General features: G+C 67.7%; 55 protein-coding genes, 1 tRNA gene and 2 pseudogenes (2 of these 58 running past the window's edge). 13 read left to right on the plus strand and 45 right to left on the minus strand.

The features are described 5' to 3' along the window. A protein-coding gene (locus AC3ENX_RS09555) for an AMP-dependent synthetase/ligase (protein WP_434811653.1) crosses the window boundary here: on the plus strand, positions 1–123 show its final stretch. Its footprint begins 1713 nt before the window's first position; only the last 123 of its 1836 coding nucleotides appear in the window; its start codon lies beyond the left edge, outside the window; the stop codon is at positions 121–123. Positions 124–240: 117 nt separating this feature from the next. Here the strand turns inward: AC3ENX_RS09555 and def are convergent, their stop codons facing one another. The 3 genes from def to AC3ENX_RS09570 all read right to left on the minus strand — a co-directional run bounded on the left by def (position 241) and on the right by AC3ENX_RS09570 (position 5597). Further along, entirely contained in the window at positions 241–732 is a 492-nt protein-coding gene (gene def / locus AC3ENX_RS09560; protein ID WP_434811654.1) for a peptide deformylase, read from the minus strand. Further along, a complete protein-coding gene (locus AC3ENX_RS09565) occupies positions 732–2093 on the minus strand; it encodes a MinD/ParA family ATP-binding protein (RefSeq protein ID WP_434811655.1) in 1362 nt (453 codons plus the stop codon). The genes def and AC3ENX_RS09565 overlap by 1 nt, the downstream gene beginning before the upstream one ends. Positions 2094–2189: 96 nt before the next feature. Continuing rightward, entirely contained in the window at positions 2190–5597 is a 3408-nt protein-coding gene (locus tag AC3ENX_RS09570; RefSeq protein WP_434811656.1) for a pyruvate carboxylase, read from the minus strand. A gap of 107 nt (positions 5598–5704) precedes the next feature. On the opposite strand from AC3ENX_RS09570, the gene AC3ENX_RS09575 reads away from it, so the two are divergent. Next, entirely contained in the window at positions 5705–6514 is an 810-nt protein-coding gene (locus AC3ENX_RS09575) for a ParA family protein (RefSeq protein ID WP_434811657.1), read from the plus strand. A 51-nt stretch (positions 6515–6565) separates the two neighbouring features. Here AC3ENX_RS09575 and AC3ENX_RS09580 read toward each other — a convergent pair whose 3' ends face one another. The 3 genes from AC3ENX_RS09580 to AC3ENX_RS09590 all read right to left on the minus strand — a co-directional run bounded on the left by AC3ENX_RS09580 (position 6566) and on the right by AC3ENX_RS09590 (position 8378). Beyond that, positions 6566–7111 (minus strand): MerR family transcriptional regulator, encoded by a 546-nt coding sequence (locus tag AC3ENX_RS09580; protein ID WP_434811658.1) that lies wholly within the window; start codon positions 7109–7111, stop codon positions 6566–6568. Between the two features lie 122 nt (positions 7112–7233). Continuing rightward, positions 7234–7920: a transcriptional regulator FtsR gene (gene ftsR, locus AC3ENX_RS09585; protein ID WP_434811659.1), complete on the minus strand. Its 687-nt coding sequence runs from the start codon at positions 7918–7920 to the stop codon at positions 7234–7236. Next, entirely contained in the window at positions 7917–8378 is a 462-nt protein-coding gene (locus AC3ENX_RS09590; protein WP_434811660.1) for an FHA domain-containing protein, read from the minus strand. Before AC3ENX_RS09590 ends, ftsR begins: the two co-directional genes overlap by 4 nt. Positions 8379–8544: 166 nt before the next feature. Between AC3ENX_RS09590 and AC3ENX_RS09595 the strand changes: the two genes are divergently transcribed. Next, a complete protein-coding gene (locus AC3ENX_RS09595; RefSeq protein WP_434811661.1) occupies positions 8545–8886 on the plus strand; it encodes a hypothetical protein in 342 nt (113 codons plus the stop codon). 19 nt (positions 8887–8905) lie between these two features. Here AC3ENX_RS09595 and AC3ENX_RS09600 read toward each other — a convergent pair whose 3' ends face one another. Beyond that, complete coding sequence (locus tag AC3ENX_RS09600; RefSeq protein ID WP_434811662.1) at positions 8906–9328, minus strand: four-helix bundle copper-binding protein; 423 nt, start codon at positions 9326–9328, stop codon at positions 8906–8908. A gap of 104 nt (positions 9329–9432) precedes the next feature. Between AC3ENX_RS09600 and AC3ENX_RS09605 the strand changes: the two genes are divergently transcribed. After that, positions 9433–9990: a copper resistance CopC family protein gene (locus AC3ENX_RS09605; RefSeq protein WP_434811663.1), complete on the plus strand. Its 558-nt coding sequence runs from the start codon at positions 9433–9435 to the stop codon at positions 9988–9990. A 9-nt stretch (positions 9991–9999) separates the two neighbouring features. Then, on the plus strand, positions 10000–11400 hold the full coding sequence (lpdA, locus tag AC3ENX_RS09610; protein WP_434811664.1) for a dihydrolipoyl dehydrogenase: 1401 nt from the start codon (positions 10000–10002) through the stop codon (positions 11398–11400). Between the two features lie 149 nt (positions 11401–11549). Here the strand turns inward: lpdA and AC3ENX_RS09615 are convergent, their stop codons facing one another. Genes AC3ENX_RS09615 through AC3ENX_RS09630 form a run of 4 tightly spaced genes read right to left on the minus strand, consistent with a single transcriptional unit; the run spans position 11550 to position 14923 of the window. After that, entirely contained in the window at positions 11550–12182 is a 633-nt protein-coding gene (locus AC3ENX_RS09615) for a CYTH domain-containing protein (RefSeq protein ID WP_434811665.1), read from the minus strand. Beyond that, positions 12179–12406, minus strand: coding sequence for a response regulator (locus AC3ENX_RS09620; protein WP_434811666.1), 228 nt, complete (start codon positions 12404–12406; stop codon positions 12179–12181). The genes AC3ENX_RS09615 and AC3ENX_RS09620 overlap by 4 nt, the downstream gene beginning before the upstream one ends. Before the next feature lie 53 nt (positions 12407–12459). After that, positions 12460–13977 (minus strand): CoA-acylating methylmalonate-semialdehyde dehydrogenase, encoded by a 1518-nt coding sequence (locus AC3ENX_RS09625; RefSeq protein WP_434811667.1) that lies wholly within the window; start codon positions 13975–13977, stop codon positions 12460–12462. A 25-nt stretch (positions 13978–14002) separates the two neighbouring features. Beyond that, positions 14003–14923, minus strand: a complete 921-nt coding sequence (locus AC3ENX_RS09630) for an NAD(P)-dependent oxidoreductase (RefSeq protein ID WP_434811668.1) — start codon at positions 14921–14923, stop codon at positions 14003–14005. Positions 14924–15055: 132 nt separating this feature from the next. Here AC3ENX_RS09630 and AC3ENX_RS09635 point away from each other — a divergent pair, with 132 nt between their 5' ends. Continuing rightward, a complete protein-coding gene (locus AC3ENX_RS09635) occupies positions 15056–15787 on the plus strand; it encodes a glutamine amidotransferase (RefSeq protein WP_434811669.1) in 732 nt (243 codons plus the stop codon). A 20-nt stretch (positions 15788–15807) separates the two neighbouring features. Here AC3ENX_RS09635 and AC3ENX_RS09640 read toward each other — a convergent pair whose 3' ends face one another. The 3 genes from AC3ENX_RS09640 to AC3ENX_RS09650 form a co-directional block, all read right to left on the minus strand. Next, complete coding sequence (locus AC3ENX_RS09640; RefSeq protein ID WP_434811670.1) at positions 15808–16716, minus strand: sulfotransferase; 909 nt, start codon at positions 16714–16716, stop codon at positions 15808–15810. A 75-nt stretch (positions 16717–16791) separates the two neighbouring features. After that, entirely contained in the window at positions 16792–19233 is a 2442-nt protein-coding gene (locus AC3ENX_RS09645) for a glycogen/starch/alpha-glucan phosphorylase (RefSeq protein WP_434811709.1), read from the minus strand. A 179-nt stretch (positions 19234–19412) separates the two neighbouring features. Further along, positions 19413–20393 (minus strand): YihY/virulence factor BrkB family protein, encoded by a 981-nt coding sequence (locus AC3ENX_RS09650; protein WP_434811671.1) that lies wholly within the window; start codon positions 20391–20393, stop codon positions 19413–19415. 104 nt (positions 20394–20497) lie between these two features. Here AC3ENX_RS09650 and AC3ENX_RS09655 point away from each other — a divergent pair, with 104 nt between their 5' ends. Beyond that, positions 20498–22168, plus strand: coding sequence for a GspE/PulE family protein (locus AC3ENX_RS09655; protein ID WP_434811672.1), 1671 nt, complete (start codon positions 20498–20500; stop codon positions 22166–22168). 43 nt (positions 22169–22211) lie between these two features. Here the strand turns inward: AC3ENX_RS09655 and AC3ENX_RS09660 are convergent, their stop codons facing one another. From AC3ENX_RS09660 to AC3ENX_RS09710, 11 genes are all read right to left on the minus strand, one after another. Next, positions 22212–23618, minus strand: coding sequence for an HNH endonuclease (locus AC3ENX_RS09660; protein WP_434811673.1), 1407 nt, complete (start codon positions 23616–23618; stop codon positions 22212–22214). A gap of 428 nt (positions 23619–24046) precedes the next feature. After that, positions 24047–25282, minus strand: a complete 1236-nt coding sequence (locus AC3ENX_RS09665) for a type II secretion system F family protein (protein ID WP_434811674.1) — start codon at positions 25280–25282, stop codon at positions 24047–24049. Further along, positions 25282–26427, minus strand: coding sequence for a type IV pilus twitching motility protein PilT (locus tag AC3ENX_RS09670; RefSeq protein WP_434811675.1), 1146 nt, complete (start codon positions 26425–26427; stop codon positions 25282–25284). The genes AC3ENX_RS09665 and AC3ENX_RS09670 overlap by 1 nt, the downstream gene beginning before the upstream one ends. A 1-nt stretch (position 26428) precedes the next feature. After that, positions 26429–27076, minus strand: a complete 648-nt coding sequence (locus tag AC3ENX_RS09675; RefSeq protein WP_434811676.1) for a hypothetical protein — start codon at positions 27074–27076, stop codon at positions 26429–26431. Then, complete coding sequence (locus AC3ENX_RS09680; RefSeq protein ID WP_434811677.1) at positions 27073–27711, minus strand: hypothetical protein; 639 nt, start codon at positions 27709–27711, stop codon at positions 27073–27075. The genes AC3ENX_RS09675 and AC3ENX_RS09680 overlap by 4 nt, the downstream gene beginning before the upstream one ends. Then, on the minus strand, positions 27711–28781 hold the full coding sequence (gene pilM, locus AC3ENX_RS09685) for a type IV pilus biogenesis protein PilM (RefSeq protein WP_434811678.1): 1071 nt from the start codon (positions 28779–28781) through the stop codon (positions 27711–27713). The genes AC3ENX_RS09680 and pilM overlap by 1 nt, the downstream gene beginning before the upstream one ends. Before the next feature lie 33 nt (positions 28782–28814). Continuing rightward, entirely contained in the window at positions 28815–29648 is an 834-nt protein-coding gene (locus AC3ENX_RS09690) for a prepilin peptidase (protein WP_434811679.1), read from the minus strand. Next, the gene (locus tag AC3ENX_RS09695; protein ID WP_434811680.1) at positions 29645–31222 is read right to left on the minus strand and encodes a type IV pilus modification PilV family protein; all 1578 of its coding nucleotides are present in this window, start codon (positions 31220–31222) and stop codon (positions 29645–29647) included. The genes AC3ENX_RS09690 and AC3ENX_RS09695 overlap by 4 nt, the downstream gene beginning before the upstream one ends. Next, positions 31213–31743, minus strand: coding sequence for a prepilin-type N-terminal cleavage/methylation domain-containing protein (locus AC3ENX_RS09700; protein ID WP_434811681.1), 531 nt, complete (start codon positions 31741–31743; stop codon positions 31213–31215). Before AC3ENX_RS09700 ends, AC3ENX_RS09695 begins: the two co-directional genes overlap by 10 nt. Beyond that, complete coding sequence (locus AC3ENX_RS09705; RefSeq protein WP_434811682.1) at positions 31740–32168, minus strand: type IV pilus modification PilV family protein; 429 nt, start codon at positions 32166–32168, stop codon at positions 31740–31742. Before AC3ENX_RS09705 ends, AC3ENX_RS09700 begins: the two co-directional genes overlap by 4 nt. A 92-nt stretch (positions 32169–32260) precedes the next feature. After that, positions 32261–32647 (minus strand): prepilin-type N-terminal cleavage/methylation domain-containing protein, encoded by a 387-nt coding sequence (locus AC3ENX_RS09710; protein ID WP_434811683.1) that lies wholly within the window; start codon positions 32645–32647, stop codon positions 32261–32263. Positions 32648–32930: 283 nt separating this feature from the next. On the opposite strand from AC3ENX_RS09710, the pseudogene AC3ENX_RS09715 reads away from it, so the two are divergent. Together AC3ENX_RS09715 and AC3ENX_RS09720 are read left to right on the plus strand one after the other, a co-directional pair. Then, positions 32931–33302, plus strand: a pseudogene (locus AC3ENX_RS09715) (serine hydrolase); the annotation flags it as partial. 113 nt (positions 33303–33415) lie between these two features. Beyond that, positions 33416–33859: a hypothetical protein gene (locus AC3ENX_RS09720; protein ID WP_434811684.1), complete on the plus strand. Its 444-nt coding sequence runs from the start codon at positions 33416–33418 to the stop codon at positions 33857–33859. A 12-nt stretch (positions 33860–33871) separates the two neighbouring features. Here AC3ENX_RS09720 and AC3ENX_RS09725 read toward each other — a convergent pair whose 3' ends face one another. The 3 genes from AC3ENX_RS09725 to AC3ENX_RS09735 form a co-directional block, all read right to left on the minus strand. Then, positions 33872–34144 carry a DUF7218 family protein gene (locus tag AC3ENX_RS09725; protein ID WP_434811685.1) on the minus strand — a complete coding sequence of 91 codons (273 nt, stop codon included), beginning with the start codon at positions 34142–34144 and terminating at the stop codon, positions 33872–33874. 82 nt (positions 34145–34226) lie between these two features. Further along, on the minus strand, positions 34227–35111 hold the full coding sequence (locus tag AC3ENX_RS09730; protein WP_434811686.1) for an SDR family oxidoreductase: 885 nt from the start codon (positions 35109–35111) through the stop codon (positions 34227–34229). A 148-nt stretch (positions 35112–35259) separates the two neighbouring features. Beyond that, the gene (locus AC3ENX_RS09735; RefSeq protein WP_434811687.1) at positions 35260–35745 is read right to left on the minus strand and encodes an ASCH domain-containing protein; all 486 of its coding nucleotides are present in this window, start codon (positions 35743–35745) and stop codon (positions 35260–35262) included. A gap of 167 nt (positions 35746–35912) precedes the next feature. Here AC3ENX_RS09735 and AC3ENX_RS09740 point away from each other — a divergent pair, with 167 nt between their 5' ends. After that, positions 35913–36113 (plus strand): hypothetical protein, encoded by a 201-nt coding sequence (locus tag AC3ENX_RS09740; RefSeq protein ID WP_434811688.1) that lies wholly within the window; start codon positions 35913–35915, stop codon positions 36111–36113. Between the two features lie 552 nt (positions 36114–36665). Here AC3ENX_RS09740 and AC3ENX_RS09745 read toward each other — a convergent pair. Continuing rightward, the gene (locus AC3ENX_RS09745) at positions 36666–37607 is read right to left on the minus strand and encodes a GlxA family transcriptional regulator (protein WP_434811689.1); all 942 of its coding nucleotides are present in this window, start codon (positions 37605–37607) and stop codon (positions 36666–36668) included. 108 nt (positions 37608–37715) lie between these two features. Between AC3ENX_RS09745 and AC3ENX_RS09750 the strand changes: the two genes are divergently transcribed. Continuing rightward, a complete protein-coding gene (locus AC3ENX_RS09750; protein ID WP_200116581.1) occupies positions 37716–38027 on the plus strand; it encodes a putative quinol monooxygenase in 312 nt (103 codons plus the stop codon). A 214-nt stretch (positions 38028–38241) separates the two neighbouring features. Here AC3ENX_RS09750 and AC3ENX_RS09755 read toward each other — a convergent pair. Further along, positions 38242–38326 (minus strand) — tRNA-OTHER (locus AC3ENX_RS09755). A gap of 6 nt (positions 38327–38332) precedes the next feature. Between AC3ENX_RS09755 and AC3ENX_RS09760 the strand changes: the two are divergent. After that, positions 38333–38508, plus strand: a pseudogene (locus AC3ENX_RS09760) (transposase); the annotation flags it as partial. A gap of 70 nt (positions 38509–38578) precedes the next feature. On the opposite strand, the gene AC3ENX_RS09765 reads toward AC3ENX_RS09760, so the two are convergent. From AC3ENX_RS09765 to AC3ENX_RS09805, 9 genes are all read right to left on the minus strand, one after another. Beyond that, on the minus strand, positions 38579–39592 hold the full coding sequence (locus tag AC3ENX_RS09765) for a sugar phosphate isomerase/epimerase family protein (RefSeq protein ID WP_434811690.1): 1014 nt from the start codon (positions 39590–39592) through the stop codon (positions 38579–38581). Then, the gene (locus tag AC3ENX_RS09770) at positions 39589–40701 is read right to left on the minus strand and encodes a Gfo/Idh/MocA family protein (RefSeq protein ID WP_434811691.1); all 1113 of its coding nucleotides are present in this window, start codon (positions 40699–40701) and stop codon (positions 39589–39591) included. The genes AC3ENX_RS09765 and AC3ENX_RS09770 overlap by 4 nt, the downstream gene beginning before the upstream one ends. Next, complete coding sequence (locus AC3ENX_RS09775; protein ID WP_434811692.1) at positions 40701–41672, minus strand: ABC transporter permease; 972 nt, start codon at positions 41670–41672, stop codon at positions 40701–40703. Before AC3ENX_RS09775 ends, AC3ENX_RS09770 begins: the two co-directional genes overlap by 1 nt. Continuing rightward, on the minus strand, positions 41669–43264 hold the full coding sequence (locus AC3ENX_RS09780) for a sugar ABC transporter ATP-binding protein (RefSeq protein ID WP_488184910.1): 1596 nt from the start codon (positions 43262–43264) through the stop codon (positions 41669–41671). The genes AC3ENX_RS09775 and AC3ENX_RS09780 overlap by 4 nt, the downstream gene beginning before the upstream one ends. Then, on the minus strand, positions 43200–44372 hold the full coding sequence (locus AC3ENX_RS09785; protein ID WP_434811694.1) for a levoglucosan dehydrogenase: 1173 nt from the start codon (positions 44370–44372) through the stop codon (positions 43200–43202). Before AC3ENX_RS09785 ends, AC3ENX_RS09780 begins: the two co-directional genes overlap by 65 nt. Before the next feature lie 89 nt (positions 44373–44461). After that, positions 44462–45619 (minus strand): substrate-binding domain-containing protein, encoded by a 1158-nt coding sequence (locus AC3ENX_RS09790; protein WP_434811695.1) that lies wholly within the window; start codon positions 45617–45619, stop codon positions 44462–44464. Between the two features lie 33 nt (positions 45620–45652). Then, positions 45653–46477, minus strand: coding sequence for a sugar phosphate isomerase/epimerase family protein (locus AC3ENX_RS09795; RefSeq protein WP_434811696.1), 825 nt, complete (start codon positions 46475–46477; stop codon positions 45653–45655). A gap of 366 nt (positions 46478–46843) precedes the next feature. Beyond that, positions 46844–47875 (minus strand): LacI family DNA-binding transcriptional regulator, encoded by a 1032-nt coding sequence (locus tag AC3ENX_RS09800; RefSeq protein ID WP_434811710.1) that lies wholly within the window; start codon positions 47873–47875, stop codon positions 46844–46846. 261 nt (positions 47876–48136) lie between these two features. Further along, the gene (locus AC3ENX_RS09805) at positions 48137–48481 is read right to left on the minus strand and encodes a DUF1304 domain-containing protein (RefSeq protein ID WP_434811697.1); all 345 of its coding nucleotides are present in this window, start codon (positions 48479–48481) and stop codon (positions 48137–48139) included. Between the two features lie 140 nt (positions 48482–48621). Here AC3ENX_RS09805 and AC3ENX_RS09810 point away from each other — a divergent pair, with 140 nt between their 5' ends. Then, positions 48622–48873, plus strand: a complete 252-nt coding sequence (locus AC3ENX_RS09810) for a hypothetical protein (RefSeq protein WP_434811698.1) — start codon at positions 48622–48624, stop codon at positions 48871–48873. Between the two features lie 23 nt (positions 48874–48896). Here the strand turns inward: AC3ENX_RS09810 and AC3ENX_RS09815 are convergent, their stop codons facing one another. The 6 genes from AC3ENX_RS09815 to AC3ENX_RS09840 form a co-directional block, all read right to left on the minus strand. After that, a complete protein-coding gene (locus AC3ENX_RS09815; RefSeq protein ID WP_434811699.1) occupies positions 48897–50021 on the minus strand; it encodes an ROK family protein in 1125 nt (374 codons plus the stop codon). A 233-nt stretch (positions 50022–50254) separates the two neighbouring features. Next, complete coding sequence (locus AC3ENX_RS09820) at positions 50255–51247, minus strand: Gfo/Idh/MocA family protein (protein WP_434811700.1); 993 nt, start codon at positions 51245–51247, stop codon at positions 50255–50257. Between the two features lie 46 nt (positions 51248–51293). Further along, positions 51294–52163, minus strand: coding sequence for a carbohydrate ABC transporter permease (locus AC3ENX_RS09825; protein WP_434811701.1), 870 nt, complete (start codon positions 52161–52163; stop codon positions 51294–51296). Then, positions 52156–53046 (minus strand): carbohydrate ABC transporter permease, encoded by an 891-nt coding sequence (locus tag AC3ENX_RS09830; protein WP_434811702.1) that lies wholly within the window; start codon positions 53044–53046, stop codon positions 52156–52158. The genes AC3ENX_RS09825 and AC3ENX_RS09830 overlap by 8 nt, the downstream gene beginning before the upstream one ends. Before the next feature lie 152 nt (positions 53047–53198). After that, complete coding sequence (locus AC3ENX_RS09835; protein ID WP_434811703.1) at positions 53199–54509, minus strand: ABC transporter substrate-binding protein; 1311 nt, start codon at positions 54507–54509, stop codon at positions 53199–53201. Further along, on the minus strand, positions 54506–54957 hold the 3' portion of the coding sequence (locus AC3ENX_RS09840; protein ID WP_434811704.1) for a phytanoyl-CoA dioxygenase family protein. Its footprint extends 361 nt past the window's final position; 452 of the gene's 813 nt are visible here — the last part of the coding sequence; the start codon falls outside the window, past its right edge; the stop codon is at positions 54506–54508. Before AC3ENX_RS09840 ends, AC3ENX_RS09835 begins: the two co-directional genes overlap by 4 nt.

Below are 54957 nucleotides of genomic sequence, written 5' to 3' on the forward strand. Positions count from 1 at the left end.
AGCGGCCACCTCACCCCGAAGATGAGCATCAAGCGCAACATCATCCTGAAGGACTTCCAGGGCGCGATCGACGAGATCTACGACGTACCGGTCTCGACCACCAACGTCGCCCTCGGCGGCTAGGTTTCGATACACCGCGGCTGCGCCGCGGCACTCAACCACCGAGGTCAGTCGCTTCCGGTGGTCGAGTGCCCGCGCGCAGCGCGGGTGTATCGAGACCCGCGGGTGTATCGAGACCCGTCAGAACCAGTCCGACTCGCGCACTTCACGCATCGCGACGCGGCGCTCTTCGGGCGTGAGTCGCTGCAGATAGACCATGCCGTCGAGGTGGTCGGTCTCATGCTGCAGCGCCTGGGCGAACAGCCCATCGCCTTCGAGCACGACCTCCTGGCCGTCGAGGTCGACGCCGACGACCTTCGCGTGCGGATGCCGCACAGCGTCGTGCCAGAGCCCGGGAACCGACAGGCATCCCTCACCCGTGGGCATCGCCTCGCCCGAGACCTCGACGAGCACGGGATTGAGCACGTAGCCGATCTCGCCGTCGACGTTGTAGCTGAACGCGCGCAGCCCGACACCGATCTGCGGCGCCGCGACGCCGGCACGCCCGGGTTCTGCGACCGTGTCGAGCAGGTCGCGCACGAGCGCTCGGATGCCGTCGTCGATGGTCTCGATGGGTGCGCTCGGCGCACGAAGCACCGGGTCGCCGTACAGGCGAATGGGGCGGACCGGCATCAGGCGACCGGGTTCAGGGCGCGCAGGCCTTCGACCACCGTCGCGGCGAGCTCGCGCGCTGCCTGACGGGTCTCGGGCTGGAGGTCGCGGAACGAGACTGCCGAGCCCGCGGCGATGTGCGCGTCGTACGGCACGCGCACAACGGCACGAACGCGCGTCGTGAAATGCGCCTCCAGCTCGCTCGCGCGCACCAACTGTGCGCCGGGGCGGGACGTGTTGAGTACGACGATCGCGCCGCGTACCTGCTCGGCGAAGCCGTTGGACTCCAGCCACGTCAGGGTCTCGGACGCGAGGCGCGCCTCGTCGACGCTCAGCCCTGCGACGATGATGAGCTGGTCGGCGGCCTCGAGCGTCGCCCCCATCACCGAGTGCACGATGCCGGTGCCGGTGTCGGTGAGCACGACGGAGTAATAGTGGGCCGCGATCTCGGCGACGCGTCGGTAGTCGTCGTCGCTGAAGGCCTCGGACACGTGCGGGTCACTGTCGGACGCGAGCACGTCCAAGCGCGTTTCGTCGCGCGCGACGATCGCCGAGATGTCGTTGAACCCGCGGATGCGGTCTGCAGAGCGCACCAGGTCACGGACGGTCTTGCCGCTGGAGCGCCCGACGCGCTCCGACAGCGTGCCGCGATCGGGATTGGCATCCATCGCGATGACACGGTCGTCGCGCGCATCGGCGAGGGCCATGCCGAGCAGTGTCGTGACCGTCGTCTTGCCGACGCCGCCCTTGCGGGAGAGCACCGGCACGAACTTCGCGCCACCGTGCAGCGGCGCCGCGATGCGCCGATCGAGGTCCTTGCGGGCGCGCGCCCGCTTGCCGTCGCCGAGGTTGATGCGGTGACCCGAGATCGTGTACAGGAAGTGCTGGAACGGTCCCTCCGGCTCGGGGCGCACGACGCGGGCGGGGTCGAGCAGGCGGTCGGCCGTCAGCAGGTCGCTGGTCTCTCGGTCAGCCTCGAAATCACCGAGCCGACGCGAGTGCAGCGGCACCTCGGAGGTGCGCGGACGAACCCGCTCGTGCGGGATGGCGACGGCCGTCGTCTCGGTCGCCGCAGGCTCGGCGGGCACCCGTGCGGGCGCGGGATCGGGCGCCGGCTCGGGCTCGACGTCGACGACGTCTCCGGCCGCTTCGCCCGCGGCAAGAGCCCGCGAGGCCTCCTCGAACGCGTCGGCGTCGATCGCCTCGCCCTCGGCGACGTCGTCGACATAGTCGTCGTCTTCGTCGTGCAGCACGGGCAGGGCGACATCGACCTGCGCTGTCGAGCCGTCGACGATGCCGATGCCCGTCGTATCGATGCTGCCGGCGCTGTCGAGCACCCCGTTCTCGAGGTCGTCGTCTGCGTTCTCGTTGCGGTCGGACATCACTGCACTCACTCCACGTCTGTCTCGGACTCGCGCTGGCGCGGCCCCAGTTCGTCGCGGCCCAGCGGTTCCCGGATGGGAGTCCGACGCTCCAGACTACTCGGCGGGTCGAATGACCAGCAAAAGGTCACCGGCTTCCACCGGAGCCGTCCCGCTGATCACCAGCCGCTCCACGACGCCGTCGACGGGTGCGGTGATCGCCGCCTCCATCTTCATGGCTTCGATCGACGCGACCGGCTGACCCGCCTTGACCTTGTCGCCCTCGGCAGCCTTGAGCGTCACCGCGCCCGAGAACGGCGCCGCGACCTGCCCCGGCTTCGACGTGTCGGCCTTCTCCGCCGCCTTCGTCTCCACCGCGATGCTGCGGTCTCGCACGAAGACCGGGCGCAACTGTCCGTTGAGCGTGGTCATGACGGTGCGGATGCCCTTCGCATCCGCCTCGCCGATGGCTTCGAGACCGACGTAGAGCTGCACGCCGGGATCGATCTCGGCGACGTGCTCCTCCCCCGGCTTGAGCCCGTAGAGGTAGTCGGGCGTGCCGAGCGTCGACAGGTCGCCGTACGTCGCGCGCGTCTTCTCGAACTCTCGCGCCGGTGCCGGGAACATGAGCCGGTTCAGCGTTTGACGGCGCGAAGCCGCGTCGCCGGCGAGCCCGGTGCGCTCGTCGTCGGTCAGCGGCGGGATGTCGATCGAGACCGAACGACCCGCGAGCACCTTGCTGCGGAACGGCTCCGGCCAGCCGCCCGGCAGGTCGCCCAGCTCGCCCGCCATGAATCCCACGACCGAGTCTGGGATGTCGTAGTTCTGCGGGTTCTGTTCGAAATCGGCAGGGTCGGCTCGCACCGCGACGAGCGCGAGGGCGAGGTCGCCGACGACTTTCGAGGACGGCGTGACCTTCGGGATGCGACCGAGGATGCGGTCGGCCGCGGCGTACATGTCTTCGATGAGCTCGAAGTCGTCCGCAAGGCCCAGCGCGATCGCCTGCTGGCGCAGGTTCGACAGCTGCCCGCCGGGGATCTCGTGGTGGTACACGCGCCCGGTCGGCGCGGGAAGACCCGACTCGAAGGGACGGTACAGCTGGCGCACGCCCTCCCAGTACGGCTCGAGGTCGCTGACGGACTGCAGGTCGAGCCCCGTGTCGCGATCGGTGTGCGCGAGGGCAGCCACCAGCGCCGTCAGGGACGGCTGGCTGGTGGTGCCCGACATCGGCGCGGCTGCGGCGTCGACGGCATCCACACCGGCGGCACTCGCGGCGAGCAGCGTCGCGAGCTGGCCGCCTGCGGTGTCGTGCGTGTGCAGGTGCACCGGCAGGTCGAAGTTCTCACGCAGGGCCGTGACGAGCTTCGCGGCCGCTGCGGGACGCACGAGGCCCGCCATGTCCTTGATGGCGAGAATGTGGGCCCCCGCCTCGACGATCTGCTCGGCCATGCGCAGGTAGTAGTCGAGCGTGTACAGCTGCTCGTTCGGGTCGAGCAGATCCGACGTGTAGCACATGGCCACTTCGGCGACCGAGGTGCCGGTCGCGCGCACCGCGTCGATCGCGGGACGCATCTGCGAGACGTCGTTGAGCGCGTCGAAGATGCGGAAGATGTCGACACCGGTGGCTGCAGCTTCGGTGACGAACGCGTCGGTCACCTCGACGGGGCGCGGCGTGTAGCCCACGGTGTTGCGGCCGCGCAGGAGCATCTGGATCGGGATGTTCGGCATCGCCGTCCGCAGGGCTGCGAGACGCTCCCACGGGTCTTCGGCCAGGAACCGCAGCGCCACGTCGTAGGTCGCACCGCCCCATGCCTCGACCGAGAGCAGCTGCGGCGTCATGCGTGAGACGTGCGGACCGACGCGGACGAGGTCACGCGTGCGCACGCGGGTCGCGAGCAGCGACTGATGGGCGTCGCGGTAGGTCGTTTCGGTGACGGCGAGTGCCGACTGCTCACGCAGCGACTTCGCGAACCCCTCGGGGCCCAGTTCGCGCAGGCGGGCGAGGGCGCCTGCGGGAGGCTCCGCCGCCAAGTCGATCGCCGGCAGCTTGCTGCCCGGCGACACCGACAGCGGCTTCTCGCCGTAGGGGCGGTTCACCGTGACGTCGGCGAGCCAGTTGAGCAGCTTGGTCGCCCGGTCACGCGACGGGTGGCTCGTGAGCAGTTCTGGGCGCTCGTCGATGAACGACGTGCTCACATCGCCGGCGCCGAACGCGTCGTCGTCGAGCACGGCGCGCAGGAACGGGATGTTGGTCGAGACGCCGCGGATGCGGAACTCGGCCAGGGCACGGCGCGCGCGCGCGACCGCGGCCGGGAAGTCGCGACCGCGGCACGTGAGCTTGGCGAGCATCGAATCGAAGTGCGGGCTGATCTGCGAGCCGGCCGCTGTCGTGCCGCCGTCGAGACGGATGCCGGCGCCGCCGGGCGACCGGTACGTCGTGATGCGCCCGGTGTCGGGTCGGAAGCCCTGCGAGGGGTCCTCGGTGGTGATGCGGCACTGCAGGGCGGCGCCGCGCAGGTGGATGTCCTCCTGGCGCAGGCCGAGCTCGTCGAGCGTGGCGCCGGCGGCGATCCGCATCTGCGACTGCACGAGGTCGACGTCGGTGACCTCCTCGGTGACCGTGTGCTCCACCTGGATGCGGGGGTTCATCTCAATGAACACGACCTCGCCGGTGCGTGGCCCAGCGGTCTCGAGCAAGAACTCGACCGTGCCGGCGTTCTCGTAGCCGATCGACTCGGCGAACGCCACCGCGTGCCGGTGAAGCGCCTTGCGGACCTCGTCGTCGAGGTTCGGTGCCGGAGCGATCTCAATCACCTTCTGGTGGCGTCGCTGCACCGAACAGTCGCGCTCGAACAGGTGCACCGTGTGGCCCGTCTTGTCGGCGAGGATCTGCACCTCGACGTGCCGCGGCCGCTGCACAGCCTGCTCGAGGAACACGCGCGCGTCACCGAACGCGCTGCCGGCCTCGCGCATCGCCTCGGCCAGCGCGGGCGCGAGCTCTGCCGGCGTCTCGACACGTCGCATGCCTCGGCCGCCACCGCCGGCGACGGCCTTCACGAAGATGGGGAACCCGATGTCGTCGGCTTGTCCGATGAGGGCGTCGACGTCGTCGGATGCCGGCGTTGAGCGCAGCACCGGAACGCCGGCCGCGATGGCGTGCTCCTTCGCTGTGACCTTATTACCCGCCATCTCGAGTGCGCGAGCGGGCGGGCCGATGAAGGTGATGCCCGCCGCCGCGGCCTGGGCGGCGAGGTCAGGATTCTCGGAGAGGAACCCGTACCCGGGGTAGATGGCATCCGCCCCGGATTCCTTCGCGACCCGCACGATCTCGGCGACGTCGAGGTAGGCCCGAACCGGGTGCCCCTTCTCGCCGATCTCGTAGGCTTCGTCGGCCTTCTGCCGGTGCAGCGAGCCGCGGTCCTCGAACGGGTACACCGCGACGGTTCGCGCACCGAGCTCATAGGCGGCTCGGAAGGCGCGGATTGCGATCTCGCCGCGGTTCGCGACCAGGATCTTGCGGAACATGCTCACCTCTCGGATTCGGGTGACGGCGTGCGTCCTCGACACTGCAAGTGGGACACCGCGAGTGCCTGAGTGTCCTCTCAGCCTAGGGGACGGTAACGTAGTGCCTCGTGCACGTACTCTCGGTCAGCTCTCTGAAGGGCGGTGTCGGCAAGACGACCGTCACTCTGGGCCTCGCCTCCGCGGCGTTCTCCCGTGGAGTGCGGACACTCGTCGTCGACCTCGACCCGCAGTCCGACGTGTCGACGGGCATGGACATCCAAGTTGCCGGTCGCCTCAACATCGCCGACGTGCTGGCGAATCCGAAGGAGAAGGTCGTCCGTCAGGCGATCACCTCCAGCGGGTGGGCGAAGGTCCACCCCGGCACGATCGACGTGCTGATCGGCAGCCCGTCCGCCATCAATTTCGACGGCCCGCACCCGAGCGTGCGCGACGTCTGGAAGCTCGAAGAGGCACTCGCGACGATCGAGTCCGAGTACGACCTTGTGCTCATCGACTGCGCCCCGTCACTGAACGCCCTCACGCGCACCGCGTGGGCGGCATCCGACCGTGTCGTCGTCGTCACCGAACCGGGACTGTTCTCGGTCGCGGCCGCGGACCGCGCGCTGCGCGCGATCGAGGAGATCCGCCGAGGCCTCTCCCCCCGCCTGCAGCCGCTGGGCATCGTCGTGAACCGCGTGCGCCCGCAGTCGATCGAGCACCAGTTCCGCATCAAGGAACTGCGCGACATGTTCGGCCCGCTCGTGCTGTCGCCGCAGCTGCCGGAGCGCACGTCGCTGCAGCAGGCGCAGGGCGCTGCCAAGCCGCTGCACATCTGGCCCGGAGACTCCGCTCAGGAGCTCGCGCGCGACTTCGACGCGCTGCTGGATCGCATCATGCGCACCGGCCGCATCCCGGTCGCCGGCGAAGCCCGCGCCTGACCCCGGTGGGCGAGTGCCGCGGCGAAGCCGCGGTGTATCGAGGCCCGAGCCTCAGGCGGTGCGCGCGGCGCGGCGAGCGGCCAGCTCGTCCATGGCGTCGGGCGCCTGCGCGTCGAACTCGACGAGGGTCGTCTCGACCTCGCGCAGCACCTTGCCGACGGCGATGCCGAACACGCCCTGCCCACGGCTGACCAGGTCGATGACCTCATCGTTCGACGTGCACAGGTAGACCGACGCACCATCGCTCATGAGCGTCGTGCCGGCGAGATCGCGGATGCCGGAGGCGCGCAGCTGCTCGACGGCGACACGGATCTGCTGCAACGAGATTCCGGTGTCGAGCAGACGCTTCACGAGCTTCAGCACGAGGATGTCGCGGAATCCGTAGAGACGCTGCGATCCTGAACCGCTCGCCCCGCGAACGGTCGGCTCGACCAACTCGGTGCGTGCCCAGTAGTCGAGCTGGCGGTAGGTGATGCCTGCCGCTCGTGCCGCTTCGGCACCGCGGTAGCCCACCTCGTCGTCGCGCTGCGGAAGCCCGTCCGTGAACAGGAGCGCCTCAGAGAACTGCGGGTCGCCTTGAGCGTCCTGCGCCGTCATCTTCGCCTCCTGCATGTGAGATCGGGTCCTTCCAACGCTAGAGCAGTCGGAGACCTCCGGCAACGACATCGGCTCGTGCGGTGTCGGCGTGTCGCGTCGCACCGGCATCGAGCCGGCCGAGATCAGGGGGCCAACCGCTCCAAAGCCGCCTGCACGAAGCCCGCGCGCAGTTCGTCGACGCGACGGGAGAGCTCGCCGGCGATCTCGCCTGCGCGGCCGCGAGCGCCCGAGTCGGTGCGACGCAGCAGCGGCGCCAGGGCGCTTTCGATCAGCGCCATCTCGCGCTCGACCGCCTGGCGAACGCCGCGCAGGTGGCGCGGCTGGATGCCATGGGCATCGAGCGCCGCGAGCGAACGCAGCATCGCGAGCGCACGCTCGTCGTATGTCTCGGCTGCGGGCAGCAGGCCCGCCGAGACGGCATCGCCCAGCAGCGACGGCTTCGCGTCAGCGGCCTTGGTGAGCTCGTCACGGCGATACCGTCGCACGGTCTGCACGATCGACGTCGGCACAGCCGCCGCCGACGCGCCGTCGGCGCCGTGCTCGTCGAGGTACTCGCGGATGCGCGCGAGCGGCAGGTAGTGGTCGCGCTGCAGGGTGAGCGCGGTGCGCACCCGTGCGACGTCGGCCGAGGAGAACTTTCGGTAGCCCGACTCCGTGCGCATCGGCGTCACGATGCCCTGCACCTCGAGAAAGCGCAGCTTGCTGGAGGTCAGCGAGGGGAACTCGGGCGTCAGGCGCGCCAAGACCTGACCGATGCTCAGGTAACCCGCGGCCGACGAGCGACCACGGGGTGATGCCGCGGGCGTCACGCGCCGGTCACCTGGTTGCGGTCGAGGGGCGAGACGAAGAAGTTCAGACGGAACTTGCCGATGCGCACCTCGGCACCGTCGACGAGCACGGCGCGGTCGACCCGCTCGCCGTTGACATACGTGCCGTTGAGTGAGCGCTGATCGACCATTTCGAAGACGTTGCCGGTGCGGGTGATCTCTGCGTGTCGGCGCGAGACCGTCACATCGTCGAAGAAGATGTCGGCTTCGGGGTGACGGCCGACGGTCGTCACATCGGTGTCGAGCAGGTAGCGCGCGCCCGCCGTGGGCCCGGAGCGGACCAGCAACAGCGCCGATCGCGTCGGCAGGGCTGAAATCGCCTCCGCCTCGACTGCGCTCAGTTCGCTCCCGAACGGGACGAACGACAGGTCGGAGTCGTGCCCGAACGTCTGTGTCGTATCCGGACGGACCTCGCCGTCACGTCGACCGTTGTCCTCCACTGTGGCCTCCTCCCACATCACCCTAACTGATCGAACCGGCCCGACGACATCGCAATCGGAACCCGGCGGCGGCGACTTCTGTGACCCTGTGTGTCGACGAGATCGCGGTGTCGGCATCGGCTCGCCTAGCCTGGCGCTGTTCGTCCGAAACCGACAGGAGCACACCGTGTCCACGCCGCAGAATCGCCTCACGCCCGCACCGGTGCGTCAGGACGCGCTCTGCATGTGCGTGCACGGCAGCGCGTGCTCGTCGTTCGCACCCGGACACGCCGTGCACCTCATCCAGGCGCGGCTGATCGCTGCGACGCCCTCCGAGTGGGTCGACGCGATCGCGACGCCCGGACACGACGGCTCGCTCGAACTGCACACGCTCGACGGTGACCGCATCCACGTCTGGAACGGCGCGGCCGCCGCGCACGTCGCCGCAGGTGAGCCGGTCGCGTACCACCCGCGCTATCACGCGGTCTCGGTCGGCACGCGCACCTTCAACGTCGCCGTCATCGACTGACGACCACCGCGCTCGCGCGTCAGGCCGCAGCCATCGCGCCCTTCATGGCCATGCACGCGTCGATGCACGCCTGACAGGCGTCTGCGCACATCTTGCACACGGGGCTCATGTCGGCGTGCGACGCACACGCGTCCATGCACATGCGACACATCTCGATGCAGGCGTCGAGCATCGCCGTCATCGCGGTCATCGTCATGCCCTGCATCCGCATCATGGTGCGCATCATGGCGTGGCACATGTCGGCGCAGTTCATGCACGCCGGGGCGCAGTCCATACCGTGACCGTCCATCATCTGCACAGAGCAGATCGTGCACGCCTGCTCGCACGCGGCACACGCGTCCATGCAGGCCTGCATGGTCTGCATCATCGCCTCGTCCATCGCCGGCATGCCGTCCATCACCGTCATGTCCTTCGACATGGCGTTCATCATCATGGCGTCCATCGCGTGACCTTCTTCCGCAGTCGGTGACGGGCGGGTCGCCCGCGTGTCGCCATGCTAGGCCTCGGGCGGCCGTTGCGACAGGCCTCGGTAGGCTGGATCGGGTGATGTCATCAGGAATTCACACGCGCCGCCGAGGCGTGCTGGCCTCCCTTGCCGTGCTGCTCGTCGCAGGCTTCGTCTCGGTCTCGACACCGGCGTTCGCACACGATGAGCTGATCGGGACGGACCCTGCCGCCGACAGCACGGTCGCCGAGACGCCGAGCGAGATCGTGCTGACCTTCAGCGGCATCCTGCTGGACGACGAGGGCAGCACGGTCGTGCAGGTCGTCGACGCGGCGTGCGCCGATGTCACCGACGGTGAACCCGTGGTCGACGGTGTGCGGGTGACACAGGCGCTCACGGCCGCCGCCGACGGCCCCGTCACCGTCACGTGGCGCGTGGTCTCGAGCGACGGCCACCCCATCTCGGAGTCGTACTCCTTCACGATCGGTGACGAGCCTGACGCGACACCGTGCGCGCAAGAAGAAGCGGCCACGGACGGCGCGGGCGGCGCGTTCGATCCGACGCTGCTGCTCGTGCTCGGCGGCGTGGTCCTGCTGGCCGCGGTCATCGTCGCGATCGTCGTCTTCACCGGACGGAACCGGGCCCCCGACGAGGACTAGGCTGGAGGCATGCCTCACTACGACGTCGTCATCCTCGGTGCCGGCCCCGGCGGCTATGTCGCGGCTGTCCGTTCCGCACAGCTGGGTCTGTCCACCGCCATCATCGAAGAGAAGTACTGGGGCGGTGTCTGCCTCAACGTCGGCTGCATCCCCTCCAAGGCGCTGCTCAAGAATGCTGACCTGGCGCACACCTTCAACCACAAGGCGGAGCTGTTCGGCATCCGCGGTGACGTGCAGTTCGACTTCGGCGCGGCGTTCGACCGCAGCCGCAAGGTCGCCGACACCCACGTCAAGGGCATCCACTTCTTGATGAAGAAGAACAAGGTGACCGAATACGAGGGTCGTGGCACCTTCACCGGCCCGAAGGCGATCACCGTCGCCAAGGCCGACGGCTCGAGCGAAGAGGTCACCTTCGACAACGCGATCATCGCGACCGGCTCCACCGTGCGCCTGCTGCCCGGCGTCGAGCTGAGCGAGAACGTCGTCACCTACGAGGAGCAGATCCTCACCCGCGACCTGCCCGAATCGATCGTCATCGTCGGCGCCGGCGCCATCGGCATGGAGTTCGGCTTCGTGCTGAGCAACTACGGCGTCAAGGTCACCATCATCGAGTTCCTCGACCGTGCCCTCCCCAACGAGGACCCCGACGTGTCGAAGGAGATCGCCCGCCAGTACAAGAAGTATGGCGTCGAGATCCTCACCGGCACCAAGGTCGAGCAGGTCATCGACTCGGGCGAGAAGGTCACCGTCAACTACTCGAACAACGCGAGCGGCGAAAAGGGATCGATCGAGGCCGACAAGGTGCTCATGTCGATCGGCTTCGCCCCGCGCGTCGAAGGCTTCGGCCTCGAGGCGACCGGCGTGAAGCTCACCGACCGCGGCGCCATCGAGATCGACGACCACATGCGGACGAACGTCGAGGGCATCTACGCCATCGGCGACGTGACCGCGAAGCTGCAGCTGGCGCACGTCGCAGAGGCGCAGGCCGTCGTCGCCGCCGAGACCATCGGCAAGGCCGAGACCCAGACGCTGGGCGACTACCGCATGATGCCCCGCGCCACCTTCTGCTCGCCGCAGGTCGCCTCGTTCGGCCTCACCGAGCAGCAGGCGATCGACGAGGGCCACGAGATCAAGGTCGCGAAGTTCCCCTTCAGCGCCAACGGCAAGGCCAACGGCCTGGGCGAGCCGGTCGGCTTCGTCAAGGTCATCGCCGACGCCGAGCACCTCGAGCTGCTGGGCGCCCACATGATCGGCCCCGACGTGTCGGAACTGCTGCCCGAGCTGACCCTCGCGCAGAAGTGGGACCTCACCGCACTCGAGGCCGCCCGCAACGTGCACACCCACCCGACGCTGTCGGAGGCGCTGCAGGAGGCCTTCCACGGCCTCGCGGGACACATGATCAATATGTGAGTTTCCGCTACCCTGGACCACACTGCTGACGCCGCCCCGAACGAAGCCGGGGGCGGCGTCAGTGCGTTGTGGGTGCGTTTCGTCTCGCTGCGCTCGCTCAACGACCGGTCGTTGAGCGAGCGAGCGGAGCGAGCGAGACGAAACGCAGGCTACCGGCCGAGGGCGCGGGCGAGCTTCGAACCGGATGCCGCGGGGCGGCCGCCGGCGGATGCCACGAGCTCGTCGGCAGCGGCGAAAAGGGCAGCGCGGGACGCATCGTCCGCGGGTGCGGCGGGGCCGAGCTCGAGCTCCCATTCGCGCCACGACGTCTCGACGCCGCGGCGCACGTCGGTCGCGGTGACACGGTCATCGACGAACTCGGCGACCAGTCCCCCGGCCGCGTCGCGCAGCGCGTAGGCGGTGCGGGCGTTGCGGATGCGGGCGAGCACGTCGAACGGCGGTGCGGCGACGTGCGCGAGCGCTGCGACCACGGCATCCGGCGGCACCGGCGCCTCGTCGTCGTCGGCGGCGCCGAGCGCCCAACGGGATTCGTGCTTACCCTCGGGGGTGGAGCGCTTGATGTGCCAGCCCTCGTCCGGGCCGCCGGTGCGGCGGCGCAGCGCCGTCAGCGACGCCGCCAGCGCACCGTCGGCCGTGTCGAGGTAGCGGGCGTCGAGTGCCCGCGCCTCCGCGGCGTCGACGGCGGCGACACCGGGCAGCGCCGACCAGTCGGGCAGCGGTGTGGTGTCGTCGACGTCGTACTTGCGCTCGATCTCGAGCGAATGCTCCGCGTCAGCGGTCACTCGTCGCGGCCGTCGGGGTCCGGGTTGATGTCTTCGGTGGCCTCGACGTAGCGGAACGTCGCCTCGGTGGGTCCGTCGTGCTCGCCGGTGTGCTCGAGCGCACCGTCGCGCTCGTAGACGAGCTGGCCCTCACCATAGGGCGCGATGTAGCGCTCCAGGTCAGGGTCCTCCAGCGGCAGAACCTGTCCGTCGAGCGGACCTCCGAGCAGTCGTGCAATGGCCATGGTCGACCTCCTGCCCTGAGCCTAGCCCTGACCACAGGCCGCCGCCGTCGGTGTCAGTGGTGCGTCGGGAAACCGAGGCTGATCTGACTCTCACTCGGGTCGGGCCACCGTGTCGTGACGACCTTGCGGCGCGTGTAGAACTGGAACGCCTCCGGGCCGTACATGTGGGTGTCGCCGAACAGCGAGTCCTTCCACCCGCCGAACGAGAACGCACCCACCGGGACCGGGATCGGCACGTTCACGCCGACCATGCCCACCTCGATGTCGAATTCGAACTGCCGCGCCGTGCCGCCGTCGCGCGTGAACACGGCGACCCCGTTGGCGTACCGGCTCGCGTTGATGAGGGCGACGGCCTCGTCGTAGTCGGCGACGCGCACGACCGACAGCACCGGGCCGAAGATCTCTTCGTCGTAGACGCGCATGCCGGGCGTGGCGTGGTCGACGAGCGACGGGCCGATGAAGAAGCCACCGCCGTCGACCGTGACCTCGCGGCCGTCGACGACGAGTGTCGCCCCCTCGCCTTCGGCCCCGGCGACGAATCCGGTGACGCGGTCGAGCGCGTCGGGCGTGATGAGCGGGCCCATGTCGGTGGCTGGGTCGGCGCCGTCGCCGACGGTCAGTCCGCCGAGGCGCTCGGCGACCTTCGCGACGAACTCGTCGGCGACCTCGCCGACCACAGCGGCGACCGAGATCGCCATGCACCGCTCCCCCGCCGACCCGTACGCTGCCGAGACGGCGGCGTCGGCCGCGGCATCCACATCGGCGTCGGGCATCACGACCATGTGGTTCTTCGCCCCGCCGAGGGCCTGCACGCGCTTGCCGTTGGCCGCAGCCCGCGTGTAGATGTGCTGCGCAACCGGCGTCGAGCCGACGAACGAGACGGCGCGGATGGTCGGGTCGTCGAGGATCGCGTCCACGGCCTCGCGGTCGCCGTGGACGATGTTGAGGATACCGTCGGGCACGCCCGCCTCAGCGAACCGCTCCGCAAGCCACACCGCGGCCGAAGGGTCGCGCTCGCTGGGCTTGAGGATCGCGGCGTTGCCGGCGGCGATCGCGGTGGTGACCATCCACAGCGGCACCATCGCCGGGAAGTTGAACGGGGTGATGCAGGCGACGACGCCGATCGGCTGGCGCACCTGGTGCACGTCGACGCCGCTGGCGACCTGCTCGGCGTACTCGCCCTTGAGGTGGTGCATGAGGCTCGTGCAGAACTCGACGTTCTCCAGTCCGCGTGCGACCTCGCCGAGCGCGTCGGCGTGGGTCTTGCCGTGCTCGGCGGTGATGATCGCGGCGAGCTCGTCGGCGCGGTTCGCGATCACTTCGCGCAGCTTGAACATGATCGCCTGCCGCTTGACGAGGCCGGTCTCGCGCCACGCCACCTGCGCCTCGGCCGCGATGCGGGCGGTTTCGGCCACGACGGCCGCGGATGCCAGGGCGACCTCGCCAGTCTGCTCCCCCGTCGCCGGATTGTAGACCGGGCCGGTGCGGCCGTCGGCGGCGACCTTGCGGCCGCCGATGACGTGCGGGATCTGCGCGTAGCTGGTGGCGGTGGATGTCGTTGTCGTGCTCATGCGGGGCTCCTTGTGGGATGTGGGATCAGACGGCGGGCGGTTCGTAGCCGCGCAGGGTGCCGTCGGGGGTGGCGAAACGGGTGACGAGGGTGCAGTCCTTGCCGCCGAGGCCCTCGTCGACGAGCTGCTGCAGTTGTCCGAGGGCGAGCTCGGCGGCGGGCACATGCACGCCGGTGGCGTGCCCGGCGTCGACGGCCAGGGCGCAGTCCTTGAAGGCGAGGTCGACCGAGAACGTGGCGTCGAAGTTGCGGTTCGCGGCGGCAGTGTCGACGACACCGGGCACCGGATACCAGGTCTTCAGCGGCCACGACGAGCCGGACGAGGCGCCGGCGACCTGGTACATGACCGCGGGGTCGAGGCCGAGCTGCTCCGCCAGCTGCGAGCCCTCGGCGACGGCCATGACGCCGATGAACAGCATCATGTTGTTCACGAGCTTCGCGGCGATGCCGCTGCCGGCGTCGCCGCAGTCGACGATCGTCGCGGCCATGGGCGCTGCGAACGCACGCGCGCGGGCGAGGTCGTCGGGGTGCCCGCCCAGCATGAACGTGAGCGTGTGCGCCGCGGCACCCGCCGTGCCGCCCGAGATCGGGGCGTCGACGAAGGCGAGGCCGCGGGCCTCGGCCTCGCGGTGGCACCAGCGCGACGTCTCGACGTCGACCGTCGAGGTGTCCATGAGGAGGGTACCGGCATCCGCCAGCGCGAACACTCCCTCGTCGCCGCCGTAGACGCCGCGCACATGCTCTGGTCTCGGCAGTGACGTGATGCACACGTCGGCGCCGTCGAGCGCTGCGGCGATCGAGTCGACGATCTCGACACCGTGCGCCGCTGCGGCCTCGCGGGCTGACGCATCGAGGTCGACACCGCGCACGGTGTGACCTGCTGCGGTGAGGTTGGCGGTCATCGGCCCGCCCATGTGGCCGAGTCCGATCCAGGCGTATGTGGACATGGGGTTCTCCCTGCGACGTCCTTGTCGCGACCGCGGGGTGTGCGGTCGTCGCCCCCAGCCTATGCGGCGTTGCGCGCGACGTCATCCGCGACCGGACGGCGACACCGCCCGCGCGACTTAGACTTCAACGCGATGAAACCGTTCCTGTTGCTGGCCACCCGCGCCGAAGACGTGCCCGCCGACGAGGAGTACGAGCTGTTCCTCCGCTACAGCGGGTTGGACCGGCGCGACCTCGTGCGGGTGCGGCTCGAGGCAGGGCCCATGCCCGAGATCGACCTCGACGACTACTCCGGCATCTTCGTCGGCGGCGGACCGTTCAACGCGTCCGACCCGGATGAGAAGAAGTCGGCGGTGCAGCACCGGGTCGAAGCCGAGTTCGGCGCACTGCTCGACCGGGTCGTCGCCGAGGACTTTCCATTCCTCGGCGCCTGCTACGGCATAGGCACCCTCGGTGTGCACCAGGGCGCGGTGATCGACCGGACCCACGCCGAGCCGATCAGCGTCGTCGAGGTCAGCCGCACCGTCGTCGGCGCCGATGACCCGCTGCTGGCCGGGCTCCCGGACCAGTTCACGGCGTTCGTGGGCCATAAGGAGGCCGTCACGGTGCTCCCGCCGACCGCGACCCTGCTCGCGACGTCGGCCGCGTGCCCCGTGCAGATGTTCCGCGTCGGGCAGCACGTGTACGCGACCCAATTCCACCCCGAGCTGGATGTCGAGGGCATCACGACGCGCATCCACGCCTACGCCGACTACGGCTACTTCGCGGCCGACGAGAAGCACCTCACCCTCGAGGCGGTGCGGCGCCTGCCCGTGACGCACACCGGCAGCATCCTGCGCCGCTTCGTCGAGCGGTACGCGCGCTAGGAACCGCCGCGAGACAGCAGTCACCCCTCCCTCAGCGCACCCAACCGGGTGCGCGCGGACTCGAGCCGATCCCAGACCGGCTTTGCGACGCGCTCGAGGATCTCTACCTCGTCAGTCGAGACGTTCGCCCGCCATGCGTCCGCGACCTCGGCCGGCGACCTGTCGAAATTGTGTAGCTGTGTCGCAACCGCCGCCGTGGAGGACTCCCGCGACAACTCACCCGCCATCGCACTGTTCCACCCGATACCGAGCCTGCTGGCAAGTGTGCGCCCCGCGGGAGTACCCCCACTGGCCAATTCATGGTGCGACACAATGTGGACACCATCGGAGGTGACGCCGTCGGAGACGACATCGCGCAATGTCAGCGCATGCAACACCGACCAGAACGCACACATCGCTTCCACCTCGTTCGCCTCGCCCGGCTCGGGAAGCTCGGGAAGCCCACTCCCGTCAACGCTGGCGAGCACCGCGCGGAGTTCAGCCAGATCCGGCGACCAGCCCATCCGTCGGTAGCTGGCCAGCACCGCACCGGGATGACGATAGAGCAGCACGGCACGCGCACCGGTCGCTGCCATCACTGCCGGCACGGACAACATGGCAAACGGATCTTTGATCACGACGCGCGTCCTAGGCCATGGCGCCGCCCACTGCCGGTGGCCGTAGCGACTGTAGGTCAGCGGGTTGAGCCCTCTATACGCCAGTGCGAGCGCGCGCTGCTGTGCGGGCGTAGGGTTTGTGACGCGGGCCCAGCCCGACAGCGTGCCCCCGAGCGCGTACTGGCCGCGCCTGGGATTCATGGGCTCCCGGCCTGCAAGCGCCAGGCCGTTGCCCTGCGCGAGAAGCCGTGCGAGCCACGTTGTTCCGGAGCGTGGGACACCCGTGACCAGAATCGGTGCTCGGTCCGGCCTCTCGTGTCGTGTCCCCAACATCGACCTCCTCGATCCCCAGTTTGAGGCATCAGTGTAGTGGGTTAGGACTCGGAGCGCGGCAACCCACCACCTAGGTCAGAGGACGGGCGGGGTGTGCCAGATGCGGTCGATGTAGTCGCGCATCGACCGGTCGGACGAGAAGAATCCGCAGCGGGCGACGTTGAGGATCGCGGAACGCGTCCAGGCGTCCTGATCGGCGTACGCGGCATCCACCTTCGCCTGCGCCCCGATGTAGGTCGCGTAGTCGGCCAGCACCATGAAGCGATCGTCGTAGAGCAGGTTCGACACGACGGGCTCGAAGACCGAGCGGTCGCCTCCCGAGAACGCACCCGACGCGATCAGGTCGATCGCGCTGCGCAGCTGCGGGTCGCGCTGGTAGAACTCAGCCGGCTTGTAACCGCGCGCCCACAGCGCCTCGACTTCGGGCTCACTCATGCCGAACAGGAAGAAGTTGTCGTCGCCGACGAGCTCGCGGATCTCGACGTTCGCGCCGTCGTCGGTGCCGATGGTGAGCGCACCGTTGAGGGCGAACTTCATGTTGCCGGTGCCGGACGCCTCCTTGCCTGCAAGCGAGATCTGCTCCGACAGGTCGGCGGCGGGAATCACGCGCTCGGCGAGGGTGACGTTGTAGTTGGGCGGAAAGATCACCTTCAGTCGGCCCTCGACGCGCGGGTCGTTGTTGACGACCTGCCCGACCGCGTTGATGAGGTGGATGATGCGCTTGGCCATCGCATAGCCAGGCGCCGCCTTCGCACCGAAGATGAAGGTGCGCGGCTGCACGTCGGCTGCGGCCACCTTGCCCGAGATGATCGCCTCGTACTGCGTCACGATGTGCAGCAGTTTCAGCATCTGACGCTTGTACTCGTGGAGGCGCTTGACCATGACGTCGAGCATGTGCCCGTCACTGACCTCGACGCCGTCGCGCGCCGCGAGCACCGCCGACAGTCGGCGCTTGTTGTCGGCCTTGATCTCGCCGAACGCCGTGCGGAAGTCGGGATCTTCGGCGTACACCTCGAGCTCACGCAGCCGCTCGAGGTCGGTGAGCCAGCCGGTGCCGAGGGCGCTCGTGATGAGCTCGCTCAGCTCGGGGTTCGCGAGCCGCACGAAACGACGCGGGGTCACGCCGTTGGTGACGTTCGTGAACTTGCCGGGGAAGAACTCGTTGAAGGCGGGCAGCACCTTCTCGCGCAGCAGCTGCGAGTGCAGCTCGGCGACGCCGTTCACCTTCGCGCCGGCGACGGTGGCGAGGTACGCCATGCGGACGCTGCGCTCGGGGTGCTCGGCGATGATCGACATGTTGCGGATGCGCATCTCGTCGTCGCCGTAGCGGGCACGCACCTCGTCGAGGAAGTCGTCGTTGATGCGGTAGATGATCTCGAGGTGCCGCGGCAGCAGCCGACCGAGCAGGTCGACGGGCCATTCCTCGAGGGCTTCGGGCAGCAGCGTGTGGCACGTGTACGCGAAGCATTCGCGCGTGATGTCCCACGCGGCATCCCACTCGAGCCCGCGCTCGTCGACGAGCACGCGCATGAGCTCGGGCACGCCGATCACGGGGTGGGTGTCGTTGAGCTGGAAGATGACGCGCTCGGGCAGTCGGGTGAGGTCGAAGTCCTTCGGCAGCACGGTGTCGAGGAAGTCCTTGATGGATGCCGCGACGAAGAAGTACTGCTGCTGCAGGCGCAGCTCCTTGCCCTGCGGCGTGGAGTCTTCGGGGTAGAGCACCTTGGAGATGTTCTCGGCGAAGGTCTGCGCACGCACCGCCTCGGCATAGTCGCCCGAGTTGAAGATGCGCAGGTCGAAGGCGTCGGTCGCGCGTGCGCTCCACAGGCGCAGGGTGTTCACGCGCCCGTTGTGATAGCCGGGAACCATGTAGTTGTAGGGCAGGGCCTGCACGTTCCAGCCCGGCACCCACCGCGTGCGGGTGACGCCTGCATCGTCGTAGGTCTCGGTGTGTCCGCCGAACGAGACCGTCTGTGCGGCCTCGGGGTGCGGGAACTCCCACGGCGAACCGAGCGCGAGCCACGCGTCAGGCTGCTCGACCTGCTGGCCGTCGACGAAGGTCTGACGGAAGATGCCGTACTCGTAGCGAATGCCGTAGCCGATGTTGGGCACGCCCATCGTCGCGAGGGAGTCGATGAAGCACGCGGCCAGTCGCCCGAGACCGCCGTTGCCGAGGCCGGGTTCGACCTCGTGGCCGCGCAGCTCGTCGATGTCGATGCCGCACGAGGCCATCGCCTCGGTCGCGATTTCGGTGAGTCCGGTCGCCAGCAGGTTGTTGTCGAGCTGTCGGCCGAGCAGATATTCGGCCGAGAGATAGCAAACGCCCTTGCCCTGCGCCTCGCGCTGGCGACGCAGGTCTTCGAGCCAGCGCGCCATCAGGTAGTCGCGCACGGTGTGCGCGAGCGCTTGATAGCGATCGTTGTCGCTGGATGCCGAGAGCGGGACGCCACGGACCAGGTTGAGGTTCTCGAGGAATTGCCGCACGAATCCGTCGACCGTGCGCGGCGGCGAGGTCACCGGGGCGATCGCGAGCGGGTGGGTGGCGCCTGCCGGGTGGGTCGCGCCGGTCGGGTGCAGCGCGGGGGCGTTGTTGTCGAGCACAGAATGAACCGTACCCCGCCGAGGGCCCAGACTGTGACCGTTCCCAGCAAGTCGTTGCGCAGTATTCACAGAGCGCGCCGCGTTCGGCGGGTCTGTCAGGCGTCGCCGCGCTCGCTGCGGGCAGCGGCCTGCGCCGTGCGCAGTTCGGCGGATGCGGCCACCACGGCATCCTCCGCCCGGTGCACGCGCAGCTGCGCGATCGTGGTCGAGCCGTGCGTTTCGCGTACGCGGTCGGCGTCTTCGGCGACCTTCGTGACGATGAAGGCCGTCGCGATCAGGATGACCTGAGCGGACAGGTTGAGCCAGAGGAGCAGTGCGATGAGCGATCCGAACGTGGCGAGCAGCGGATTCGAGGTCGCTCCGCCCACGAACAGGCCCGACAACTGCTGCAGCACCGTGAGGCCGACGGCGCCGACAAGGGCACCCGACCACAGCGCCTTCGGCTTCGCCCGCACACCGGAGAGCACCCGGAACAGCGCCGCGATGATGACGGCATCCAGCACGAAGGTCACCACGATCGCCAGCGCGCGACCGGCGACCGTCACGAGCGGATCGTCGCCGGCGACACCGAGCCATCCCGCGACGAGGTCGAGGCCAGCCGTGCCGAGCATGGTCGCGCCGGCCGAGGCGAGCAGCCCCGCCCCGACGGTGACGGCGAGCAGCAGGTTGCGCAGCAGCACCCAGATGAAGAGGGTGTCGTCGCCGACGATGCCGGCGATCTGCCGCATCGCGAGGCGCAGCGACCCGATCGCGCCGATCGCGGCGCCGATGAGGCCGAGGAGTGAGACGGCACCGGCGATGGTCAACCCGGCCATCGGTGCGATCTCGGACGTGTCGATGAGGCCGTCGTCGCCGACGAGACCGGGGACGGCGCTGTCGACGGCGGCGACGAGCGCCTGCCAGGCAGTGGGGTTGCCGGTCAGCCAGATCGCGGCGATCGAGAAGCCGAGCAGCACACCGGCGAAGACGCTGAACAGGGTGCGGTAGGTGACGCTGTCGGCGAGCATCGGGCCCTTGTTCATCGAGTAGCGGAAATAGGCCCGGACCAGGCTGCGACGCAGCATCCAGGCGACCACGGATCCGAGAACACCTTTATTCACATCAGCCTCAACAATCTCGCGCTTCCCATTCCCCCCACCGGTCGCGGCGGAATAGGATACCCACGGGGAGAGGATATGCCGTGAAGGGACTCGCGGAGACATTGATCCGCACCGGCGCGGTTCGTGCTCAAGACATGTGGGATGCCGTCGCTCAAGTGGGCGACGGCCCGGAGTTGCGCGCGCAGCTGCTTGCGATGCAACTCGTCACCGAGTCGCAGATCGCCGAGGGCGTCGCCGAGCAGACCGGCTACACGTTCGTCGACCTCACCGCACTCACCCTGAGCGCCGAGACCGTCAGCGCCGTGCCCGCGAATCTGTGCCGTCGGTACCGCCTCATTCCCATCGAACGCGGCCGCCGCAGCATCACGGTCGGCATGGTTGACCCGAGCGACATCATCGCGCTCGACGACGTCGCGACGGCAACCGAACTCAACGTGCGTCCGGCTGTCGTCGCGGCCGATGCGTTGGAGGCCGCCTTCGCTCGCTTCTTGCGCTCCGACGAAGAGTTGAGCGACCTGTCGGAGCAGATCGGTGAGATCGCGGCAGCCGACGCCGGCCCCGGCGCCACCGAGTCACTCGAAGACACCGCAGACGACGCGCCCATCGTCCGCTTCGTGAACCTGCTGATCTCGCAGGCCATCAGCGACCGCGCCAGCGACATCCACATCGAACCCGGCGAGAAGCACCTCGCGGTGCGGTACCGCATCGACGGGGTGCTGCACGAGATGCAGCGCGCCGACCGTGCAATTCAGGACGGCGTCATCTCGCGTCTGAAGATCATGGCCGCGGTCGACATCGCCGAGAAGCGCAAGCCGCAGGACGGCCGCCTGTCGGTGCAGCACGACGGGCGTCAGATCGACCTGCGCCTCGCGACGCTGCCGACGGTGTGGGGCGAAAAGATCGTCATGCGAATCCTCGACAGTTCGGCGCAGTCGCTCACGATGCAGGACCTGCGTTTCTCGCTCATCAACGAGCAGCGGTTCCGCGGCGCGATCAGCCGCCCGCACGGCATGGTGCTCGTCACCGGCCCCACCGGGTCGGGCAAGTCGACGACGCTGTACACGGCACTGAACACGGTCGCGAACCCGCGCATCAACGTCATCACGGTCGAAGACCCGGTCGAGTACCGCATGGCGGGCATCAACCAGGTGCAGGTGAACGCCCGCGCCGGCATGACCTTTCAGGCGGCACTGCGCTCGATTCTGCGGTCGGACCCCGACGTCGTGCTCGTCGGTGAGATCCGCGACCAGGAGACCGCGACGATCTCCATCGAGGCCGCCCTCACCGGTCACCTCGTGCTCTCGACGCTTCACACCAACGACGCACCGAGCGCTCTGACACGGCTCACCGAGATCGGCTGCGAGCCGTTCCTCGTCGGCACGGCACTGTCGGCGGTCGTCGCCCAGCGCCTCTCGCGTCGACTGTGCCTGAAGTGCCGTGAGTCGTACGTCGAGTCGGCCGATGTACTCGAGAGCATCGGCTTTCCGCACAACCCGCTCGACCCGCCTGTGCTGTACCGCGCCGTCGGCTGCTCGGCTTGCTCGGGCACGGGGTACCGCGGGCGCGTCGCACTGCACGAAGTGATGACGGTCTCCGAATCGCTCGAGCAGATGGTCGTCGGGCACGCGACCGGTACCGAGCTGCGCACGAAGGCGATCGAAGAAGGCATGGTGCCGCTGCGAGAAGACGGCTTCAGCAAGGTCGCGCAGGGCATCACCACGATCGAAGAGGTGTTGCGCGTCGCGGTCTGAGCCGGGCGCCAGCCGGGTCTCGATACACCGCGGCTGCGCCGGTTCACGCGGCGGCGGGGGCGTAGTCGAATCGGTGTCTGGCGCCGAGTCTCGGGGTGCGGGTGCTGTCGACCCATGGCGGCGGGATGAACCAGACGCGTGCGTTCGTGCCGGGACCGTCGATACGGATGTCCCAACCGTTGTCGTGGATGCGGTGGTGGCAGCTTGTGCAGAGCAGGACGCCATTGGACAGGTCGGTTCTCCCGCGGTCTCTGGCCCACCATTGGATGTGGTGCACCTTCGCGTGCCCGGGTGGCGCACCGCAGAAGGCGCAGCCGCCGTCTCGTTCGATGAGGGCGAGGCGTTGTGCGGGCGTGAAGAGGCGCTTCTGGCGGCCCCAGTCGAGGATCTCGCTGTCACCGCCGAGGACGCAGGGGATGATGCCTTTGTCGGCGGCCATGCGACGGACGGTGCTGATGGAGACGGGTGCGGCGGTGCCGTCGATACTGGCGTGGCCGGTGCCGTCTCGAAGGTCGTCGAGCGAGACCCGCACCACGACGGTCGCGCCCTGGAGGGGCATGTCGCGTCGGTCGCAGCCGAGGAGGTGTTCGCAGAGCGCCACGAGCGCATCGGCTTGCAGGCGTGGGATGGTGCGGTGTGGTGCGTCGGGAAGATCGTCGAGAGGCCGGTCGACGGGGTCGGCGGTGCCGGTCGATGCGTCACCGGCGGTGTGGCCGCGGTCCCGCTGGGCGGCGAGTTCGGCGGTGACGTAGCCTTCGATGGCGGCGCGGACCGGGGCTGCTGCTTCGGGGTCCAGGGTGCCGTGCAGGTGCAGCATCCCGTCACGGTCTTCTCGCATACGCAAGACGCGCCCAGCGCGCAGGTCGTCCTCGCGGGGCGCGACCCCGTCAGGGTCGAGGTGCGCTTCGACTCGGACCAGGATCTTGCTGAGCTGGTCCAGCGACAATCCGGGCGCCTGCTTCACGAGCACTCGCTCGGCGTCGTCGACCGCAGCCCGGCCGGCGCGGGGCTCCACCCGGTCGAGCACTGCGACGATCGCGGCGGCCGCGGCACTCGAGAGATCTCCAGTCCCGACACCGGCAGCCACGTGCGGATGCTTCGCCGGCGCGGCCTCACCACTGAACTGCATGCGGGGTGCGGTCGCGTCACCGACCTGCACCAGCCGGGCCGCTTCTCCGTTCGTGGTGCCCAGGGTCGTCGCCAGCAGCGTGTTCGCGTTCCGGAATCCGTGCTGCTTCGCGAGCGAGTCCGCTCCGAGTTCGGGACGCGACTGGCGCGAGATCTCGGCCGCGACCTGCACAGCGGCCGCGTCGGTGAGTCGGCGCACCCGAGCGAGCGCATCGTTGAGCTCGACGAGCCGGGCTCCCTCGAGCCCGGCGACACCGTCGGCCGGCCACAGCTCACGGGCCGCGTCGACCGCGGTCTGCAGATGCTCGGCTGGCGTCTTCATGTTCGAAACACTACGCCTCACCTCCGACATTGCTTCGAAACTTTCCACAGTCTGGGTTTGGGTCTCGATACACCGCGGCGAAGCCGCGGCACTCGACCACCGGGAGGGACACCGCGGCTGCGCGGACTGGATGCCGGCGACGTGTACATCTGGATCGAACGCGACGACCACGGGGCCATCACCAGAACCACAGGCTACGAAGCGAGCGCCGACGGCCGGCATGTGAGCGGGCGTGGCTGTTCAGTAGGCGCTCCGGCCCGTTCTGGCTGCAGCTCGGCTTCGAGCCGGCGAATCGGGATGCCCTGGCATCCGTCCTGGCCGACACCCTGCAGCGCGAAGTCGCCTGGTCACGTGCCCTTTCGAGCCCCTGAAACGGAGCAGGGCGCAAGGCCTCCCCTGCCTCACGCCCTGCCGTCTGAGAACGGCGACTACTGGTTGCCCAGTTCGCCGTAGATCGAGAAGATCGGCATGTAGAGCGACACGACCATGCCGCCGATCAGAATGCCGATGCCGACGATGAGGATGGGTTCGATCGACGCCGTGAGCTGCTCGGTCGCCGTCTCGACCTCACCTTCGTAGAAGTCGGCGATGCTTGCGAGCATGTCGGGCAGTGTGCCCGATTCCTCGCCGACTGATGCCATCTGCGCCACCATCGAGGGGAACACGTCGGCCTTCGCGAGGGGTGCCGAGAACGACTTGCCCTGCTTGACCGACTCCTGCACCTCACGCACCGCCTGCTCGACCGCGAAGTTGTTCGACGCTTCGCCGACGATACCGAGCGCCTGCACGAGCGGCACACCGGCCTTCAGCATCATCGACAGGCCGCGGGTGAAGCGGGCGACCGCGATCTTGGTCGAGAGCGGACCGAACACCGGCAGCTTGAGCTTGAGCGGGTCGACGACCTTGCGGACGTTCTCTTCGTTCTTGTTGCGCACCCACCAGAGCCACCCGATGATGCCGACGAGGATCAGCACGGGCAGGATCCACACCATGTTGTTCGACAGCGTCACCAGGATCTGCGTCGGCAGCGGCAGCTCCGACCCGAGGTTGGTGAACATGCCCGCGAAGATCGGCACGATGAAGGTGACCATCGCGATGACGCCGATGATCGCGATCACGAGCACAATGAGCGGATAGGTCGTGGCCGATTTGATCTTGTTGTTGAGTTCGGCCTCACCCTTGTAGGTCGCCGCGACCGAGGTCAACGACTGCCCGAGAAAGCCGCCGGTCTCACCGACGCGCACCATGCTGACCATGAGCGGCGGGAACACCCGCGGGTGCTTCGCGAACGCGGCCGACAGCGCCGAACCCGACTCGACCGCAGCGTGCACCTGCACGAGCGCGGCCTGCAGCTTCTTGTCTTCGGCCTGCTCGATGAGGATCGACAGCGTGCGCATGAGCGGCAGGCCTGCGTTGATGAGGCCCGCCATCTGCTTGGCGAACACGGCCAACGTGTCGGCCTTGACGCCCTTCTCGAAGCCGGGGATCGAGATCTCACGGTTGAGCCCGGTCTTGCTCGTCAGCGCGACCTCGAGCGGCGTCAATCCCTGCGCGCGGAGCTTGCCGGCGACGGCCGACTCGCTGCTCGCTTCGATCGTGCCCTTGACGATCCCACCGCCGGTCGCGTCGACCGCACGGTAGGTGTACTCCTCGATGAGCGGCATCAGTGCCCCCATCCCACGTCTTGGCGTTCGGCGCCGTGCGCGCTCCACGCATCGGCATCCAAGTCGACCGGCCGCACCCGCACCTCGTCGAGCGAGCGAGGATCGTTCGCGATCGACTTCGCGACGGCCATCGAGATCGTGCCGTTGCCGACCAGCCGCTTGAGGTCCTGATCGAGCGTGTGCATGCCGAGCCCGCCGCCGGCCTGGATCATCGAGTAGATCTGGCTGACTTCGCCCTCGCGGATGAGGTTGGCGATGGCGGGGGTGTTCACGAGCACCTCGGTGGCGATCGCCCGGCCCTCGCTCTGCGCCATCGGCAGCAGCGTCTGGGTGATGATGCCCTGCAGTGTGTCGCCGAGCTGCGTGCGCACCTGCGGCTGCTGGGCGGGCGGGAACGCGTCGACGATACGGTTGATCGACTTCGCAGCGCTCTGCGTGTGCAGCGTCGACAGGACGAGGTGTCCGGTCTCGGCGGCCGTGAGTGCCGTCGAGATCGATTCGGGATCGCGGAGCTCACCGATGAGGATGATGTCAGGGTCCTGACGCAGCACCCGGCGCAGCGCCTCTGAGAACGACGCGGTGTCGCTGCCGATCTCGCGCTGGTGGATGAGTGCGCGTTTGCTGGTGTGACGGAACTCGACAGGGTCTTCGACCGTGACGATGTGGGCCGGCAGCGTGCGGTTGACGATGTCGATCATGGCGCTCAGGGTCGTCGACTTTCCGGACCCGGTCGGACCGGTCACGAGCACGAGTCCGCGCGGCTTGAGCACGAGCTCTTGCGCGACGCTGGGCACACCGAGCTCTTCGATGCTCTTCGTCTTGTCGGGGATGAATCGCAGCGCGACTGCGACGGCTCCCAGCTGACGGAACACGTTCACACGGAAGCGGGCCACGTCGGGCACTTCGAACGAGAGGTCGACCTCGCCCTTCTGACGGAACTCGGCCACCTGCTCCCCCGACAGCATGTCGCCGAGGGCGGATTCGAGCCAGTTCGTGCTGGTGGGCTCTTCATGCCCGGGAATGAGCGCGAGGTCGCCGTCGACGCGCATGAACGGCGGGTGCCCCGCGGTCAGGTGCACGTCGGAGGCGCGCGAGCGGCCCGCGACGGCGAGCATGGATGCCAGGGCGGCGTTCGCGATGGCCATCTCAGCCCTCCGTCCGGATGAAGGCGAGCACGGTCGCGGTGAGGGTCTCGCCGCCGACGTACGTGCCGTCGATGGGTGCGAGCAGCCGCGGTCCGCGCCCGAGGTCGTCGATGAAGCGGGCCGCGGCCTCGGGATCCTCGGTCTTGACGTCGATCGTGATGATGACCTGACGCTGCAGACTCGGGCCGTCCGCAGCGGCCTGCGGCTCGGCCGCACCGGCTTCGCCCGAGTCCGCCCCGTCACCGTCGGTCTCGGCGGCGACCGCCGTCGCGGCGGCTTCTTCGACCACGGTGGTGCGTGCGATGAAGTCCTCGGGGTCGGCGACCGCGACACTGTCGATCATCACGTCAGTGCGTTCGGCGGCCGCGTTGATCAGCTCGAAGACGTCGTCCAGCTGCGGTGCTGTCGCGATCTCACGTCGCAACTCCGCCAGATTCGCATCGATCTCGTCGATGCGGTCGTTCGCCGCTGACAACTGCGCGACCTGCGTCTCGTAGACGACGTTCGTCTGGGCGACCGTGCGCGTCTGCCCGTCGATCGTCTGCGATTGGGAGTACATCGGGAGTGCGACCAGCGCGATGCCCGCCACCACGATGGCGACGACCAGCACGAGTCCGGCCAGATTGATGAGCTGCTTCGTGCTGTTCATTCCGTGACCTCCGCTGCGTAGGCGCCGGTGTAGACCGACTGGTCGAAGCTGATGCGCAGCTCGTACTCGTACGATTCGTCGTCGGCGGTGCTCTGCCATCCGTCGACCTCGAGCACGCTTTCGATGCCGCGCAGCTCGCGGACGAGTGGGACGATCTCGGCCGGCGATGCACTCGACAGCGTGAGCGTGCCGGTGGCTCCCACCTCGAGGGCAGGATCATCGCCCTGCGCCAGCCCACCGGGAGCGAGGCTGAAACCCGTGACACTGACATCTTCGGGCAGTGCGTTGTCGACGGTGGCGAGCAGCTGGGCCCACGTGAGATCGGTTCCCATCGCGGCGGTGCGGAAGTCGGCGAGCTCGCCCTCCAAGTCCAGCTTCGCTCGCACGTCGGTGAGCGCGGCGACCTGCGTGAGCAGCGCGTTCGTGCGAGCGTTCTCCTCAGCCAGCCGCATCGCGGCAGTGACCTGAAGGAAGAAGGTGCCTGCCGCGGCGAGCGCGACGACGAGCAGCGCGCTCACGATTCCCCACATCCATCGTCGGATCAGCGAAGCGCGCTCGCGGCGCGCGGTCTCGGCGCGCGGCATGAGATTGACGCGGGGCGCGGCCCCGAGCGAGAAGACGGCGGCGGTGGCCATCAGCGCACCTCCCCGAGGGCGAGGCCGACCGTGGTGACAGCATTGAGCTCGTCGTCGCGGTTGTCGAGCGCGCCCTTGGTCTTGACGATGCGCGCGACGTCGAGCGCATCGACCGGGATCGGGATGCCGCCCGCGAGCGCCTCGACGACCCCCGGCACCGCGACACCCGCACCGCTGAGCAGCACGCGCGTGATCGGCTGGTCGCCCGCGCGGTCGGTGTAGAAGCGCAGGGTGCCCGACAGTCGGGTCACAAGATCGGCGATGGCCGAGGCCGACATGACCGTCGGGCGGGCCGTCCCCCGGGCCGCCGCGCGAAGGCGGCGGGCTGGCGCCTCGGTCGGCGGCACGGTCTCGAGCAACTCCTCGATGACCGGTACCTCCTGCAGGGCGCCCTCGGCCGCGGCGGCCGCCGCTTGCACGGTCTCGCGGGTGCGGACCGCGTCGGTCGCGATGTCGATGGGGATGATGCGCACGAACTGCGGGATGCCGTCGCGGATCACGACGACATAGCTCGTGTGGTCGCCCAGGTGCAACGCGGCGACGGTCTCGCCGGCCGCAGCGACGCGCGCGACGGCGCGGGCGAGGCCGAAGGGCGCAAGGTCGACCGTGTCGACGGTGAGTTTGGCCTTGCCGACGGTTGCGACGAGGTCGTCGACCGTCTCGGCGACGGCCGCGACGAGCAGGCCGCTCAGCCGCCCGGCCTCCTCGCTGACGGCGTAGAAGTCGAGCACGGCCTGGTCGGCGGGCACCGGCAGCAGGTCCTGCACCTGGAACGGCAGCGCTTGCCGCAGCAGGTCGGGTCGCATCGAGGCGGTGGTGTACTCACGCACCAGGATGCGGCGACTGCCGATGCCCAGCACGACGTGCTTGCTCTTGAAGCCCGCGCGCGACCACAGCTGTCGCAGCGCGAGGACGATGGCATCCCGGTCGATGACCTCGGAATCCTTCGCGGCTTCGGGTGGGAGTGGGACGGAGCCGAAGGCCACGAGGGTGGGAGTGCGGCCGGTGGTCACTTCGGCGGCGCGGACGCCTTCCTCCGTGATCTCCAGGCCGACGATCGTGTTTGCCATGCCCGTCCTCCTTTCTTGTGTGTCCGTGGCTGCTCAGGCGGCGCCGAGCAGGCCGAGGTACCAGCGCGAGACGTCCTGCCCCGCGAAGATGCCGATCCAGGCCCCGACGAGCATCCACGGCCCGAAGGGGATGGCGCTCTTGCGACCGGCGCGGCGGCCGATCATGAGCGCGATGCCGACGATGCCGCCGACGAGGAAGCCGGCGAACGCGCCGACGATGAGCGCGCCCCAGCCGATCCAGCCGAGCGCGATGCCGAGCACGCCCGCGAGCTTCACGTCGCCGCCGCCCATGCCGCCGGGGCGGATGAGCCGCAGCAGCAGGTAGAACGTGTAGAGGGCGGCGCCGCCGACGACGGCGCGCAGCATGGCGTCCCACTGCGCGCAGCACAAGCTGGCGATGAGGAAGAGCCCCAGCATGACGGGGTACGCCGGCAGCACGATCGCGTTCGGCAGGCGACGGACGTCGAGGTCGATGAGGGCCAGCGCGATGCTGATCGCTGCGAGGTAGAGGTAGGCGACGGTGAGGGCATACGCGCCGATCGGCCCGATGCCGGCCCAGGCGTCGATGCTCCACCACGCGACCCCGACGAAGGCGATACCTGTCGCGAGTTCGACCAGCGGGTAGCGGGGCGAGATGGGCGCCTTGCACCCGGCGCACCGGCCACGAAGCAGCAGCCACGACAGCACCGGGATGTTCTGCCAGGCGCGCACCTTGGTGTCGCACTGCGGGCAGCGACTTTCGCGCGTGAGCGGAATGCCGGCCGGCACGCGGTAGATCACGACGTTGAGGAACGAGCCGATGACGAGGCCCAGGATGCCGGCGAACACCAGTGCGAAGGTGAAGAGTCCGGGAGGGAGAGTGCTCATCCCACATCCTCCCAAGCGACGTCACGCTGCGAGATGAGTGTCCCCAGCCCCGCCGCGCCGCCGCCGGTCGACTCGTCGATGCCCATGCCGGGCACACCGATCGGGTCGGCGGTGAATGTGAGGCCGCCACCGTAGTTCCATCCACCGCCGTAGAAGGTGCCGTTCCACTGGTCGTCGATGCCGCCGGCGCCACCGGCGACGTCGATCTTGCACGGCGAGTACGCGATCGCCTTGACACTCGTCGCGATGACGGTGCCGTTGATCTTCAGCGCGCCGTAGCCTGAGCCGCACGTGGGCTTGCTGTCACCGGGCGTCGGGTCTTCGGTCATGACCCACAGCTTGGGCTTGGCGGAGAGCCCGGTCGCGCCCCTGACCTGCAGCGTCGTGAGGTCGAACCCCTTCGCGAGCAGCACGATATTGGTTTTGATCGCGATGTTCGGGTTCGATCCGTTGTTGCTGCTGAACGTGCCGCAATTGCGGGCATCGATGATCGTCGGGCTCGCGTACGACGCGAGCGATGTCCACCCTGTTCCGGGGCTGCTGTTGAAGTACCCGCACGTACCAGGTCCGCTCCCGGAGGCAGCGAGCGTCACGATCGTGAAGCCCGGCCAGTCGGCGGCAGCGAACTTGTACTCGAACCAGCTGGGCAGCGTCGGCGCAACAGGGCCCGCCACCGTCGCGGTTCGGACGACGCCACCCGAGACGACACCGCTCTGGGTGTTGAGGGTGCTGGCTGTCGGCATGGTGAGCGTGCCCTGGATGCGGACGTTGCCGAGCGAGACGTTGCCGTTCGCCGTCACCGAGCCCGCGACGGACTTCCCCTCCCATCCGAAGGTGATGCGTCCGTTGGTGTGGAGGCTGCCGCCGAGGGTGCCGCGCACTGTGCTCGTGCCGGTGCCGCCCGTCGTGACGTTCCCCTTGATCGTGTCGGTGCCGCAGCACATGTCGAGCACGCCTGCCGCCGAGGTGGCAGCCCCGTCGATCGTGCAGCCGCCATTGGCGGAGATGTCGCCGCGCGCGGTGATGTTCGCGGGGATGTGGTTCTGGCAGGTGAACGAGGCCTGCGGCACCACGATGTTCAGCAGGCGCCCCGTGGCGGCGGTATCGACCTCGTGCGTGAAGGTGACGTTCCCGGTGCCGAAGAAGACCATGTCGCCGACGCCTTCCGGCGCCTCGCTGTAGCTGTACACGGCCTGCACGCCGGTCCGCGCACCGTCGACCTCGGAGTACGAGGTGATGGTCGCGAACCCGGCGCCGCACGTGACCGCGTAGTCGTACGCCGGCGATCCGGAGCCGTCGACTGTGATGTCGCTGTCTGAGAGCGTCACACCGGAAGCGGGGCACGACAGGTCGCCGCGCTTGAGGCCTGCGACCACGTCGGCGAGGCCCGCGTCGGCGGCGGCACGGGACTGCGCCGTGCTGCGGCTGTCGACGACGACGCCCGAGGTGTTGGTGACGATCGCGGCGAGGGAGAGGGCGCCGATGCTCAGCACGAGCATGATCACGAGCACGGAGACGAGGGCGGATCCACCGTCGCCATCGGCGCGGAGGCGTCGCACGATGTTCACCAGCATGTGAGTGTTCCTTGTGTCTCGGCTTGGGCGGCCACACCGTCACGGAAGGCGACCGTCTCGTCGCCGGTGGAGATCTCGAAGCCGATGCGAAGGTTCTTCGCGCCTGCGAGTTCGAAGGCGGCGCCGCTGCCGAGCGTGCCGACGGCATCGGTGGCGATCGTCGTCCAAGCCGTCGTGACGGCCCCGATCTGTGTCGTCGACTCCCGGTAGCGGAGGTCACCGCCGACGACAGCCCACGCGCGGCACACGAGACTGTCGTCGGCCGTCACGACGCGTGCATCGACCCGCGTGCCCGAACCGCTGATGCGGAAGTCCTCTGCGTTGCGCACAGAAGACATCAAGGTGGCGCTCACGACGTTGGACTCCCCCGTCGCGTGATCACGTGCCGTCGCGCGCTCCTGCGCGGTGATGCCGTTGATGAACATCAGGGCGAGGAGCCCCAGAAAGAGCGCGGAGACGACGATCACGACGATGAGCTCGACGAGCGTCAGCCCCTCGTCGTCGTGCGGGACGACGCTCATGCGCTCGCCACCGGGATGCGGGTGGGCAACGTGACGAGCACGTCACCGTCGGCGGCGCGGACGGTCACGGTCACGACGACCGTCGTCGGGTACGACGCCGCCCCGCTCGGGCACGAGGCGACGGCGACCGTCGCGGTGTGACCGGTGCCTGCGGGGTCGGAGACCGCGCTCGCCGCGGGCACGGCACGGGTCCGCAGCGCGGCGCAGCTCGTGGGCGACGTCGACTCGGTCGGGAACGCCGCCTTGATGGGGGCCAACTGCGAGTTCGCGAAAGTCGTCGCCGACACGACGTCGCGGTTGACGACGCTCGCGCGCGTCGCACCGATCATGAGCGGCAGGACGGCCACCGCGATGACCATCAAGAGAAACATGGCGATGATGACCTCGACGAGGCTGAAGCCGTCATCGCCGGCACGCTTCTGCACGTGCACCTCCAGGGGAGTGAGGTGTCGGGCGGGATGTGAAGGAAGCGGAGCCGGTCCGTTCGGGTCGGACCGGCTCCGCTGAAAGCCGTGGCTTACGGAAGGGTGCAGCCGGGTCCCGACTCCGAATCCTCCTCGGCGCCGTCGGAGACCGTGATGCAGAAGTTGTCGATCGAGTCGCCGGATGGAGTGATCGTGTAGGTGTCAGCGGCGAGGTTGGCAAAGTCGTCGGTCGCAGGCGCGTACTCATCGTCCTGAGCGAAGGCTGCTGCAGCCTGGCTGGCCGCGTTGGCGGCGACAGCGTCCTGCGCCGTCTGCTCCGCCTGGCCCTGCAGGCCGAGGAAGACGGGAATCGCGACCGCGGCGAGGATGCCGAGGATGACGACGACGACGATGAGCTCGATGAGCGAGAAGCCGGCGTCGCCGTTCTCCTCGCGACGGGCCTTGACGGCGTCCATGTAGTTACGGAAAGTGGCGCGCATGTGTGCAGCTCCTTGGGGAGGAATGGATGGGTTCAGCGCACGACGAAGCAGCGTCTCGGGTGATGTGTCCGGGGGGACCTTGGTCGGGTAACCGCTCGACGTGAACCAGGTCCGACGTTCCGCGTGAGGCACGGTCTGCCGGTCCGTCACCAATAATGAGAGACCTCTCATCTTGTTGTCAATGAGAATCTTGAGATTGGTGTGATAAAAGATCTCTTTCCCTGCCGACAACCGCGGAATTCCGGGGAATCTGGACCCCGAGAATTCTGCTCCGCAGGCTTCGGTGCACGCTCGATCTGCACATGAGAGGTCTCATGAAGTCGCTCCAAGACGTCGTCGACGCCCACGTCGTGCGCGCTGTCGACCGCGGCATCCCGTTCGTCATCGCGGGCCTCCTGGAGGGCGCCGACGACGTACACGTCGGCGCGGCGGGACGAGCGTCGACCCGGGCGACCCCGACGAACCCCGCACCAGGCCGCCCGCTCGGCGCATCACGTCGCGGATGCTGCTGCATCACACCGCCGGCTTCGGTTACGACATGTTCGACGAGCGCGTCGCCGCACGTGCCCGCGCCCGGCCCACGTCGAGCACTCCCCTGCGCGACAGCCTGCGCACCCCGTTGCTGCACGATCCCGGCGAGCGCTGGACGTACGGCACGTCGACCGACTGGCTTCGGCCCACGCCCGCTTCGCCACGCTGCACCGACGGACGGGTGACGGCAGCATCCGCGCGACGCCGCCACCGGCGATCGGCGACCCGGAACTCGACATGGGCGGGCAAGGCCTGTTCGGCACGGTCGCCGATGTCCTGCGTCTGCTGCAGGTCTGGTCGGGCGACGGCAACGGCACCCACGGTCGCGTCCTCACCGCCGAGACAGTCCGGCGCGCACGCAGCGACCCCGGCATCCCGATGCGCCCACTCGAATCGGCGATTCCTGCACTCACGCATCGCGCGGAGTTCTTTCCCGGAATCCCCACATCGTGGGCGACGACGTTCCTGCGCGTCGAGGCCGACGTGCCCGGCAGGCGTCGCGCCGGGTCGGTCTCATGGGCCGGCTTGGGCAACGTGCACTACTGGATCGACCCGGCATCCGGCATCGCGGGCGTCTGGGCCACGCAGCTGCTGCCCTTCTTCGACCGCGCAGCGAACGAGGCGTTCGAGTCGTTCGAACGCGCCGTGTACCGGGTGCTGACGGACGAATACCGAACCTGAGTTCAAGGCGTCTCAGTGGTTGCGAAGCGAACGGATGAGCTCTTGCTTGCGCTGCTTCGAGTAGCCCGTGAGGCCCAGTTCCTTCGCACGCTTCCTGAGTTCGGGCACCGTCCAGTCGTCGTAGCTGCCGGCTTCCCCTCCCTTGCGGCCGATGTCTGAGCGCCCCGACTTCGTGCCGCCCGTCGCATTCGAGATGCGAGCTGCCTTCTCCTTGGAGGCGCCGTCCTTCCGCAACTCCTCATACAGCTCCGGATCCTTCAGTGACGCGTTCTGTCCACGTGGCATCGTGATCTCCCTTCGGTCCTCACTCAACGCTGCGCATGTCGCCATGGCAAGGCGGTTGACAACCTGCACACTGGCGCGCCCCCTACAGTCCCTTGCCGCCTGTGACAGGGATGACAGCGCCCGACACGTATGAGGCATCACCGGATGCGAGGTAGACGTACGCGCCGGCGAGCTCAGCGGGTTGACCCGCGCGGCCGAGTGGCGTGTCCTGCCCGAAGGAGGCCAACCGCTCGGCATCCCATCCCGTGGCAGGGATCAGCGGCGTCCAGATCGGGCCGGGTGCCACAGCATTGACGCGGATGCCGCGTGCACCGAGATCCTGCGCGAGCGCCTTCACGAACGCGACCTGCGCGGCCTTCGTCATCGCATAGTCGATCAACCCGGGCGACGGATTGAACGCCTGAATCGACGACGTGACGATGATCGACGCGCCCGGGTTCAGATGCGGGATCGCCGCACGAGCGGTGAACATCATGGCAGAGAGGTTGGTGCGGAACACGCGGTCCATCTCCTCGGTCTCAAGCCGCTCCAGACCATCGCGATCCTTCTGATACGCGGCGTTCAAGACCAGGATGTCGAGGCCGCCGAAGGCGGTGACCGTGGCGTCGACGATCGAATCGGCGAAAGCCTCTTCACGAATGTCGCCGGCAAGTGAAACGCCGCGACGGCCGGCATCGTTCACCTGCTCGAGCGTCGCATCGGCATCCGCCTGTTCTTCGGGCAGATGCGCAATGGCGACATCGGCTCCTTCGCGCGCGAATGCGATCGCGACGGCTCGCCCGATACCCGAGTCGCCGCCCGTGATGAGGGCGCGCCGGTCTGCGAGGCGCCCACTCCCGCGGTACGAATCCTCACCGTGGTCCGGCGTGGGCCGGGTGCTCCCGGTGAGTCCCGGTTGCTGCTGTGTCTGCTCGGGGAACCCTCCGTCATGGTGACTCTTGCGCGGATCGTGCTTCGAATCGGGCATCACGTCTCCTCAGGTGATCGCGTCACGGCAGACGATACGGACTTGAGGGCGGGGAAGAGACGGGGTTGACAAACCGGTCCTACCCCGACGGTGCGCATCCCTCGCGAGGGAACAACCTGACAGTGGGCGGCTCCCCCACCGTGAACCATCAGTCCGCGTGCTCGGGCGGCCAGACGACCGCGAACCGCTCGAAGACGATCTCGTCAGACTCCGACCACACTGCGCCGCGCGCCGCCGCGGTGCGCTCCCAGTAGCGACGATGCTCCCGCTGCCACGACGCGAGGGTCCCGTCATCCTCCCCCTCGTCCGCGGCGAAGGCCACGTCGGCGGATGCGAACGGGCCGATACGCAGCTCCACGCTGCGGATGACAACGCGCGGCGCCCCGCTGCTGTCGCACGCGATCCAATGCGACCCGACGCGCGGCACCTCGTCCCCGCGCGCGATGAAGTCGGCGACCAGCTCGGCGGTGGCCCGCTTGCGCCCCGACGTCACGGCATCGAGGAGTTCATCCGCCAGTCGCGGCGAGTCGCCGAAATGCTCGACGCTGTACTCACGCGACGCGGCGACGGCGTCAGGATGCGCCCGCCGGTAGTCGTCCCACATCCGATCCGCCGCCGCGATGTCGAGGGGCATGGCCGCAGATGAGAGCGCAGGAGATGTCACTCCACCAATCCTGCCGTGCCACAGCGGTCGCCATCCACCTCCCACGCTGCTACCTCCACGGTCAAGCCGCGTCAACCCCGTGGGCATGGGACGTTCGCGCGACTAGCGTCGACCGCACCCATCTCGAAGGAGCGATGATGACCGCCATGAATCCGCAACCGCCCCTCGTCCCGCCGACCGGCGACGAGCCCGTCGAAGAGCCGACAACCACGGACCCCGACATCGTCATCGACGACGAAGACGATGACGGCGTGCGACTCGATCCCGACGTCAACGACGACCTCGTCGACAGCGCTGAGGCCGATCGCCTCGCGACTGGTGCAGAAGATCAGGACTGATCTCGAGCCCTCTGCCGCCGCGACGCACACCACGTGACGGTCTTCACGACCGACCCGGCGCCGCTGGGCGAAGATGCCGTCGCGCGGCGGGCTTCGTCGGTGAGGTATCGGTATCCGAACGTCGGGTCGTCGTGATGCGCGTCATGCAGCGCGTTGATGGCTCTTCCCAGATGAGGGTGTAGGTCGGCCGGGCGCGTCGGTCCGCAGATAGACGCCGAGATCTCCCGACGATGGAGGTTCCTACGCCATCCATCCGAAAGACCTCGACGTGACCGACGCCCCACCGCCGGCCGGCTTCGGCCGCCCTGACCTGACCGCCTTCGCGTCTTATCCCAATCGGCTCTGATCGGGTCTGCTGATCCTCTCGACGAGAACGCAGCGACATCACAGCCACCCAACCCCGACCGTCCGCGAAGCCGGGACACGTCACATGGCCTGTGCTGCGGTCGCGCTGAGTGTGTCGTCCAGGGGCGACGCGGGAGCGTCGCCGCGACGTGCTGAGAGGTGGTTCCAGTCGAGCACTAGCACACCGGCTACAGGCATTGCGATAGGTCAAGAACGGCGTCGCTCCCTACGCAGGAGGGAGCGCAGAGTCTCGGCGTTCGCGTAGCCGACCCGTAGCGCGATCTCGGCGGAGGTGAGGTCCGTGGTTGCTGAGAGGTGCCGAGCTCGTTCGATGCGAAGCCGTTGGACGAAGCCGAGCGGAGTGAGGTTGAGCGCCGCACGGATTCGACGTTCGAGGGTGCGCCGGCTGGTGCCGAGCGACTGCGCGACGAAGGTGACGTTGAACGGTTCGTCCAGGCGGGCGCGCACGAAGCGTTCGAACTCAACGACGATCGGGTCCTCGTGCCGGAGATGTTCGTAGGCGACGAAGGCCGCCTGCGACGGGCGCTCGTCGATGATGAGGAGCTTGGCGACATGTTGGGCCAGGTCGGGGCTGATCGATCGCACGAGTGAGAGCGCGAGGTCGATGTGGGCGAACGCGGCACCGGCGGTGACGAGGTTCCCGTCGACCACGACCATGGTGTCGAGATCGAGGGCGACGGTCGGATAGCGCTTCAGGAACTCCGGCCCCAGGAACCAGCTGGTCGTCGCGCGCCGATGATGCATCCGTCCGGTCTCGGCGACAGCGAACACGCCGGTGCACGCCGCGGCGATCCGGGTGGTCGCCTCGTCGAGGCGCCCGAGCGAGGCGATGACCGAACGAGCATCTCGGCTCTGGAGGACGTCGTTGGTAGCGGCGGCCGTCAGGGTCCCAAGCGCAGGGACGACGACCACGTCGAACTCTCCGGACTCCGACAGCGGGTGGTCCACCGACAGGGTCATCGATGCCGTCGTCGTCACTCGCCGTTTCGGTCCGAGGATGGCGAGTTCGATCGGGTCGATCCGCGAGTCGACATCGCCGCGGGCACCGTCGGCCACCCGCACGATGTCGATGATCGACGCGATAGCCGAACCGAAGCAGCCGTCGATCGCGATCAGTCCGATACGCATGACGCAAACAATAGCAATACTGCCGTATACGCCACTCCCCACCGGCCCTCGCTCGTCATACGCTGAACTCGCTTCACCAAGAAACCTCGACACCTAGGAGAGTCCCTCATGTCCACACGCGCATCACTTCCGTATGCCTTCGTCGCCAAGATCGTCGCGGCCGATGGACAGCACGACGCGCTCGCCGATCTGCTCGCCGGCGCTGTCGCACTCGCCAACGAAGAAGTAGGAACGATTGTCTGGTTCGCGGTCAGGACCCACGCCGACACCTTCTGGATCTTCGATGCATTCCCCGACGAGGCCGCTCGCGACGCCCACGCCAACGGCGCCATCGTCGCAGCCCTGATGGCCAACCAGCACCTCCTCAGCGCAGCACCCGAGATCCTGGCGGCCGACGTCCTCGCGTCCAAGCTCCCGTAGTCCGCCAACGCACGAGACGATCGCGCCCCGCCGAGCCGTCGCCAGGTCGCGACGCAACGCCATGCTGCGTTGCCCAGCGGTGCGAGGCCTATCGGCACACGGACAGGATGCCGGCCGCCAGCGCTCAGCCGGCGAGGGGGTCCGTCGCAGAGGAGAGCGACGTCAGTGTCGGGCAGAGCCGTGAGGCCAGCGCATCGCGCGACCACCAGAACCGAACAGCCTGTCGGAATCGAACCGACGACCTCATCACGTCGACTTTACGTCTACCGCTTGATGCGCCCACTGGGCGAACGAGCCGCTGACCCGGCGTCCCCAAGGTGCTCACCGAGCTCACACCCTGGGCCGGACCCTGAAGAAGCGAGCCGCTGACGTGCTCGCCTACTTCGAACGACCCGGCACCAGCAACGGGCCGACCGAGGCGGTCAACGGACGGCTCGAACACCTGCGCGGCTCCGCACTCGGGTTCCGCAACCTGACCAACTAACCGGGACGGTTGCCTTCCTCGACGTCGGCTTGACGGAGCCAGTTCTGCAACGATCGCGCCGGCGCTCCTACTGGTTCGAGAACGCCGCATCGAAGGATTCGGTGGGGCGCGTCCAGAGCTTCGACCGCACGAACGTCACGGCTTCTGCGGCGCCGTGAAGTCGGTCCATGCCAGCGTCCTCCCACTCGATCGAGATCGGGCCGGTGTAGCCGATCGCGTCCAGGGCGCGGAAGGAGTCCTCCCAGGGCACGTCGCCATGCCCGGTCGAGACGAAGTCCCATCCGCGGCGGGGATCACCCCACGGTAGGTGCGAGCCCAGCACCCCGGCGCGGCCGTTGCGCGGCCGCATCCGGGTGTCCTTGCAGTCCACGTGGTAGATCCGGTCTTGGAAGTCCCAGATGAATCCGACGGGGTCGATGTTCTGCCACATCATGTGCGACGGATCCCAGTTGAACCCGAACGCCTCCCGGTGCCCGATCGCTTCCAGCGCTCGTACGCTGGACCAGTAGTCGTACGCGATCTCACTCGGGTGCACCTCGTGGGCGAACCGCACCCCCTCCGCGTCGAACACGTCGAGGATCGGGTTCCACCTGTCTGCGAAGTCCTCGAAGCCGGCCTCGATGACCTCTGCCGGCACCGGCGGGAACATCGCCAGGTACGGCCAGATCGACGAACCAGTGAACCCGACGACAGTGTCTATGCCAAGCTTTCTCGCCACGCGCGCGGACCGCTTCATGTCCTCGGCGGCGCGCTGCCGCACTCCTTCCGCGTCGCCGTCGCCCCACACGTAGCCGCGGAGAATCGCCTGGTGGCGGAAGTCGATCGGTGCATCGCACACCGCTTGACCGGCGAGGTGGTTCGAGATCGCGAACACTTTCAGCCCGTGACGCTCCAGGATTTCCAGCCGCGACGCGGCGTACGCGTCGTCCTCGTCGGCGCGCTGGAGATCCAGATGATCGCCGGATGCCGCGATCTCCAGTCCGTCGTATCCCCACGCTGCCGCCAGCCGGGCGACCTCCTCGAACGGCAGATCCGCCCACTGTCCCGTGAACAGGGTTACCGGGTGCGCGGAGCCCGTCACGATGCGCTCGATTCCGAATCGCGTTCTGCAGCCACATCGATCCAGCCGCCGGACTGAGCGGAGGCTATCACCGCGTCCGTGAGGCGGGCGGCGCGAGCACCGTCGGCAAAGGTCGGGAGGGCGTCGACGGCCTTCCCCTCGATGGTGCGATGAACGTCGCGCATGAAGAGGCTGAAGCAATCCTGGTAGCCCTGCGGATGGCCCGAGGGGACTGTCACGTATGAGGAGGCGACGTCCGCGGTGAGCGTCTCATACCCCTTCGGGAGCAGGACCACCTCGTTGGTGGAGCCGACCCACAGCTCGCTCGGGTTCTCCTGGTCGAACGTGTAGCTGTGGTCGGCGCCGTCCACCGACAGCCAGAGACGGTTCTTGCGTCCGGGGCTGGCCTGGGAGATCGCGACCGTGCCGTTGGCGCCGCGGTCGGTCTGGAACATCATCGTCGTGCCGTCTTCTGTGGAGACGGGCACGTCGCGTCCGTTCGATGTACGGGTGTCGTGCAGCCGGGACTGATGTGCGAGCAGGCGGACGATGCGATGCCCTGTCACGAACTCGAACAAGTCGCACCAGTGGACGCCAATATCGGCGAAGGCCCGCGACTCCCCGTCCTCTACCCGCCAGTTGTATGCGGACTGATCCGACAGCCAGTCCTGCAGGTAGTGCCCGTGAGCGAGCCAGATCCGCTCGCCTGAGGCGGCGATGCGCGCCCTCGCCTCACGGACGGTCGGGTAGAACCTATAGACGAAGGGCACCGCGTGGACCACGTCGGCGGCCTCGGCCGCCTTCTCCAGGCGCAGTGCGTCGTCCCCCGTCGTGGCCAACGGCTTCTCGCACACGACGTGCTTGCCGGCTGCAATGGCTGCGAAGGCGAGTTCCACGTGCTGGGAGTTAGGCGTGCAGATGTGGACGATGTCGACGTCTGGGTGGCGCACCAGTTCGGTGGGGGTGAGCGCGAGGGGGACGTTCGCCGCCGCCGCCGCGGACCGGGTATGCTCGACGTCCCGGCCGGCGTAGGCGACCACCTCACCCCCCGCCGAGCGCACTGCGCGGGTGTGGACGCCACCCATGAAGCCGGTTCCGATGATGCCGCTCTTGAGCGGCCGGGGAGCCATCACTTCTTCCTCGACAGGGCGACGGCCGCGATGATGATGGCGCCGCGCACGACCTGCTGCTGCGCCACATCCAGACCCGCCAGGATCAGGCCGTTGTTGACCAGGCCCATGAACAGTGAGCCGAACAGGGTTCCGATGATGGCACCCCGTCCGCCAAACAGGCTGGTTCCGCCGAGGATAACGGCGGCGATGACGGTGAGCTCGTCACCCTGTCCCCACTGGAACCGCCCTGACTCCAGCCGGCCGGCATAGAGCATTCCGGCAACCGCGGCCGCGATTCCGGAGATCAGGAGCACGGTGAACTTGATGCGGGCTGTGTTGATTCCGGTGTACGCCGCGGCGGTGGGGTTTCCGCCGGTGGCGAGCACCTTCCGGCCGAAGCCGGTCCGGTTCATCACGAGCCACCCGACGGCGACCGCAACGACTGTCCAGACGAGCAGACCGGGAACCGGGCCGAAGTCGCCGCCACCGAAGATCAGCACGTACAGACGGTCGCTGATCGGCTGCGGCGCGGACGCTGTGATCCACTGCGCGACACCCGCAGCAAGGCCGAGCATGCCGAGAGTGACAAGGAACGACGGGATCTTCAGAAGCGCCACGAGTCCGCCGTTGACCGCTCCGATCGCGGCTCCGGCGAGCAGGCCGGCGATGATGCCGGGCACCAGACCGAACTGGGCGGTCGTCATGGCGGTGACCACTGACGCGAGCCCTGCCACAGAACCGACGCTCAGGTCGATCTCCGCGGTCGCGATCACAAATGTCATCGCGACCGCCATGATCGAGATCGTTGCGGTCTGCCGCACGATGTTGAGCATGTTGTTCGGCGAGAGGAAGCCGTCGTTGCCCAGGAAGATGGCGAACAGGATGAGCACCACCGCGAAGGCGATGTAGATGATGTTGCTCCGCCAGTCCAGGTGGGTCAGGGCGCGGGAGACAAGGGATGGCCGTGTGGCCGTTGCAGGGCTGCTCATGCTGCCTCTCCTTGGATAATGAGTTGAAGCTGTTCTTCGCTCTCGACGTCGGCGCGGACGAGTTCGCGGTAGGACCGTCCCTGACGGATGACGACGATGCGGTCGGCGACCGCGAGAAGTTCGGGTAGTTCGGATGAGATGAACAGGACAGCGTTGCCCTGTGAGGCGAAGTCCCGCACGATGTCGAGGATCTCCGTCTTGGTTCCAATGTCCACGCCGGCCGTAGGCTCGTCCATGACCAGGATGCGCGGGTCGGTGTTGACCCATTTGGCCACGACCACCTTCTGCTGGTTGCCGCCCGAGAGCCGATTGACGGGCGCGTAAGGATCGGCGACTTTCACAGCGAAGCGGGCGACCAGCAGGTCGGTGAGCTCGCGCACTTTCCGAGGGGATAGGAGCGCTCCAGACTTCACCCGGTGAAGGACGGGCAGCGTGAGGTTGTCGGACACCGAGTGCTCGAGAACCAGTCCCTGATCGCGTCGGTCTTCGGGGATCAGGGCCACGCCGGCGCCCTGGGCAGCGAGAGGGTCGGGAAAGCGGACCGGTTTCCCATCGATGCTCAGCGACCCCTGGGTAGGCCGATCCAATCCCGCAACCACGCGTGCGAACTCGGTGCGTCCGCTCCCCATCAGGCCGGCAAGACCCACGATCTCGCCCGCGCGGATGGTCAGGCTCACGGATTCGAGGACGCTGCTGCTGGCGATGTCGTTGGCTTCCAGCAGGACCGGGGCGGCGGGGTCCACGCCTCGGTCCCGGTACACGAGTTCGGACGCGAGCCGGCGGCCGATGATGGCCTCGATGATCTCAGCGGCAGTTCGTTCCGCCACCGGAGAGGCGAGTACGACCCGACCATCGCGGAGTACGGTGATGCGGTCGGCCACGCGGCGGATCTCGTCCATCCGGTGAGAGATGTAGACGATGGCGATCCCGCGACTCTTCAAGGTGTGGATCAGCTCGAAGAGGTTCTCCACCTCGTGCTTGGCGAGACTGGCTGTCGGCTCGTCCATGACGAGGACGTTGGCGTTCTTTGCCAGCGCCTTCGCGATCTCGACCAGCTGCCAGTACGCGGTGCCGAGGTCCTCCACACGGACGCTGGGGTCAATGCGGACGCCGAGCTCGTCGAAGAGCTCCTTCGTTGTCCGCTCGGCAGCGCGGTCGTCGATCAGTCCCCCGACACCCTTGATCTCACGGTTGAGGAAGATGTTCTGAGCCACCGTCATCGAGGGGATGAGGCTGAACTCCTGGAAGACCATGCCGATGCCCGCTCGCTCCGCGTCGGCAGTGCTGCGGATATCGACGGGCTCGCCATCGACCTCGATGGTGCCCGAGGTGATGGGATGCACGCCCTGCAGCACCTTCATGAGCGTCGACTTCCCGGCGCCGTTCTCGCCGGCGAGGGCATGCACCTCCCCCGCAACGATGTCCATATCCACGGACTTCAGCACCTCGACCGGACCAAAGTTCTTGACGATCTGGCGCATACGGACCGCCGGGGCGACGGGGAGCACTTCCCCCATCCCAGGGGCTTTAGGCGACGACATCGGGCACCTTGACCCACTGGCCTGTGCGGCCGGACTCCAGGATCGCCTCATCGACGAGCGCGGTCTGGTAGCCGTCAGCGAAGTTGGGCTCGACAGTGCCGCCTTCGACCACGGCCTTCAAGAAGTCATGCGCCTCGATGATCTTCGTCTCGCCGTAGCCGACCCCCAGCGCCGGGATGGGCCAGAGCGAATCGCCGTAGGGCGTGTTCGGACCGGAGTACACCGTGCGGAAGCCGCGGCGGTCGGCGGGGTCGTTCTTGAAGGCCACCTGCAGCTCATCACGGTTCTCGTAGTTGAAGAAGAGGGAGCCTTCGGTTCCGTGGATCTCGAACGTGATGAAGTTGTTGCGCCCCCACGCGTTGCGCGTGGCTTCGATCGAACCCACCGCGCCGTTGCGGAAGCGGATCAGCGACATCGCCTCGTCATCGACATCGACTGCGCCGCGGGGTCCGTCGGCCTTCATGGAACCGCCCAGGGAGTCGAACCCGCTGGACTGCAACGGGCGGTCGGTGATGAACGTGGAAACCAGCGACGTGACCTCGGAGATGTCCCCGACGAGGTAGCGGGCGAGATCCACGACATGGGAGCCGATATCCCCGACGGCACCGGAGCCGGCGATGTCCTTCTGGAACCGCCAGCTCAGCGGGGAGTTCGGGTCGGCGCTCCAGTCCTGCAGGTATGTTCCTCGGAAGTTGAGGATCTCGCCGATGGCGCCCTCCTCGATGTACTTCTTGGCGAGCGCAACCGCCGGAGTGCGACGGTAGTTGAAGGCGACCGCGGTGACCACGCCTGCCTTCTTCGCCGCCTCATACATGCGACCTGCCTCTTCGGCCGTGGGGGCGAGCGGCTTCTCGCAGATGATGTGCTTGCCGGCCTCGGCCGCTGCGATGGCGATCTCGGCGTGCAGGTTGTTGGGGGTCGCGATGTCGATCACGTCGATGGACGGATCCTCGATGACATCGCGCCACGACGATGATGACGACTCCCACGAGTATCGCTCGGCAGCCGAGCGGGCGAGCTCATCGGTGACGTCGACGACGACCTTTTTCACCGGACGGGCAGGGGCAGGCCAGAAGAACATCGGCATCGCCGCGTAGGCGAGAGAGTGCGCCTTGCCCATGAATCCGCCGCCGATCATGGCGATGTTGAGGTCTTGCATGATTTCCTTTCGAGCGCGGGGTCCCGCGCGGTTGGGGGGCCTTGTGCCGGGTGGAGCCGATGTGTCGACTCCACCCGGGTGGTTTGGGGTCAGTCGACGTACGCGTCCGACACCGATGCGGGCGGATCAGTGTGGTACACGGTCTTCCACGCCTCGAGGACGTTGTCGTGGTCGACAGGCAGGGAGCTGAGAGCGACGTACGCGGGGACTTCCTGGCCCAGCATGCTCAACGCGGCGAGGTCTGCCTCGGCGACGCCCTGGTCGTAGGGTAGCTGAGCGCCCAGTCCGACGATCATCTGATTCTTGGCCAGTGCGATGGCGACGTTCGTGCCCAGATCCTCCGTGGCGATCTTGATGTCGGTGCGACCGGTCTCCCGGGCCGCAGCCATAACGCCCTCGGCTGGGACATCCCAGACGGCCCAGATGCCATCTAGGTCGGCGTTCTTGGTGAGCATCGCGTTGGCGACCCCTTGCGCGTCACCGGCGAAGTCCGGACCGGCGATCCCCTGCTCCTGGACGATCTCGATGTCCGGGAACTCCCCGGTGATGGTGTCCTTGAACCCCTCGTACCGCTGCTTCGTCACGAAGAAGTCGGCTTCGTGGTAGATGATGCCGATCTTGCCCTCGCCACCCAGCGAACGGGCGAGCAGGTATGCCGAAGTGACCCCGTTGCCGTAGTTGTCCGCTGACACCATGGAGACGTAGTCGGTCCCGGCCTGGAACCCGTCGGGAACGTTGTCCATGAACACCAGCTTCACGCCCTGGTCTGCGGCCTTCCGGTAGGCAGCGGCGGTGGCAACCGGGTCCGTGGGGATCGAGACGATGATGTCGGGGTTCTGCGTAAGGACGGTCTCGATCTGCGAGACCTGCGTTGCCGGGTCGAAGTCGGCGTCGGTGGTCGCGATGACCTCGATGCCGAGCCGTTCGAACTCGGCGTTCAGTCCGGCGATCTGCGCGTTAGCCCAGTCGTTGCCGCCGTAGTGCATCACGATCGCCGCCGTCAGCCCGAGGTCAGCGATCTCCGCCGCCTGCTCATCGGTCACCTTCGTGGCATCGACCGACTGCGGCTCCTCGCCATTCGGGCCGGTGCTGAGCACCTGGCCGGTGATGTCTGCCAGCGCGGCGTCGATCTCGGCTGCGATCTCCGGGTCGACCTCGGACGTGGTCTGCTCGCCGGCGGGGGTGCAGCCGGCCAGGGCGACAAGACCGATCGCGGCGGTCAGCGCGATTGCTACTCGAAATTTCATCTCTCATACTCCTTTGGATGGGACGGGGTGGGGTCAGTCGGGTTGGTGGATGTTGAGGAACTGCCGGCTGCGCTCCGCGGCCGCGGCCTGATCTCCCGGATAACCGTCCAGTTCGACGGTGATCCAGTCGTCGTATCCGACGAGTGCAACGGCGTCGATGATGCGGCGGAGGTCCAGATCGCCCGCCCCGAGCGGCAGGAACGCGTTGCTCGACAAGTCGACGTCTTTGAGGTGGACGTACTTCAGGCGCGCCGCGTAGCGGGTGATGAAGTCGACAGGGTCGCCGCCGCCGGCGGCGATATGCGCGACGTCGGCGCACACACCGATCGAGGTCGCCGTGAATAGAGCGTCGATCTGCTCGGGTGACTGCGCCAGGCTCCCCAGATGCGGGTGGTAGCTGACGATGAGCCCGGCCGCCTCCGCGCGCTCGGCGACCGTGTCGAGAAATGCGCCCGCCACCTCGAAGTCCGCAGCCCGCCGGCCGCTGGAGCGCACAGCCCCGCCGCCCAGAACGTAGTGGCGCGCGCCCGCAGCCGCAGCGAGGCGAATCGACCGATCGAAGCGCGCCAGCTCGTCCTCGTGCGCGTCGGGGTAGATCAGGTGACCGCCGCTGTACACCCCCGCCACCTCGAGCCCGGCGGCCTCCACGGCCCCCACAAAGTCGCTCATCGAGTCCTCGAACGGCAGCAGATTGCCGTCGAACAGCTCAACGCCGGTATAGCCGGCCGACGCGATCGCACGCAAGGTCTCACGAACGTCTCCGGGCGTCTCGTAGAACCCCGAGCCGACATCGGTGACGGCGCCAGCAGTCCCGACGACTCCTCCCCACGCGTTCGCCTCGTACGCAAGCTTCACCATTCTTACCTCTCTGTAAGCCCCGGCTCGCTACCATCGCAGGTTCCGTGATCGGTCACGGAAGGGGTTGGGCATCATCGTGACCGATCACGGAGGTATTTGTCAAGACCCCAGTTTGCTTTTCAAATTCCTCCGCGTGCTAGTGTTCGTTGCCTCAGGTTGGATGGCATCGCGACGATGCGAGTGCCTCGCTGCGCGACGCTGCGAAGCCGGTGATGCGAGAAGGCCGCGGGCGCCGCTGTATGGGCCGGAGTTGGTGATCAGGAAGCACGACTCCCCGAGGACGCCGCATCAGCGCGCCTGCATCGCGAAGAAGCCCGCGACCGCCAAACCCGCCCTCAGCAACACCTGTCCTGGCGGCGACTACCTTCAGCCGCGGTGTGCGCGTGCCGCGCTATGGCGGGGCACGAGCACCGGCCTGCTCGGCGCGCGGTCCACGTCGCGGCCTTCGATGGCACCGAGCAGCACCTCGATGCTCGCGTGAGCCAGAGCAGTGAAATCCTGCCGCACCGTCGTGAGCGGCGGCAGGAAGAACTCCGAACCCTCCACATCGTCGTACCCCACGACGCTCACATCTTCGGGAACGCGAATCCCGGATTCCGACAAGGCGCGGATGAGCCCGAGCGCGGTGTGGTCACTGGCGGCGAAGACGGCGCTGGGAACCGTCCCCTCCTCGACCAGCCGGAGACCCGTCCGGTAGGCCCATGCCGCACTCCAATCTCCTTCTAGGCACAATCCGGGTGCAAGGCCGGCATCACGCAGCGCACTCTTCCAACCGCGTTTGCGTACACGGCCATCGAACCAGTCCATGGACCCGGCGAAGTGCGCAATATCCGTATGACCCAGATCGATGAGGTGCTGGGTGGCCATCCGCGCACCCAGCTCCTGGTCCTCCGAGTAGGTGAAGAGATTCGGCGTCGAGGAGGCGCCGGCAGCGATCATCTCGACCGGAACATTGATCGCCGCCTTCAGAACTTCGGCAGCCGTGGAGAGCAGCGGCGCGATGACGATGATGCCGTCGACCCCGATCTCGTCGAGAATGTCCAGCGCCTTCGGAACCGAAGTACTGTAGGGCTCCTCGGCGGTGACCACCGTCGTGAAATAGCCCTTCTGCGTCGCGACCTTCTCCAGAGCCATGAGAGTCCCCACCGGTCCGAACCGAGGTGACCCGTCGGCGAGGATGCCTATGGCGGTCGACCGGCGCGTGGACAGCGCGGTGGCCGTCCTGCTACGGCGGTACCCGAGATCGCTGATGATCTGCTGGATCCGCTCACGCGTGGCGTCACTGACATCCGGGGCGTTGTTCAGCACCCTCGAAACGGTCTGGTAGGAAACACCGGCAACCTGGGCGACGTCGGTGATGTTCGGCCTGCGCGGCCGCGACGGAGACGCAGATGTCATCTTTGTATCCTTTCGTCTCGCTGGCGCTTCCACTTCACGCCCTTCCTCCTGCCACCTGCCGAGCTGCCCTGCGACTGCTGCACGGATAGCCGACAGGGTGTCGTCACGCGGCGCATGCGACGGTCGTGTTCATGATGGACGTGAACGCGATGGGGGTCAAACGCCCGAGTGAAGCGCCCTGAGTCTGGTGGAGACTCGCGCTCTTTGATTCCCGCCAGCTCGGTGGTCGTGGTTTGGCCAGCATAGAACGTCTGCTCGAACTCAGCGGCGCAGTGCGCCGAGCAGGGCGATGACCGCGAACGCCGGGATGACGCCCTGCTTGAGCGCGGCGCTGCGCTTGTCAGGGCTGGAGACGAACAGCACGAGTGTGGCCGCGACCATCGATCCGGCTCCGGCGAAGATCAGTGCGGCGCCGACCGCGGTGGATCCGGTGGCTGACAGCACGATGCTGACGCCTGCGACGATCGCCAGGAAGAGGTTGTAGAAGCCCTGATTGAAGGCCATCTCCTTCGTCGCCGCGGCTTCTTGCGCACTCGTGCCGAAGGTGGCGCGCGTGCGAGCCGACGTCCAGGTGATGGACTCCATGACGAAGATGTAGACGTGCAAGCGCGGCTGCTGTCTCGATGACGACCGTAACGTCGTCGGGCCGGATGCGCGGGAGGCCCCGCCCTGTCCCGGGCGTGATCGCACCCTTGAGGAGCGCCGCATCGACTTCTAGAATCCCCGATCGAAAGGAGCGATCCGAGATGGATGGACCAGAACTTCTGGCGGCACGACTTCTCCGGGCGATGGTCGCCGACGACGTCGACGCCGTCAGTCACCTCGTCATCGAGATCGAAGACAGCGGTTACGCCGGCCTGGTGGCGACAAGGCTCGCGCAGTCGTACATCACCGAGATGCTGAAGACAGCGAGACGCGGACCCCTCCTGCGCGCACTCGAAGCGCGAATCCTCGAATTGAGTACCGTCGCCAGCGAGACGAACGAGAGCTCAGCCTGACAGCAGGTCCGCCGAAGACGCGCCTACGGGCGGGCGACCGACACTTCGTCTTTGCCTGCTTCGGCGAGATGGGGAAGCTCGAGAACCGCCAGGCCCGCTCCGACTGCAGGGGCGTAGTTGCCCGAAGCCAGTCCGGTGGGCCGCACGGCGAACGGGCTGCGTACTCCCGCCTGCCGGATCCGGTCGGCCATCTTCTGCATGGACTCGAGGTAGACCTCTTCCATTCCCGCGAACGTGTCTCCGGCCAGGATTATCAGGTCCAGGTCCAGGATGGTGGCCATCGTCGCAGCGGCGGAGGCGATGTAGTCGGCGACCGTCAGAACGTGCTCGACCGCGAACGGGTGCCCGCTCCTCGCCGCAGCGTAGACCAATTCCATGTCCGAGGGAGCGAGCGGGCCGCTCTCGCTGACCCCGATCAGAGGATCGTGCTGCTCCTGGTCATACCTGCGAACCGCCTCGATCACGGCGCGCGGGGAACCGTACAGCTCAAGGCATCCTCTGCTGCCGCAGAAGCAGACCGGCCCGCTCACGTCCATGGAGACGTGGGCGACGGCGCCTGCGAACGAATTGCTCCCGAGCACGAGCTGCCCATCGAGGAAGATTCCCGATCCCACACCGGATTCGCCCATGTAGATGCACGCGAAGTTGCCGGAAGATCGCGTGTCCAGGCTGAGGCCGTACTCGCCCATCGCGACCGCGTTCGCGTCGTTCAGCATGAGCACCGGCAGATTCAGCGTGTTCCCGATGACGGTCGGGACCGAGTCATCGAGCCACTGGTCGGCGTAGGGGCCAGGAGGACGCTCATAGACAGACCGGTCTTGGGGACCCGGGCCGGCTACCCCTACGCCGAGCAGATCATCGCGGTCGATCGAGTGCCGCGCTGTGATCTCCGCCGTCGCGGACGACAGCGTCGAGGCGAGTTCGTCGACCGTGCGGAACGGGCCATCCGGGGTCATCGTGCCGAGAACGCGACCGGCGAAGTCGAGAATGGCCAGCCTCACATGGTGAAGGTCCACCGACACGCCCAGGGCGTAACCATGGTCGCCGCGGATCCTGAGGAGGGTCCGCGGCTTTCCCCCGGTGTTCCCCGAACTTCCCGCCTCCTCGATGAGCCCGTCGAGGAGGAGAGACCGGGCGATGTTGGTCATCGCCGCGACGGTGAGACCGGTGGCCGCCGCCAGCTCCACTCTGCTAAGCGCCCCGTGGGCACGGATGAGACGCAACACGAGGTCACGGCTCGCAATCGGCGGCCTGCGCTGGCTTCGCACGTCGTCGTCCCTCCCAGTCCGAGTTGCCCGAGGGAATGGCTGCCTGGGCACCGTCTGACTGACTGGAAAGTCTATCGGCCGGACCAGTTCGTCCTAAGAGCGGCACCCAGCCTTCATCGCGGGACCGGGTCGATCACCCCTACCGTGCTCCGTTCACGCTCTGAGTCGTAGGCGGCCGAAACCAGGCTCACCAGCCTGATCGACTCGGATCGGTTCCATTCGTAGCCCGCGCCGTCGTCGATCGCCGCGAAGAAGTGCGACAGCGGTGATTCCTTCGGCTCCCGCATGCGATGGCGCACCCAGTCCTCAGCGCCGGTCTTGACGTACACACCTCCGTCGCGAGAATCCACCATCGCGGTTCCCCGTGTTCCGTGCACCTCCACCCACCTCGCGTCGTTCGGGGCGGAGGACAGACTGGTCTCCAGGACGCTGAAGGCGCCTCCCGCGTATTCGAGAATCACCACCGCGTTGTCCTCGACGCCTACTCCCGCGAGATCGGAAGTCCTGCAGGTCACGGTCTCGGGGTAGCTGCCGTGCAGCAACTGGCTCAGGTACAGACCATGAACCCCCAAATCGATCACCGCTCCCCCACCGGCCTCCGAGGGGGAGAAGAATCCGCTGGGGAGCCATCCCTCGACCGCACCCGCATGCTGATACCGGATCCGGGAGGACGTGAGGGTGCCGAGGATGCCGGCATCGATGATGGCGCCCATCGTGGGGACCCACGGCTCCGAGAGACGCTGGAAAGACACCTGGAGAACTCGATCACAGCGTTCGGCGAGCGTCTCCAGGTGGATGGCATCGTCGGTGGAAATGGCGAGCACCTTCTCGGTGAAGACATGCTTCCCGGCCTCGAGGGCCCGGGAGATGATCTCGACGTGTTCACTCGTCGCCGTGTCGACCACGATGACGTCGACACGATCGTCGAGGAGAAGTGTCTCGAGGTCGGGGACGACGGGCAGGCCGAGCGGCTCCGCGAAACGTGCGGCTGCCGCAGCATCCGCGTCCCACACCCCGATGATCTTCGCGTCGTCCCGTTCGAGGATCTCACCCACATAGTCAGCGACATGGACATGCCAGACGCCGACGATTCCGACTCCGTGCATCATCGATTCCTTTCCGAGTCCGGATGACTCGACATGAAGAGGACACTCATCCCTTGACGGCGCCCGTGCTCAGTCCGTCGACGACCCACTTGCGCAGGGCGATCACCAGCAGGAAGACCGGGAACAGCGCCACGATCGAGGCCGCGAAGATCGTGCCGAAGGGGAGTTGGAAGGCCCCTCCGAACAGCGCGATACCGACCGGCGCGGTCTGGTACTGCGCATTCGCGTTGAAGCTCAGGGCCATCAGGAACTCCTGCCAGCACGACACGAACGTCAGCACCGCCGCGACGAAGATGCCGGGCAACGCCTGCGGCACGATGATCTGCACGATCGTGCGGACCGTGGACGCGCCGTCGACCTCCGCAGCCTCCTCCATCTGTTGTGAGATCGGCAGGAGGGAGTTCCGTACGACCCAGATAGCCAGAGGCAGCCCGAAGGCGACGTACGGCACGATCAGCGCTTGGTAGCTGTTGAGCCAGCCCATCTCCCGCAAGATCACGTAGAGCGGAGGGATGACAGCGACGATCGGGAAGACGGAGATGATCAGCAGGCCGGTCAGGATCCTGGCACTGCCCCGGATGTTCGTGCGAGACAGACCGTAGGCGGCCGGCACCCCGAGGCAGACGACGATCACCGTGCTCAACACCGAGACGATGAGGCTGTTCGCGAGGAAGGCTCCGAAGTCGCCGTCGACGAACGCGGCTTGGAAGTTCGCCAAGGTCGGGGGGATCGGCAAGAGCGACGGCGGATAGGCGCCGAGTTCGCTCACGGGCTTGAATGCCGAGACCGTCAGCCACACCACGGGTGCCAGGAAGACAGCTCCGATGAGGGCCCCGATGATGTCGGCGGCCCGCAGCCGGGGACGGGTCTGCGACGGCCGTGCCTTCGCCTGGGTACGTCGAACAGTGTTATCCATGTGACTCATCCACCTTGAAAGCCCGAAGGAAGACGACTGCGAACAGAGCAACCGTCAGCGTCATCAGGAAGGCGATGGCCGCGCCGTACCCGATGTTGAGGTCCTGGAAAAGCGCGTTGTAGGCCAGCATCGCGATGGACTGCGTGGAGGTGCCGGGACCCCCGTTGGTGAGGACGAAGGGCAGATCAAACAGGCCGAACGCCTGCAGCACTCGAAAGACGACAGCGGTGATGATCGACTGACGCAGGAGCGGGATGGTGATCTGCCCGAGTATTCGCGCCGGCCCTGCCCCGTCGAGTTTCGCGGCTGAATACAGTTCCTTGTCGATCGACCGCAGTCCGCCGAAAAGTATCAGCGCCACGAAGGGCACGGTCTTCCAGGTGTCGGCGACGAGAAGAGCGACGAACGCCCCCACCGGACTCGCGAGGAACGTCACAGGTTCGGAGATGACCCCGATCAGCTCCAGCAGGTAGTTCGCGATGCCGTAGACCCCGTTGAAGATGTAGGACCACAGCTGCGCCGAGACGACGGTGATCATCGCCCAGGGCACCAGCAACATCGCCAGCGTGATTCCGGCCCACCGGGTCATCCGGTCGATCACCAGAGCGACAGCGAGCCCGAGAGCGATCTGCACCGTGACGCTGACAACGGTGTAGGTCCCCGTGAAGAGGAATGCCTGCCACAGCGCCGGCGTCTCGATCGCGTTCATGTAGTTCGCCAGACCGACGAACTCGAAGTCGAAGCCCTCCACCCCCGGTCTGACCGTGGAGAGGCTGAGGAATACGGAGAATGCGATCGGAACCAGCGTGACGAGCGCCACAACGGCGATAGCTGGGGCGGTCAGGAGAGCCCCCGTGCGCCGCGCGCGGTCGCTGCGAGTCATACGAGTCCGGCGGGGTTGGAACCCCGTTTCATGGAAAGTGGTGGTGCGAAGGCTCAATTGATCCCCATCGTTCAACAAGTTTTGTCGCTGGTGCGGATGCGCGCACCCGGCCTGACCTGTCGCCAGCCCGGGTGCGCGCCCGCTCGACCCGATCAGTCTCCGGAGTGACGGCCGGAGTTCAGAGCGCGGTCGACTTCCTCTTGCGCCGTTGCGAGCGCGTCTTCGACGCTCGCGTTACCCGTCAGTGCGGCGTTGATGTTCTGGAACACCGCTCGCGAGACTTCGGAGTAGGCGGGCGTACCCACGGGGCGCCCCACCAGCTGCAGCTCCGCGAGGACCGTGCCCACGGGGCCGACCTGCTCTTGAGCTTCGGGAGTCTGGGCGTCGAGGTTGGCCGGCAGCACCTTCCCGACCGACGCGAAGAGGCTCTGCGCCTCGGTGTCGGTCAACCAGTCGAGGAACGCCGCCGCCTCCTCCACGTGCTCGGAGTGGGGGTTGATGTACATGCCCCCGCCTCCGTTGGTGGATGCGCCGGGGTATGGCTGTCCGTCGAAGGTCGGTAGCGGCGCCATCCCCACCTTGCCCACCACCTGCGACTGAGCAGGGTCCTGGGTGATGGCCCACGCGTAAGACCAGTTCCTCATGAACAATGCGTTCCCGGCCGTGAACTCGTTGAGGGTTTCGGGCTCCTGGAAGGTGACCGTCGCCTCCGGGCTCACTCCGCTGGAGATCGTCTCCTTCAGGAAGTCGAGGGCCCGCTCCGACTCCGCCGTGTCGAGGGTTCCTGCGTCGAAGTCAGCGGTGGTGATGCTTCCGCCGGCGTCGGCGACCAGCTCGTTCCACACGCAGGTGAGGCCCTCGTAGCCGGCGCCCTGCCAGGTGTAGCCGGTCTTCACCGCCCCGCTCTCCTGAATGGCCTTCGAGGTCTCCATCAGCTCTTCCCAGGTCTCGGGAACGGGCAATCCCGCTTCTTCGAGCAGGTCCTCGCGGTAGTACAGGAACGCCGCCTCGGTCCATGACGGCACGCTGTACGACTGGCCCTCGTACTGGGCGAACTGAATCGACCCGGGCGAGAATCGGTCCCAGAAGCTCTCCGGGAAGACCTCGGTGAGGTTGACGGCGAGACCGGCTTCCGCGAACTGAGCGGGCCAGGTGATGTCTCCCTCATACACGTCCGGGGTAGACGAACCGCTGCCGATCTGGGTGGACAGCGTGCCTCTGACGGTGTCGACGTTGGTGGGTCCGACGGTCAGTTTCACCTCGATGTCGGACTGGCTCTTGTTGAAAGCGGCGACGAGGTCGGGCCAGATGTTCGTCGAGTTCAGCGGCTGCACGTACCACTCGAGCGTCACACGGTCGGCATTCCCGCCGCTTCCGCCGGCGCAGGCGGTCAGGGAGAGCGCGACTCCGGCGGCGAGTGCCACGGCGACCGGCCGCCGCAGCCTCCCGTAGGCAGACCTCATCGCAGCACCGCCTTGCGGAAGACCTGCTTGACCTCGGCGGGGAGTTCCTGGAACTCGTTCTCGTCGATCTCGACCACGCCGTGGTTGTACCACGGACGGTTGTAGACCATCGCCATCATCGGCCGGGGCTCGTTGGATCGATTCGGCGTCCCACGATGCCACATGCGGATGTCGCGGATCACAACGGAGCCGGCCGGCGTGATCACCTGCTGGGGGAGCATCTCCTCTTCGGTGAACTTGCCCACGGGGGAATTCCGAAGCTCCTCGATGCGCGTGAAGTCGGGCACGGGAATCACCGCGGGGTCGCCCACGAGATGGGTGCCGAAGGGCCAGATCTCCGTCGGCCCGTTGTCGGGACGGAAGTCGACCAGCGGAATGTTCACGACGTAGCAGAAGGGGGGAAGGCTGATGTTGTCGGAGGGGAACAGCGGCTCGACGTCGGAGTGAG

The organism is Microbacterium sp. bgisy189, from assembly GCF_057707225.1.

What these genes read in the sequence shown, in the direction of transcription:
- def (WP_434811654.1), bottom strand. Translation starts at nt 732, where the DNA reads ATGCCGGTCCGCCCCATTCGCCTGTACGGCGACCCGGTGCTTCGTGCG.
- AC3ENX_RS09565 (WP_434811655.1), bottom strand. Translation starts at nt 2,093, where the DNA reads ATGTCCGACCGCAACGAGAACGCAGACGACGACCTCGAGAACGGGGTG.
- AC3ENX_RS09570 (WP_434811656.1), bottom strand. Translation starts at nt 5,597, where the DNA reads ATGTTCCGCAAGATCCTGGTCGCGAACCGCGGCGAGATCGCAATCCGC.
- AC3ENX_RS09580 (WP_434811658.1), bottom strand. Translation starts at nt 7,111, where the DNA reads ATGACGGCGCAGGACGCTCAAGGCGACCCGCAGTTCTCTGAGGCGCTC.
- AC3ENX_RS09600 (WP_434811662.1), bottom strand. Translation starts at nt 9,328, where the DNA reads ATGGACGCCATGATGATGAACGCCATGTCGAAGGACATGACGGTGATG.
- AC3ENX_RS09605 (WP_434811663.1), top strand. Translation starts at nt 9,433, where the DNA reads ATGTCATCAGGAATTCACACGCGCCGCCGAGGCGTGCTGGCCTCCCTT.
- lpdA (WP_434811664.1), top strand. Translation starts at nt 10,000, where the DNA reads ATGCCTCACTACGACGTCGTCATCCTCGGTGCCGGCCCCGGCGGCTAT.
- AC3ENX_RS09620 (WP_434811666.1), bottom strand. Translation starts at nt 12,406, where the DNA reads ATGGCCATTGCACGACTGCTCGGAGGTCCGCTCGACGGACAGGTTCTG.
- AC3ENX_RS09625 (WP_434811667.1), bottom strand. Translation starts at nt 13,977, where the DNA reads ATGAGCACGACAACGACATCCACCGCCACCAGCTACGCGCAGATCCCG.
- AC3ENX_RS09630 (WP_434811668.1), bottom strand. Translation starts at nt 14,923, where the DNA reads ATGTCCACATACGCCTGGATCGGACTCGGCCACATGGGCGGGCCGATG.
- AC3ENX_RS09635 (WP_434811669.1), top strand. Translation starts at nt 15,056, where the DNA reads ATGAAACCGTTCCTGTTGCTGGCCACCCGCGCCGAAGACGTGCCCGCC.
- AC3ENX_RS09640 (WP_434811670.1), bottom strand. Translation starts at nt 16,716, where the DNA reads ATGTTGGGGACACGACACGAGAGGCCGGACCGAGCACCGATTCTGGTC.
- AC3ENX_RS09660 (WP_434811673.1), bottom strand. Translation starts at nt 23,618, where the DNA reads ATGAAGACGCCAGCCGAGCATCTGCAGACCGCGGTCGACGCGGCCCGT.
- AC3ENX_RS09665 (WP_434811674.1), bottom strand. Translation starts at nt 25,282, where the DNA reads ATGCCGCTCATCGAGGAGTACACCTACCGTGCGGTCGACGCGACCGGC.
- AC3ENX_RS09670 (WP_434811675.1), bottom strand. Translation starts at nt 26,427, where the DNA reads ATGGCCATCGCGAACGCCGCCCTGGCATCCATGCTCGCCGTCGCGGGC.
- AC3ENX_RS09675 (WP_434811676.1), bottom strand. Translation starts at nt 27,076, where the DNA reads ATGAACAGCACGAAGCAGCTCATCAATCTGGCCGGACTCGTGCTGGTC.
- AC3ENX_RS09680 (WP_434811677.1), bottom strand. Translation starts at nt 27,711, where the DNA reads ATGGCCACCGCCGCCGTCTTCTCGCTCGGGGCCGCGCCCCGCGTCAAT.
- pilM (WP_434811678.1), bottom strand. Translation starts at nt 28,781, where the DNA reads ATGGCAAACACGATCGTCGGCCTGGAGATCACGGAGGAAGGCGTCCGC.
- AC3ENX_RS09690 (WP_434811679.1), bottom strand. Translation starts at nt 29,648, where the DNA reads ATGAGCACTCTCCCTCCCGGACTCTTCACCTTCGCACTGGTGTTCGCC.
- AC3ENX_RS09695 (WP_434811680.1), bottom strand. Translation starts at nt 31,222, where the DNA reads ATGCTGGTGAACATCGTGCGACGCCTCCGCGCCGATGGCGACGGTGGA.
- AC3ENX_RS09700 (WP_434811681.1), bottom strand. Translation starts at nt 31,743, where the DNA reads ATGAGCGTCGTCCCGCACGACGACGAGGGGCTGACGCTCGTCGAGCTC.
- AC3ENX_RS09710 (WP_434811683.1), bottom strand. Translation starts at nt 32,647, where the DNA reads ATGCGCGCCACTTTCCGTAACTACATGGACGCCGTCAAGGCCCGTCGC.
- AC3ENX_RS09720 (WP_434811684.1), top strand. Translation starts at nt 33,416, where the DNA reads ATGGGCGGGCAAGGCCTGTTCGGCACGGTCGCCGATGTCCTGCGTCTG.
- AC3ENX_RS09725 (WP_434811685.1), bottom strand. Translation starts at nt 34,144, where the DNA reads ATGCCACGTGGACAGAACGCGTCACTGAAGGATCCGGAGCTGTATGAG.
- AC3ENX_RS09730 (WP_434811686.1), bottom strand. Translation starts at nt 35,111, where the DNA reads ATGCCCGATTCGAAGCACGATCCGCGCAAGAGTCACCATGACGGAGGG.
- AC3ENX_RS09735 (WP_434811687.1), bottom strand. Translation starts at nt 35,745, where the DNA reads ATGCCCCTCGACATCGCGGCGGCGGATCGGATGTGGGACGACTACCGG.
- AC3ENX_RS09740 (WP_434811688.1), top strand. Translation starts at nt 35,913, where the DNA reads ATGACCGCCATGAATCCGCAACCGCCCCTCGTCCCGCCGACCGGCGAC.
- AC3ENX_RS09745 (WP_434811689.1), bottom strand. Translation starts at nt 37,607, where the DNA reads ATGCGTATCGGACTGATCGCGATCGACGGCTGCTTCGGTTCGGCTATC.
- AC3ENX_RS09750 (WP_200116581.1), top strand. Translation starts at nt 37,716, where the DNA reads ATGTCCACACGCGCATCACTTCCGTATGCCTTCGTCGCCAAGATCGTC.
- AC3ENX_RS09770 (WP_434811691.1), bottom strand. Translation starts at nt 40,701, where the DNA reads ATGGCTCCCCGGCCGCTCAAGAGCGGCATCATCGGAACCGGCTTCATG.
- AC3ENX_RS09775 (WP_434811692.1), bottom strand. Translation starts at nt 41,672, where the DNA reads ATGAGCAGCCCTGCAACGGCCACACGGCCATCCCTTGTCTCCCGCGCC.
- AC3ENX_RS09780 (WP_488184910.1), bottom strand. Translation starts at nt 43,264, where the DNA reads ATGAGGCGATCCTGGAGTCCGGCCGCACAGGCCAGTGGGTCAAGGTGC.
- AC3ENX_RS09785 (WP_434811694.1), bottom strand. Translation starts at nt 44,372, where the DNA reads ATGCAAGACCTCAACATCGCCATGATCGGCGGCGGATTCATGGGCAAG.
- AC3ENX_RS09790 (WP_434811695.1), bottom strand. Translation starts at nt 45,619, where the DNA reads ATGAAATTTCGAGTAGCAATCGCGCTGACCGCCGCGATCGGTCTTGTC.
- AC3ENX_RS09795 (WP_434811696.1), bottom strand. Translation starts at nt 46,477, where the DNA reads ATGGTGAAGCTTGCGTACGAGGCGAACGCGTGGGGAGGAGTCGTCGGG.
- AC3ENX_RS09800 (WP_434811710.1), bottom strand. Translation starts at nt 47,875, where the DNA reads ATGACATCTGCGTCTCCGTCGCGGCCGCGCAGGCCGAACATCACCGAC.
- AC3ENX_RS09810 (WP_434811698.1), top strand. Translation starts at nt 48,622, where the DNA reads ATGGATGGACCAGAACTTCTGGCGGCACGACTTCTCCGGGCGATGGTC.
- AC3ENX_RS09815 (WP_434811699.1), bottom strand. Translation starts at nt 50,021, where the DNA reads ATGACCAACATCGCCCGGTCTCTCCTCCTCGACGGGCTCATCGAGGAG.
- AC3ENX_RS09820 (WP_434811700.1), bottom strand. Translation starts at nt 51,247, where the DNA reads ATGCACGGAGTCGGAATCGTCGGCGTCTGGCATGTCCATGTCGCTGAC.
- AC3ENX_RS09825 (WP_434811701.1), bottom strand. Translation starts at nt 52,163, where the DNA reads ATGGATAACACTGTTCGACGTACCCAGGCGAAGGCACGGCCGTCGCAG.
- AC3ENX_RS09830 (WP_434811702.1), bottom strand. Translation starts at nt 53,046, where the DNA reads ATGACTCGCAGCGACCGCGCGCGGCGCACGGGGGCTCTCCTGACCGCC.
- AC3ENX_RS09835 (WP_434811703.1), bottom strand. Translation starts at nt 54,509, where the DNA reads ATGAGGTCTGCCTACGGGAGGCTGCGGCGGCCGGTCGCCGTGGCACTC.